We start from the raw sequence: 56485 nt of genomic DNA on the forward strand, positions 1-56485 counted from the left end.
CCTTCACCGTGGTTATCCGCCTGCAGGGCAATTAAGACATACTTAACCGTCGTAATTAACATCAAAGTCCAAAAAACAAGGGAAATTGACCCAATTACCAGGTTCTTCATATTGTCGGTATGTGCATTGCCGGCAATAATGGCATTCATGGTATATAGTGGGGACGTTCCAATGTCACCATAGACAATGCCTAAGGCGATCAGGAAGCCACCGTACTTTAACCGCTTCTTTGCTGAATCAGTCATTTCTTCTCTCCTATAAAATCAGTCATTGACGGTCACTTTCTTCATGACTTTTGAGTGCCTCAAAGAACTAATCTAATTTAGATAAAAGTATTTTTTCAATCTATTTTCTTGGTTTTCAAATCGTTTTTCCAACATCAGAAGCACTTTTGTCGCGCAACTTTTTTTCTACCAATCAAAGGAGAGTTTAACTCGCTTAGAAAGAATATACAAGGAAAAATAATGCTTTTCATTAGTTCATTTTTACCACTATTTTACTTTTATTTCAACAAGCACTAATTTAGAAGCAAAGTATCAGCATTTAATGGCGCAAATGAAGTCCTGACAGGTAAGCGGTTATATTAAATTCATTTCGAAAATATCAATCCTATCAGGCCTGCTTGAGCATCATCTTACTTGCATCGGTGCTGAACTGCGACCAACCTAGCCTACCTGTCAACATCAGAAAGGCAATAGCTACTAGAACAACCACTGTCAGCTCACCCAAAAATAAAAGACATCACCGTCATCATGAAAAGCACTATCTTTTAACTCAGATAGTAACACATGGATCAGGTGATGTTTTTTTTTGATACTAACGGTAATCGCTCTTAGTCATTATCGAAGTTATCACGAGCAGCTTGCGCCCATACTTCATCGACCATATTGTTTAGGCCACGCTGGTCCCCAGCGATGCTTTTTTGAACAGCCAAACTCACATCCGATGCAAAGGCGGCTGGTGACTTAATATGATTAACCACAGCAAAGGTCATCAACACAGCAAAAAAAGCTGAGGCCACGGCAGCAATAATTTTTGATTTTTTCTTTGGATCGAACATAGGCGCTGTCCTTTTGTCTTACTTTAAGCTAATTTCTTGTCAAACCACTTAGCGATTAATGACAAACCGTAGTTTAACAAGAAGTATACCACCGTCAAGACTACAAGAACAGGAATAATGTAATTCGTGTTCTGCGCGTAGACGATTTGACCGCGGTACGTCATTTCAGCCAACACAATTCCGGATGCCAAACTCGTGTCCTTCACTAGGGAAATCAGCTGTGAAATAATTGGCGGAATCATCTTCTTATAGGCCTGTGGCAGCACGATGTGCCACATCGTCTGCATGTTGGACAAGCCGTTTGCTCGCGCACCCTCAAATTGACCGCGGTCCACCGCTTCCAGTCCACCACGGACAATCTCAGCCAACATGGCCGACTCAAAGAACGTCATCGCTGCCACAGTCGCCCAAAAGATTGGCAAGTGGATGCCTAATTGTGGCAAGGCAAAGTAAGTAAAGAAGATAATCAGCAACAGTGGCAAGTTACGGACAATGTTGTTCAACGTGCCAACAAATGATGAAAAGAATGGAATCTTTTCAAATTGAATAATCCCCACAATGGAACCAAACAGCAGACTCAAGACAACCGAAATAGCTGAAACGCCAACAGTAATGCCTAAGCCCCCCAGGAGGTAACCCATGTTAGCTGAGGTAAAAGCGTTAAAAAATTCAGACATGACCTTTCCCCCTTAGGCTTTCTTCTTCAACTTGGTTTCCAAGTGTTGGACGTAGTAACTCAATGGCATCGTGATTACCAAATAGAAGACACCAATAATGATATACGTCGTAAAGGTATCAAAGGATGAAGCAGCCACTAAGTTACCCTGGTACATTAAGTCCAACCCACCAACAAAGGCTAAAATGGAGGAATTCTTGACCAGGTTGATAAACTGATTTCCCAATGAAGGAATCGCCACCTTAAAGGCCTGGGGTAAAATAATCACCCGCATGGCTTGGTTAAAGGTCAACCCATTCGCGCGGGCCCCTTCCATTTGGCCGGCTTCAATCGAAAGAATCCCGGCACGAACCGATTCAGCGATAAAGGCGGACGTGTACAGTGTCAACCCGACCGTTCCGACGACAAAACCAGTCATTTTAATCACCTTCGCTACTGCTAAATACAGGAAAAGCGTGATAATCAAGAGTGGAATATTCCGGAAAACCTGAACATAGATATTCCCGATGATGCGACCGGCCTTCGAAGATGAGACCTGCATAATGGCAAACAGAGTTCCCAAGACCAGTGACCCAATTAGGGCAATAATACTTGCTAAAAGCGTATGACCAAATCCTTGGACAAACACTGAAAAATATTGATTTAAAAGGCTCATTTGTTTACCTCCAAATCATGCCAATCCAAGCCAGGAACGTTATGGAACCACTTTTCAACCAAACGGTTGTACGTGCCATTTTCCTGCAAAGTCTTCAAAGCGCGGTTGGCCTGCTTTGTCATTGGCTTTTGGTTATGGTCAAAGGCCATTCCGTAAGGTGCCTTGGTGAAGACCCCACCAACAAGGTGGTATTCTGGGTTTTCGGTTGCGAGACCGTAAAGGATGGCATTATCCGTTGATAGCGCCTGTCCCTGTCCTGATTTCAACGCCTGCATCGCAGAAGCGTAGTCCTGCAAGGCAATAATCTTAGCCTTCGGCGCATACTTCTTCGTTTCTTGGGCGGCGGTCGTTCCCACAACGACCAACACCGTGTACTTCGGATCGTTCATATCCTTGACGGATTGAATGCCAGAGTCCTTTTTAACCAATAATGACTGACCGGCGTTAAAGTAAACGTTGGTAAAGTCAACGATTTTCGCTCTTTCTGGCGTAATCGTCATTGTGGAAATCAGCCCATCGATGTTCGTATTTTTCAGCAACTGAATCCGCGAAGCGGAAGACACTGGCACAAAGGCTGCTGAAAGTTTCGTATTGGTTTGTTTAGCAATCTGGGCGGTCATCGCCTTGGCCAAATCAATTTCAAAACCGGCCGGTTGGGCAGTTTTAGTATCCATCAGGCCAAAAAGTTTCGTATCAGCTTTAACACCCCAGGTAATTTGCCCCTTCTTTTCAACCCGGGCCAGGGTATCTTGGTGCGTTTTGTTTTTGTCAATCGTCACGCTGGCCCAAAAAGCCCCCAGCAAAATCAGGGCAGCCAAAACCAGCGAAGCAATGATTCCAAAACGACGTTTTCTAATCTTTTCCATACGCTTTATCTAACTAAGTTAATTTAGCTAGACCCTTCCTTCCATTTTAGTGATGTTCTACCTGGCTCAAGAACTTCTTGGCCCGTGGCTCTGTTGGGTTTTCAAAGAAAGCTTCCGTTGAACTATCTTCTAAGATTCGGCCATCGGCCATAAAGATTACCCGATCAGCGACCGCCTTGGCGAAACTCATTTCATGAGTCACCACCAGCAAGGTCATATCAGAATCGCGCGCAATATCACGCATGACATCCAGCACATCCCCGATCATTTCGGGATCCAAGGCGGAAGTTGGCTCATCAAACAGCAAAGCCTTTGGCTTCATTGCCAATGAACGAGCGATTGCCACTCGTTGCTTCTGGCCTCCTGATAACGCTGCCGGCATGCTATTCGCCTTATCTGCTAAACCAACCTGCTCTAACAATTCCATAGCAATCCGTTTGTTCTCGGCTTCATCGCGGTGCAAAACCAAGCGTGGTGCCAGCATAATATTTTCCAAAACCGTCTTGTTGTTGTAGAGGTTAAAGTGCTGGAAAACCATCCCAACGTTCTTACGAATTTTATTAATATCCGTCTTCGGGTCATGCAAGTCGAACCCGTCAACCAATAACTGCCCCTCTTCGATTTCTTCCAAACCATTGATTGTGCGAATCAAGGTTGACTTTCCGGAACCGGAAGGGCCAATGAGGACCACCGTTTCACCCGCGTCAATTTTCAAGTTCACATCGTGTAAGGCATGAAAATCCCCGTAGTACTTTTGTACATCTTTGAATTCAATCATTGACATCGCTTTTCTCCTCACAAAAAAGTCGCCTTTTCCTAACTGCAGGAAAAGGCGTTAAGATTAATACGTACATTTTACCATTTATAGCCCCTCTACGTTAGGTATTTTGACTAAAAGACTTGAAATTGACCTAGTTCTACTAGCTAATTGCTAAGTTGCCGAACTAAAGACAACTGATTTGTCCAAAAGAAAAAACGATCCACTCAAAAAGTGAATCGTTTTCTTCATATATATAATAGGCAAACAATTATGCCAACTTGTGATCAAACCACTTGGCAATCAATGACAAGCCGTAGTTCAACAAGAAGTAAACCAAGGTCATCACAACCAAGACGGGCACGATGAAATTCGTGTTTTGCGCGTAGATAATTTGACCACGGTAAGTCAATTCCGCAAGAACAATTCCGGATGCCAAACTCGTATCCTTCACTAAGGAAATCAGTTGCGAGATAATTGGCGGAATCATCTTCTTGTAGGCCTGTGGCAACACAATGTGCCACATCGTCTGCATATTCGACAGACCATTGGCACGGGCACCTTCAAACTGGCCGATATCAACAGCTTCCAAACCACCACGGACAATTTCAGCCAACATTGCCGACTGGAAGACCGTCATGGCCACGACCGTTGCCCAAAAAATTGGCAAGTGCAGGCCTAATTGTGGCAAGGCAAAGTAAGTAAAGAAAATAATTAACAACAACGGCAAGTTACGAACGATGTTGTTGATTGTTCCAACGAAACTTGAGAAGTAAGGAATCTTTTCAAAGAAAACAATTCCAATAATGGAACCAAAAATCAGACTCAAAACAACCGAGATGATTGAGACCCCAACGGTAATCCCTAGACCGCCCATCAGGTAGCCGAGGTTTGCCTCTGTAAAGGCACTAAAAAATCCTGACATTCTGCGGCCTCCTTATGCGTTCTTCTTCAATTTATGTTCAAGGTGTTGGATGTAGTAACTGAGTGGCAAGGTAATTACAAGGTAGAAGAGTCCAATGATAATGTAAGTCGTAAAGGTATCAAAGGAGTTCGCTGCCACGATGTTTCCTTGGTACATCAAGTCCAGTCCACCGACAAAGGCCAAAATTGATGAGTTCTTAACTAAGTTAATAAACTGATTTCCCAATGAAGGAATCGCCACCTTGAAGGCCTGAGGTAAAATAATCACCCGCATTGCCTGACCAAAGGTCAACCCGTTTGCTCGTGCCCCTTCCATCTGACCGGCTTCAATGGAAAGAATACCAGCTCGAACGGATTCGGCAATAAAGGCTGAGGTATACAGCGTCAAAGCAATTGTTCCGGCCGTAAACCCTGTCATCTTAATCACCTTCGCTACCGCGAGGTAGAAGAAAAGCGTGATAATCAACAGCGGAATGTTTCGGAAAACCTGGACATAGATATTACCGATTGTGCGGGCCGTTCTTGAATTCGTGACCTGCATAATCGCAAAAATTGTTCCTAAAATCAGTGATCCCACCAAGGCAAAGATACTAGCCAACAGGGTGTGACCAAATCCTTGGAGGAAGACCGAGAAATTTTGTTCAAACAAACTCATTCGTGCACCTCCAAATCATGCCAATCCAAACCTGGCACCTGACCGAACCACTTCTTAATCAACTGGTTGTAGACACCGTTCTTCTTCATGGTGTTAATTGCCTGATTGACTTGATCAACCATTGGCTTTTGATCATGGTCAAAGGCTGCCCCGTAAGGGCCGTTGGTCAATGTACCACCAACAACCTGGTAGTCTGGGTTTTCCGTGGCCAAACCATACAAGATCGCGTTATCGGTTGAGATTGCTTGTCCTTGACCAGCCTTCAATGCCTGCATGGCAGAAGCATAGTCTTGTAAGGCAATCGTCTTGGCCTTCGGTGCAAACTTCTTAATATTTTGTGCTGCGGTTGTTCCCACAACGACCAAAACAGTCTTGCTTGGGTCGTTCAAATCATTGACAGACTTGATGCCTGAATCCTTCTTAACCAAAAGTGACTGACCCGCTGGGAAATATGGTTGACTGAAATCAACAATCTTTGCCCGTTCTGGGGTAATCGTCATCACACCGAAGACTCCATCAATATTGGTATTCTTCAGCAACTGAATTTTAGAGGCAGTTGAAACCGTCACGAAGGATGGTGTCAACTTTTCGCCAATTTGCTTACCGATTTGCTTGGTGACAGCCTTGGCCATGTCGACATCGAATCCTTCAGATTGACCAGCCTTCGTGTCCATCAAACCAAACAGCTTCGTATCAGCCTTGGTTCCCCAAACAATTTTCCCACTCTTCTTTACTCGAGTGAGGGTATCTTGGTGCTTGGCATTATGTGCAACCGTTTGTTGCGCCCAAAATAGACCAAGGACAATGGCCAGGGCTAAAATAATGGTCGCGATTAAGCCAAAGCGCCGCTTCTTTGCTTTTTCCATAAAGCAATTCCCCTTTCCCGTCTTCTTAGTGGTGTTCCACCTGGCTTAAGAACTTCTTCGCCCGCGGTTCTCGAGGATTTTCAAAGAAACTAGCTGTCGAATTATCTTCCAAAATGCGACCGTCGGCCATAAAGATCACCCGGTCGGCCACTGCCTTGGCAAAGCCCATTTCGTGAGTCACAACCAACAAAGTCATGGATGAATCCTTGGCGATATCACGCATAACATCCAAAACATCCCCAATCATTTCAGGGTCCAATGCAGAAGTTGGTTCATCGAACAAGAGTGCCTTTGGCTTCATTGCCAAAGACCGGGCAATGGCGATTCGTTGCTTTTGACCACCTGATAAGGCAGACGGCATGTTGTTGGCTTTGTCAGCCAAACCAACTTTTTCCAGCAATTCCATTGCGATTCGCTTGTTTTCGGCCTCTTCGCGGCCCAAAACTAGACGCGGTGCCAACATGATGTTCTCCAACGCTGTTTTGTTGTTATACAAATTAAAGTGTTGGAAGACCATCCCGACATCCCGACGGATCTTATTAATGTCGGTTTTGGGGTCGTGGAGGTCTTGACCATCCACAATCAACTGCCCGTCTTCGATTTCTTCTAAACCGTTGACGGTTCGAATCAAGGTCGACTTTCCTGACCCAGAAGGGCCGATTAAGACAACAGTCTCACCCGCATCAATTTTTAAATTGATGTCGTGGAGGGCATGAAAGTCACCATAGTACTTTTGTACATTTTTGAATTCGATCATTGACATCGTTTTTCTCCTTGCAACATTTATTCTAGTCGACCGTAAGTGGGCCAAGCTTATTTCCATCTTACGGGTCAACGTCCTAAAATCTGACAAACTTTGTTAGCTAACATAACAAAAGAATGAAAAAAGTTTAAGGTTTTTCTTATATTAGCTACCTAAAAACAAACAAAAAGAGCAAAAGAAGACAAATGTTCTGCTTTTACTCTAAAATAATTCACCTACTTTTCACCCTTGTCGTTAGGCCCGGTGACCCGTTTCCAATGTATCTTCCATTTTTTCAATTAAAGGTTCGACAGGGAACCGATTTCTGAGGTAATCAAAAATGGCTAAGATAATTGGTCGAACAATCAAGAAGAAAATCGGTACAGCAACAAAGAAAGTTTTGACCCAATTCATCAAGTAACCTGGCAAGAATTGTGGGTAAAGACGATGGTACATTTCGGTCAACCAGAGCATCATGATGGAAACATTAAGCATCATCACAGTCAATGGAACCGTGTAACTTTCGGACAAATGATTTTTAATAAATTTCGGATAATGCTTATGAAGCCGCATGGTAATTGGCAAGGTCACAAAAGTACGCAAGCAATAAATAAAGACCACAACAACTGGATACATGAGCCAAACGCGTTCAAGCTTCTGTTCAGAAAAGCCAAAACGAATAACAGTATTATATGTGGACATGATGGCAACCATCACGATTGGAAAAACCCAAGCAAGGGTATTAGGGTGGTGCAAAAGCTTATGTAAAAATTTGGATAACGATTTCATCTAATAATTTTCCTTTCATTTTATTATTTTTCCGCCAAAAAATCAGCCTGGGCGACCCGATGGCAACCCTAGCTGATTCAACGGCAGGAAATGTCAAAGCATTTATATTTCAACCATAACAGAAAACCTGACATTTGTCTAAATTTGTTAATATTTCTATCTTACTAGCAATAAATTACAAACTAAAAAAGCAATTCAGAATTGGAATTGCTTTCTCAAAGTTGTATCAATTGATGTTATTGTTGGCAAGCTTTAGCCTTAGCGCTGATTTTTACCAATCATTCGAACGTTTGCTAACTTATCGGTTGGAAAGACCAAGATCAACAGAATCAACAAGGACACGATATCGTTCAACACTCCGGTTGAACCAAAAGCATCAGACAAGATATCAATGGCAAAAACAATCCAAACCAGGACGGCATTCAACCCTGTGTCTCGAATGCGGCGGACTTCCAACGATAGCGAAGGAATTAAAATAGCCAGAAAAACCAATGCTGAGACAACTAGCCAAAGGATTAGACCACCCGACAAGGTCGTTAACCAATGCCAAATATTCATTTTTTCATTAGCTGGTGACAGGCCGGCAAAAACAGCCATAATCACAGTCGCAACTACCCAAAGAATTGCCAAAATGCCGCCAAGTAAAACCATCCACCAATATTCGGCCCTAGTCGCAGTACCGGTAAAGTTAAAATAGTTTTTCCAAAAGCTTTTGAAAGAAGCACCCATAGTCATTTGTGTTGTTCTCCTTCTCTATTCCTGTTGATGTCCATTGTACGCAAGCTTGGAAGGGCATGCAAGGTGGAATAGAGTTGGGAAAAGGATTTTTGATTCCGACCTTTTTCTGCTCACTGCTTTAACGAGAGGCGCTTTCCCTGTGCTTTCGCCTGCGCTTCGGTCATCGTGATGATGTTGGCCTTATTAGTACGAGCTGGCATTGAATCGGTACTATACCAGTAGACATCTGATTTTCCGCCACCAGTGACATAAACTGTTCTATCGGATTCACCGCTATTGCCTTGATCAGACTGAGTAGGTTGCGCAGCAGGCGCTGTAGACTGTTCTGTCGGGGTGGTCGATTGTGCTACTGAAGCATCTGATTGAGTTGCAGGAGCTGTACTTTGCTCCTGCTTTTTTGTCGTGGATTTGCTTGACTTACTCTTCTTTGTTGCAACACTAGTACCAGCCTCTGCAACCGTATTCGTAGCTCGTCCACTAGCATAATCAATTGTTCCGTTTGGTGTCACATTATCAAGAACAACATGAGTAACGCCATTGCTATCAGTTGATTCTTTACCGGACCCCAGCTTAATTACGAGTGTCTTACCTGAGCTATCTAAGCCAACATAGTCCAACTTGACCTGGCGAGGAATCAATTCATCCCCTTGGTAAATTGGTGTTACTTGGTAATCTAGCCAATAATTCGGATGGTTAGCCAACCAAGAGTCAAGACGATTTTCATAGAAAAGCATCGAATCCTGGTTACTATCGTTCATTCCCTTATAATTACCAGCATTCATCCAAGCCGTTTCTGGTACTAAGTTTTTGGGTTCATCATTCAAACCGCTAAATTGGTAACCAACCAAATGACCTCGGTTCATTACCCAAGCCTGCTTGGTTCCATCACCATAATAAAATTTAAAGTTGTGCCACCCGACCGGGTTGTACTTTAATTTTGCTGCCCGTTTAACTTTTGGCTCATCCTTATCCTGCAATTGAATATGAGAATAAGTTGCTCGCCCCAATCGATCCAAGTCACCCATGACCATTTGCCGCTTGCCGGTAAATGCTAAGAGGCCACTATCCGTTTGCTGTTTTTGGTCAACATTGGTACTTGAACTTTGAGTAGCTGCGGCACTACTTGAAGTCGCAGCCGATTTCTTTGACTGCGACGCCGTTGTAGCTGATTTTTTCGCCTTTGGCTTGTCATCCGCCTGTGATTGATCGGTAGGTGTCGTTACCCCGGCAATCATAAAGAAGGCCAGCGTTGCCGCTAGTAGCCACTTACCTCGCTTTGGCAGCTTTAATCCCGCCCGCTTATTTTTCATCCATTCGACCATTAGCCAAATCAGGGATACGAAAAATAGCATTACAAAAAATCCATTCATGGTTTCTCCCTCGCTCTTAGCGTGTGTTTGCGCACGTTGTTCAAGTTAATGGAAGAAAATACTAAATTTATTGATTATATTTTCTTAGCAATTAAAGACGTTGCTAAAAAAGTTTCTCTAGTACCTCTACATTCACCCAATCCAAACGTTAGACATTTAGATATTAATTTATACCTTTTTCTATTCTACAGTATTTTTTTCTAATGTGTATCAGTGTATAAATATTCAAAGAGACTGCAACAAAAAGTAATTTTATATCGACTAAAGCATGACAAAATTATCAACCAGCATTTACCCCGGCATTATTTGATTAATTGATTGGATGAGGAAATTTTAAGTTTTAGCTCCTCCTGTCGATTAAACATTCGTTCAAAAACACTATAATCAACAAAAGCACATTTTCAACGCTCACAGTGCAATTCAAGCCAGGGCTAAACCCTCCACAACATCTTGGTTAATAAAGGAAAAGAACAATGAAATTCAATAAAACCATCCCCGAATTATCCGTCTTTAGCCTTGAACAATCAAAACGCTTTTATCTCGATACTTTAAAATTTAAAGTTGAGTATGAACGACCAGGTAAACATTTCGTTTTCTTAAGTAAAGATGGTAACCAGGTCATGTTGGAAGAAATTCACGATAGCGGTTGGAACACTGCAGAGCTCGTTTACCCTCTCGGGCGTGGTATCAATTTATCATTTGAAATCCCAGCAATTGATAATTTCTATCATGAAATTATGAGCAGTGGTGTGTCCCTATTTCGTGAACTAACAGTCAGCCGATACGAAGGTGCTGACGGTTTGATTGTTCAAAAAGAATTTTTAATTCAAGATCCAAATGGCTACTTGCTGAGATTTACGGATTAAAAAAAGCTGGCATTCCAACGGTCAGCATATGTTAAGCCGTTTTAAGTTATACTGTTTGTAATATCACACCCAGTAACTTTCAGAATCTCACAGTACTGATTTAAAAAAATCAGCCTTTATTCTGATTTCAACTCTAAACAATGGCAATACGAGATTAAACAGGAGAAATTATGTTTACAGGAAAAAATGTAAAATTATCGCATTACCACGAAGGTGATGGCAACGACTTTGCCAGCTGGCAATGGGATGAAAACTTTATTAATCCGCTGTCTGATGACGTCATTCACCCCTTTACGGCGGAAGATTGGGAAAAGATTTTTCGTAATTCTTCTAGAAGTGACGAAAATGTTGAATTTACCGTTCGCAAGGTCGATGATGACAGCTTAATTGGGTTTGTCAGCTTATCAAATATCAGTATTCGTAACCATTCTTGTGAACTTGGTATTGGTTTTCCAAAAGAAGAAGACCGATTCAAAGGCTATGGTCAAGAAACACTGTCATTGATATTGGACTATGGTTTCAATAACCTGAACATGCATAAAATAAAATTGTCGGTCTTCCCTTTCAATACCGGAGCTGTAAAAGCCTATACTAAGGCTGGTTTTGTCAAAGAAGGTACTTCAAAAAATGAAGTCTTCTATGATGGTCATTGGGTTGATTTTGACCACTATGCTATCTTTCAAGAGGACTGGTTGGCTAGTCGGCGATAATACAAAAAATGAATTAAAAAAGCCACTACCCAAACCAGAGTAGTGGCTTTGTACTAATATTTTTGACCAACCTATTTAATGAGTTATAATACTTTTCACGGCAAAATAAAGGAGGCTTAATAATGGCAATTACATTTGGTAAACCAAAAGAAACTGATTTAGATAAAATTATGAATATTGAAAATTCAGGTTTTTCTGAGGCCGAGGCGGCCACCAAGGAAAGTATGTTAGAACGAATAAAAGTTATCCCAGATACGTTTATTGTTGCCTATGATGAACAAGAAAATCCTGCAGGTTACATTGTTGGTCCGGCGTCGACAGAACGTTATATTTCAGACGAACTATTTGAAACATCAGTTCCCAATTCAGATCAAGCACCCTATCAAACAATTCTGAGTTTGGTCGTATCACCAGACAAACAAAAAATGGGCATTGCAGGTCAATTATTACAACAACTGGCTATCGTTTCGAAGCAACAAGGACGTCAGTTAATAACCTTAACATGTTTAGAAAAACTGGTTCCTTTTTATGAAAGAAACGGTTATCAAGTCGATGGCATTTCTGATTCTCAGCATGCTGGTGAGACTTGGTATAACATGACTAAAATGCTTTAATTAATGCCATTGAAAACAAAATTCACTATTACAACACAAATCAAGCTACAAGGCCAGTTACCGATTAAATATCAGTAGCTGGCCTTTTAATTTACTTCAACTTAACTTTATCTTGTTTCGCCAGTTTGCTCATCATAAAAGCCCCAGAATATTGTCTTCATTCTGAGGCTCATGTTGTCGTAAACCACGCATCATTTGATGAGCTGATTTATCAATTTTATTTTTGTGCCTTTTTTGCCTGTACAGCAAACATGACAAAAATTAATAGGGAAATAACAAACAACAACCACATAAATCCTTGCATTCCACTTGCAAGTCCTGCCGAGCTAGAACCAAACAATGCTGCAACAGTTGTTCCAGCAGCAGCCATGAACATTTGTCCAGCCTGAATAATCGCATTTCCATCGCTTTGTTCTTCTGGTGAGACATCAACCAATGCTGCGGTCATTCCAGTACTAAAGGACATTGTTCGCCCAATAGTAAACAGCGTATAAGTAAGCACAATCGTCATAAACGTCAAGTTTTTAGCCCACAAAGACATAGCTAATAATGCTAATGCAAAGAGGATATTACCGGCAAAAAGTAACTTTGTTGATCCGATTCGGTCATAGAGCGAACCAAACAAAGGTGTTAATAGGGCACCAATAAACGTCCCTGGAAGTAATGAGAAGCCTGCTAGTAAACTACTTGAGTGTACTACTGACTGAAGATAATTAGGTAGTAACAATCCCAATCCTAGGTTAGCAAACATGTAAAGAATAACCGGAATCCATAGCAAAGTAAAAGACGGTACCTTAAACAAGTGAATATTTAAGAAAGTTTTCTTACTATTAAGTGAAACCTTGATAAAGAGGAACAGTGCAATGATTGTCAATACTAACAAAACGTAGTTAACCGAACCAGATTCTAATTGGTTAACCGTTAAGATACCTGCAATCAAAGCGAAAGCGAGTAAGAAGAATGAAGTAAAATCAAATGACAAGTTTTCGTTCGTCTCACTATGAGCTGGTATCGTTGCGATTCCAATCAAGATTGATAGGGCTGGAATTACCAATAACGTGAAAAAGATTGAACGCCAACCCAAACTTTCAACCAATGCTCCACCATACGTAGGGCCAATTGATGGTGCCAAACCAATAACCATTGATCCAATTCCCATCCAGGTACCAATCTTGTCAAAAGGTACCAAGGTCAAAATTAGATTGAACATCAATGGCATCGCCAAACCTGCTGATACCCCTTCTAAGACTCGCCCAAGTAATAGAAATGAAAATGATGGAGCAAACCCGGCCAATATACTTCCTAAAATAAAACCAGCATTAGCGCCAATCCAAACATTTTTGTTACCAAATCGCTTAGTTAAATATGAACTAATCGTCATCGTAACAGTCACTGCTAGCAAATAAGCGGTGGTAACCCATTGAACATCATTTAATGAGATGTTAAAGACTTTTGTTAAAGCCGGAAAGGTCACATTAAGGGCCGTTTCAACCATGACGCCCCCTGCAGCCAATATGGCTGCAGCAACAATTGCTAACTTATTTTTTAATACAAATTCCCGATTTTCCATCATTCCTCCGTTATTTCTCAAATGAGTGTAAGAATTTTAAAATTGTTTTGTTTTCCTCTTCAGAGAACTGAGAAAAAATATCTCGCTCATAATCTTGGATATAGTTTTTAACCAAATTGGAAATTTGCTGTCCCTTTTCAGTTAATTTGATTTCATTCACTCTTTTATCTTTGAGGCTTTTAATTCTTTGAACTAACGCTTTATGTTCTAAACGATCAATCATCACTGTAACCGTAGAGCCTTGTATTTGAAACTCATTTTCGATATCTTTTTGCGTCACTTCATCCGAATTAGAACGTAAATAGTCAATGACAGCCATTTGGACCCCGGTTAGTCCATATGGCTTTGCTAACTCATCTAATTGCGAATTAAGCCTTGAATGGGCTATCTTAATCAGCCGTCCTATTGATTCGTCCATAATACCTCCTATTTTTTACTCCTGTCTTTTAAATAGTTAGTTGCCTAACTAACGAAATATTATTTTATCACGCATTTTTTTATTTGTCCATGCAAACATTTATGCTAACCTGCATTGTCTAAGTTCAAGTTGAGTCATTGAGAATAACAAAAATTAAAATTGTTTACATCGATAGATAAAAATATTGTTCAAAGTGGCGCACGTTTGTTCCCTGATTTTGTTAGTTATTTCTACATTGATATTCAAAGTTGTTTTTGCATCAGTATAGTCAAGGAAGTCTATACCTGTTGTTGCGCGCTTGCGCCTTGCTTCAGTGTCAAGATTGTCTAATTATGGGAAGGGCCGTACCATTATAAGAGATTCCTGTACTAATTAAAAAATTCGACTGTGAAGTCGATTACGATTCAGAACAGCAGCAATATGAGATTGAAAAGAAGAAGACCTGTCCAAAGGGTACGGCCAAGAAACACTGTCCTTGATGTTGGACTATGGTTTCAACAATCTGAACATGCACAAAATGAAATTGTCCGTCTTCCCTTTCAACGCAGGAGCTGTAAAGGCCTATACTAAGGCTTGCTTTGTCAAGGAAGGTGCTTCAAAAGATGAAATCTTCTATGATGGTCAATGGGTCGATTTTGACCACTACGCTATCTTTCAAGAGGACTGGTTGGCTAGTCATCAATAAAAAGAATGAATAGCATATATTAAAAAAGAGGTCACTACCTGGTTCGGGTAGTGACCTTTTATTTAGTGTTTTCTTTGGGTACTTTCCCAACTTGAATTATGATTGCCGCAATGATGGCCATCACGCTAGAAATGCACAGAATAATGTTTTTACCAAAAATCGGGTAGCCACCAACTAAAATGATAGTACCAAATGGCGTAGCAATCGTTAAAATACTACTCAAAATTCCTAAGATGATACTTAGTGAGGATGAGTCAGCATTTTTCATTAATAGGGCATACATCTTAGGATTGATTTTACCTGCTAAATAGGCAATCAAAGCTAAAAGAATGAGTGTAAAGATTAGTCCTAAATTGAAAATTAACGTTAGATAAAGGGCAAAGATTGCCACACCCACAATGGTGATGATTGATTTAAAAGAAAGAGATTTAAAGGGATCGTTTACAATCACGGCACCAGCAATGCTGGCAAAAACAAAAAGAACATTAATAATCAAAATGGTAACACCAAAATTAAAGGGTGATGCCGAAGGTGTATCTAATACATACAAATTTAAAATGCCATCGATACTAGCGCCAAGAGCATTGATTAAAATAATAGCGCTAATGGAATTGAAAACAGGCAGTTGGATAACGCGGGCATACAGCCGCAAAGCCTCTTTAAACTTAATTGATTTTGGTGCTTGTCCCGGTGCTGAATCAACTTGCTGACTTTGGTAGTCAAGGTGCTTATGAGAAACTGATAAAATAATCGCTGAAATCAAGAAAGTTACGCCATTTAACAAACTACCCGTCATATAATCATGAGTGAAACCGATGTAGCTAACACCAATCGCCTGCCCAATCGGTTGGATTAGTTGACTGATACTTTGATAAATACCCATTGCTTGTTGTTGTAAATCTTCCTCAACTTTATTTTGAATAATCGGCATTTTCATTAAATTAATCACAATGCCAGCCATATCGGAAACGATATTAATGATAAGGGCAAAGGCGATGTAGTTGTGATTACCATGGAAAAGAGCAGCTAAAACGAAGAACAGACTACTTTGACATAATGTCAAGGTAATAATCCAACGAGTTTTATGCTGGACACTACCAGAAATTTTCCCTAGAAAAGCAGAGGCAACACCTGGTAAGACAGTTGCGATTGAAACGGCAGCAACCCAAAATGAAGGGGTGCTAGTACTTTTAGCCAAAAGAAGTAAAACAATATTGAAGAAACTAATCCCAATCACTTCAAACAAACTGCTAAAAGACAGAGACCGAAAAGCTTTATTTTGCACTAAATTCATGTGTTTCTCTCCGAATTATAAATTATGAATAATTAATTATAATAATATTATTTTTTTATAATTAAAATGTCAAATTATAATGGCAAAAAGTCCGTGCCCATATTCTTGTCTTGCAAATTAATCACTTTACAAATTAATATGAGGTATCGATTTAAATATTAGGAGTAATTATGACGGCTGGAAATAACATTAAATTTTATCGTGAAAAGAATGGCTTGACTCAAAAAGAATTATCACAACAAATCCATGTCTCTCGACAAACTATTTCAAATTGGGAAAATGGAATAAGCTATCCAGATATAGAAAGCACTGTTATCATGAGCAGTATTTTTAATTGTTCTTTAGATGAACTACTAAATAGAAATTATGCCTTAGTAGTTAAAAAATTAAGAATAAAAAAAATAGTTCAAAAAGTGAATAAATATGGTACTTTACTATTTTTGATAGCTAATATGATTACGCTTTTTATTAATTTCACGATCGGTAGAAAGCTAAGTTGGTCACTTATTCCACTAGCCTCTTCTATTTTAGTCGTAACTTTTATTCAAACATTTTGTCGCGTTCAACGGTAGCCATTATTAAAAGCAACCTTACTATCATATCTTCCAATGTTAGTGTTATTTTTTGCTATCGAACTCAACACAGCTAGCATGGACTTTTATAATACTATTGAAGCCGTAAGTTTGTAGTATCTTTATTATCTATTCGTTGTTTATTTGATAGAAATTTCTAATATACGTTTTTATACTTGTTTATGGATTTTCGCATTTCTAAATTTTCCCATAAAATTTTTCACTAGAATGATTTTGCATTCTAATTTTACATTTATAGATATGATGATAAAAATAGCATTAATACTTGTTGTTACATTGACAGCCGTTTTAAACATTAAGGGTGATTACCTTAATAACATGCTGAATAAATATCGCTTGTTTGCATCGAACAAATAATAAAACTTTTTGAAGTAGAGAATTTAATCGACTATCTAATCATTTGTCAGTAATGTTAAGGTTAAACCATCATAATTACTATACAAACTGCCGGAACACTTTTTGATATAATTAAGAATGAGCCAAAGAAAGGAGAAACTCTTTGTACAATCTATTTCGCAAATATCATACTTTGGTTTTGGCAGTAATCTCATTCGTAACAGTCGCCAATATATTTATTAGTATTCATACTCATAATAAATATGAATTCTTAAGCGTTCTTGTTTGGCTTTTTACGGCAATATTAGCGACCATTAACGCAAAAGCTCAACGCTCTCAAAATTGATTTTTTCACAATCAGAGAATGGCACTCTAACAGCTTTCTAAGAGGCATACCAATGCTTTTTAGTTAAATTCATAAATCGCCCACAATCCTGATACTCATCGGGTTGTGGGCTCTTATTTTCGATAAAGCACGTTATGTTAAATTTAATTATCGGTATTTTTTATAAATGGTATCTTAATTAAAAAACCTAAAATCAACAAAAAGCGCTAGTTCCCTAGCCATTACCACAAATATTTTTATATCTTTTAAAAATTAAAATCTATCAACTCATTTTTAACAAAAAAGCTTACGATTTAGAATCGTAAGCTTTTTCTGTCACCTATCAGCACTTTTTCCAAAAAAGTACCATTTTGGTTAATTCTCTATGATTTCTCTTGATTTTCCTTGAATGCTAAAGTAGTGCTTTTCAAGATTTTTGACTACTAATGCCTACTGTTGCAGGCTTCTATGGAGAAGAAGGGATTCGAACCCTCGCACGCTTTAACACGTCTACACCCTTAGCAAGGGCGCCTCTTCAGCCTCTTGAGTACTTCTCCGTAACAGATAATATCATAACAGATAATGTTTGTTACGGCAAGCATTTTTAACGGTTCTCGATTGCCATCACGGACAAATTGAAGTTGTCCCACAATCCTTGATCGTCATTCTTAAAGTCTTCAATCAAAGAGCTGCCCTTTGGCTTAATGGTTGCGGAAAGCTCATGATAGACATCATAAAGCTCCAACTCCTTCTGGTCGTTCCACTTAACCGTGTAAAAAGTCCCATCCATCCGGTAGTCCAAAATTTCTTCCAAACCGCGCAAAAGGGTCCGCTCAATCATTTCTTCTTCAGTGACCGCTTCACCTCGGGCATTCAAAATCGCCACTTGGTCCTTTACCTGTTGATAATCATCAGCAACTTCCATGTTATCCATTTTGTGGCCGCCTTTCATTACTCTTTTTTGCTGTTCTATATTATAATTGAATATATCTATTATACTAAGGTGATTTGAATGACACAACTCGTGACAACAGAAGAAATGCAGGAACTAGACCAATACACGATGACAACCATCGGTTTGTCAGAAGATGTTTTGATTGAACGTGCCGCTTTAGCCGCCTTGGACGTCCTTGGCGCCGGTGCCTATGACCTCTCCAACGTTTTGGTCTTAGTTGGCTTGGGCAATAACGGTGCCGATGGGATTGCCCTCGCACGCTTGTTGCACCAGTTGCACATCCCTGTTTCATTGCAGTTTGTCGGTAATGCCAACAAGGCTAAGCCTGCCGTCAAGCACCAACTGCAAATTGCTGAAGCCTGTGGCGTTCCCCGTTCTGAAAAATCAGACTTCAAGCAGGCTTCATTAATCATCGATGCCATCTTTGGTACTGGATTAAACAAGGATTTGCCAGATGGCCTGCAAAAGATGGTCAAGGCAGCCAACCACATCGAAAGCACGGTTGTAGCGCTCGACCTGCCAACTGGCGTCAACGGCACCACCGGCCAAATTATGGGCGCTGCCTTGAAAGCCAAAACGACAATTTCCTTTGGCTTTATCAAGGCCGGCGTCACTAAGAATCCAGGAAAAAAATCTGCTGGACAAGTCCTGGTCAAGGATATCGGAATTGTCGTCCCAGAGGACTTCCAGTTCTCAATTAAAGAACAATAGCAATGACGTGAAAAAGCCAAACCTCGAAGGGTTTGGCTTTTTTGTCGCATTTGATTATTGCTTATTTATGATAGGTAGAACCCGCTGAAATCATCATCGCTCGATAAATTTGCTCAACCAACACCAAACGCATCAGTTGGTGAGGCAGCGTTAACCGTCCAAAGGAAAGTAAGAGGTTGGCGCGCTTTTTAATGGCGGGGTCCAACCCCAGGGATCCACCAATAATGAAGGTGAGGGTACCGTGCCCCGAGTTCTTGGCAGCTTCTAATTTCTGCGCAAAGTCTTCCGAAGCTAGTTCCTTCCCCTCAATCGCTAAAACAACGACAAAGTCCCGCTCCCCAATTTTTCCTTGGATTCGTTCCGCTTCCTTTGCCATGATTTGCTGATTTTCGGCTACCGATGCTTTTTCAGGTGTCTTTTCATCAGCAACCTCGACCATTTCGACAGTCCCGAAACGGTTCAAGCGCTTGGCATATTCCGCAATTCCCTTTTTCAAGTAGTCTTCTTTTAATTTTCCAACCGTTAATACTTTAATTTTCATTTTAATTTCACCACTTGTTTTGGTCTAAAATCAAAACTTGTTCCCTTTCATTCAACTTATCCACTCTTTTATCCACTATTCCCCAGACTTATACCCACAAAATCAGCCAACATAGACCAATTTCTGCTGATTTATCCCCAAACGCACCACTTATCCACAGGTTTTGGGGGTAACTTTTCCAAAAAGAGAAAGGCGATAAGACTGGGATTTTTAAAAACTTATCCCAAATTTTCCCCATTCCCCTTTTTACGAACAAAAGAGCACATCTGTTCCCCTTAAGCCCATGTGAACATTCGTCTTTTTGCCACATAGTCTAAGGTTGTCCTTGTGATAAAGCGCTGAATACCGCCTTTTTCCACAAAAAAGGCGAATTTAAAAACTCTTTTGTGACTCAACTATTCATTTTACCGCAAATCAACCGAACAGACATTCTAAAATTGGTATAGTCGCTAATTTTATTGATTAGATGTCATTTTTCATCTGTTTATTAAATTTATCCAATCGTTTCGATAAAGGAATAATTCACTAAATCATAGCCAACAAAAAAGCGGATAACTCGGAACATAATTCCAAGTTATCCGCCTTCATTTTTAAGACGCCTCACGCGCCTTCAGAGCCTTCAAATAGGCCTCGAGGGTTAAGTGATGTTTTGTCATATACTTCGCATTTGTGACCCCAACATACCGGAAATGCCAGGACTCATAATCGATACCCGTCTCCTTAATCGATGCCTCGTCCTTTGGGTAACGAAGAATAAAACCATAATCAGGGGCGTGGTCAATTAGCCAACGCTGCGAAGTGAACTGGTCCATCTCGCCAGTTAGGCCTGGATACTTCGCTAAAGCATCGTTTCCAGCTAAATCAATGGCCAAACCAGTTTGGTGTTCGGATGAACCAGGTGTTTGCACAACCTTCTTAGTTTCGGCCAACGCCTTTTCCTCCGATTCACCATTCTTTTCGTTGTTTGCTAAGACATTCGCAAAGACTTCCTTCTGATATTCAATTGATCGGTAGCCTGAAACCAAGGTGGTGTCGTAGCCGGCTGCCTTGGCCCCGGCCATAAAATCAATGACGCTTTGCTGAATCTTTTGGTTAACAACCTTATCCCCAACCTTAGCCTGGGTAAAATTGATTTCCTGATTTTCCGGATGTTGCTTATTAATCAACACGAGGTCCCAGTCCGTGCTTTTCACACCCTTTGGCAGGTTGGTTGTCGCTGCCTTTGTCTGTGACTGGCTACTGCTCGTGTCCTTGCCGTGCTTTTGCCCATGTGATCCAAGTGCCAACCAGACCATCACCGCCAGTAAAATCAGGCCAGCAATCACCGCTATGATTCGTTTTTTATTTGTCATCAGCAAACCTCCTATGGCCTTACGATACAAAAAAAGACCGGAATTAATTCCAGTCTTTTGTTTTATGATGGTCAGTCAGGGGCTCGAACCCTGGACCCACGGATTAAGAGTCCGTTGCTCTACCAACTGAGCTAACTAACCATGGATGTCTTTCACAACAAAAGATATCATACCATATATAGTGACAGTCGGCAAGCTTTTTCGCCAAAAAAGTGGAATTTTCTAATTTATTCTTCTTCCGCTAGCTTAGCTTGGGCCAAATAGAAGCAACCAATGATACCTGCGTTATCTCCAGTCGAAACTGGGACAATGTAGTCCTCAAAATCAGGTGTTGCCAAATAGTTACGGAACTTATCCGCAAAGGCCTTCCGAACCATTGGTAACAAATTTTCACGGTGTGGCACCCCACCACCAAAGATAATCTTATCGGGACGGAGGATGACCGTAAAGTCGACAGCGGCCTGTGCCAAGTAGTCAGCCTCGATTTCCCAAGCGATATGATCATCAGGCAATTCCTTAGCTGTCATACCCCAACGCTCGGCCATAGCCGGTCCAGAAGCCAAACCTTCCAAACAGTGATCCTGATGAAATGGGCAATGACCCTTATAGTCATCCTTTGGATGCTTTTGAATCATAATGTGACCGGCCTCAGGGTGGCCGTAACCAGCTAGAAAATGGCCACGGTTGATGATTCCGGCACCAACACCAGTACCAATCGTCAGGTAAACCATTGACTGATTTTCCTTCACAGCCCCCGTCTTATACTCTGCCCACGCAGCGCCATTAACGTCAGTGGTCCAGTAGTAAGGAATGTCACGCCAGGCCTTCATTCGACCCATGAAATCATAACCAGACCAACCACGTTTTGGTGTGTCTAAGACGCGGCCATAAGTCTTGGACTCCGGGTTAATATCAATCGGTCCAAACATCGCAATCCCCATTGCTTTGATATCCTCAAACTGGTCAAAGTAGGCAATCACCGCATCAAGCGTCTTTTCACCGTCTTCAGTCGGAATCGACTGACGGTCAACAATCTTCATATCCTCATCACAGACAGCTAAAACAAACTTCGTACCGCCGCCTTCAATTGCTCCTAATAGTGGTGCCATGGCGAACATCCTTTCCGCTTTGTTTTGAACCGGAGGTTGATTTTAGTCAACACGTTTCTTTATCTTTATTGTAAACGCTTACAGACAAACAAACAACACTTTTTTGCTTTTTTATTAATTATATTGCAAAATCGCACTAAAAAAAGGCCTTTTTGGCCTTTTAAACTTTATTTGCGGTCATCATAGCCGTTTGGATGCTTTTCTTTCCAATTCCAAGCTGTTTTGATGATGTCCTTCACGTTGTCAAACTTTGGTTGCCAGCCCAAGACTTCTCGAGCTTGCGTTGAATCCGCAACCAAAATATCAGGGTCACCAGGACGGCGAGGACCAACCTTGGCTTCAATGTTGACACCAGTCGCTTCACGGGCTGCCTCAACCATTTCCTTAACAGAGAAACCAGTGGCTGATCCCAAGTTAAATTGAGCTGATTTGTTACCCTTAGCCAAGTAATCCAAGGCCAAAATGTGAGCGTCTGCCAAGTCAACAACATGGACGTAATCACGGACGTTGAAACCATCTGGTGTGTTATAGTCATCCCCAAACATTTCGATGTAGTCACGTTGACCGGCTGCTGCCTGCAAGATGATTGGCACCAAGTGTGTTTCTGGACCGTGGTCTTCACCGATTGAACCGTCTTCGATGGCACCCGCCACGTTGAAGTAACGCAAGGCCACCCACTTGATGTCATAGGCTGAATCAGCCCAGGCCATCATCTTTTCCATCATCAACTTTGATTCCCCGTAAGGGTTGATTGGGTTTTGTGGATCAGTTTCCTTAATCGGAATGTTGACCGGGTTACCATAAGTAGCGGCCGTTGATGAGAAGACAATCTTCTTCACATCAAAGTCCTTCATCACTTCAAGCAAAGTCACCATTCCTGCCGTGTTGTTATCAAAGTACATCAATGGTTCGGCAACGGATTCAGGCACAATTGAGAAGGCTGCAAAGTGAACAACGGCATCGATGTTCTCTTTTTCAAAAACCTCAGACAAAGCCTTCTTGTCACGAATGTCAACTTGGTAGAACTTGGCTTCTGGCGCAACCGCTGCTCGGTGTCCCTTGACCAAATTATCAACAACAACAACATCCTGGCCTTGGTCTAACAACCGGCGCACCATGTGCGAACCGATATAACCAGCGCCACCTAATACTAATACAGACATTTACTTTTCCTCACTTTTTTGTCCGGGTTGATCCATCCAAGTAATCACGGCTTCTGCCGAAATCCCATCATCTTTGACGACCCGGTGTCTTGATTTATTATCTACTAAAATTGCTTGCGATTCAACTTGGTGACCGTAATGGACTTCGTTTTCATAACGAATGGTCAAATTAGTCGCCTCATGGTCTTTCAAGAAATCAAAGGGCAATACATCCAGCATCCATTCCAAGTATTTTGAATTGTTGACGTGACGGTTCCCATCAATGTCCAAGAAGCGCACTTGATAGGGTCGCCTAACCTGAACCTCTTCATCTTTGATTTTATCAACCTTGACCATCTTGTCCAAGCGACGCACCTCTTGGCCACCATAGGGAACTACAAGGTCCTCTGGCAAGCGTTGCATTCGCCTGGTCTCTAGGTCAATCAAGGCCCAAAGGGAATCAATATCAATAATGACCTCACCATTGGCGTCCTTAAAGTAAAAACCACGCATGGCAAAGAAAGAAGACCATTCGCCAGCCTTGGTTTCGATTGTAATTTTTTCACCTAATTTCGGCCGACGGATAATCCTTAAATCGTATTGTAAAATAACCCAACCCAAACCGCGCTTATCGGTTTCAGTATAGCCAACGTTCAAATGCTCACCCTGAAGCCGTGAGCATAGGATGGCCAAATTCAAGACCATTGGTAATGAAAGCTTTCGTGTCAAATCAACCTGATAATACTCAACAGGTCGTGTAATTGAAAAAATATCAGCCATGATCTTCCTCGATTTGATGATAAATTTTATAAACCTCTTGCCGGTTTAATCCCCGGTCCTTGGCCACCTGCTTGATGGCCTGGTTTGGCTTTTGACCAGCCGTCACTAATTCGGCCACCGCTTGGTCCACGGGGAGGTCAGCCGTTTCAGCCAAGACTTGTGTATCTCCTTGCTGTGGCTCGGCCATTTCTTTTAGGTCTTCTGTGCTAGCGCCGGCAACCATCAAAACAAATTCCCCACGGGCCTGATTTTCATCTAGCCAATCGGCCAACTCTTTCGTAGTCCCGCGCAAGAATTCCTCGTACCGCTTTGTTAACTCCCGAGCCAAGACGACGCGACGGTTGGGGCCACAAACAGTTAGTAGATTTTCCATGGTTGCCTTTAGGCGATGAGGGGCCTCATAAAAAATCAGCGTTTCTGGTCGACGAGCAAGGTCCGCCAAAACAGCCTGTTGTTCTCCCTTCTTGCGTGGTAAGAAACCATGAAAATAAAAGGGTTGAGGCACTAAGCCAGAAGCAATCAAGGCCGTAATACCGGCTGAAGCACCTGGCACAGGCACAACTGGAATCCCAGCAACAATTGCTTGGGCCACTAGTTCCTTCCCCGGATCGGAGATCGAGGGCAAGCCCGCATCAGAAACTTGGGCAACCGACTGTCCTGCCAAAAGGTCGTGAACAATCAATGGTGCCTTTTCCTGCCAGTTATGTTCGTGCAGTGCCGTCTTTTTGGTATGAATATCAAAATAATTTAATAACAGCTGTGTATGTCTTGTATCCTCAGCAGCAATCACATCAACAGTCGACAGGACCTCAATGGCGCGATTTGACATGTCCTGAAGGTTACCGATTGGTGTGGCAACGAGGTACAACGTCCCCGTTTTTTGTTCTGCAAAACTTTTTTGTACCTGCATATCATCCTATCCCAAGGCTATTGTGATTTCGAGCCCTAGCTTTTCTAACCGACTTTGCCAAGAAATATTAACGTTTTTCAATTGGTCGATTTGCAAAATCAGATTACCCACTGCTAACAGCTGGTCTGGTTGATAACGTTTGACCATTTCCTTATAAAAACCAAGTAACTGTGGAAAAGCCAATTGGTCTTGATCAACATAAGCATAAACTGCTAAATCGCGACCGAGTGACTGAAGCCAAGACAGAACCTGATTTTCCTGGTCCTTGAGGGTCACCAAGGGCAAAAGCTGTCCCTGCAAATAAGCCATTAAGGCTACATCCTGCGTCATTGCTAGCTCAAACCACTTGAAAACCTTTGTCTGAGCTTCCTTGGCAAAAGCCTCCTTCGCAGCCTGACTGTCCAGGTTGACTTGATTGGAGGCCTGTAGATTCACCAGCTGGGCGCGCGATCGAATCGTTGCCAAGACATCGCTTGCTTTATTTGTTAACAGCAAAATCAATTGCGGACCCGCCGGCTCCTCGATAAATTTCAACAAGGAGTTAGCTGCGGCCGTCGTTAACGTATCCGCCTGGTCAATCACGAAAATTTTTCGCTGCCCTTCCAAGGCGGTTGTCGTCAGCTCTGGGACCAAGGCCCTGATTTGCGCGATTTTAATCGCTGCTCCCGGCTTTTCGGGTAAAACGGTCACAAAATCAGGATGGTCAAAAGCAGCCACACGCTGCTTCGTTAGCTCATCTTGACCAAGGACAAAGGAAGCTAACGACTTCGCCAAGGTGATTTTTTCAGCCTCCCCCACACCGGCTAACAAATAGAGGTGTGAGAGACGATCTTCCGCTACCGCTTGCTCAAACTGGCGGTAATTAGCCGGATAAGCCGCTTCTGCCATTGCCTGAAAGTCTTGGTCAACAAGAGCCGGTTCGGCGGTATTTTGGGCTGTTTGACCCTTGTTACTGTTTTTTTTAGCCATTAAAAATTAAAACTGGTAGAAATCATCAATTGTCTGCGTGAAGACAGTGGCACCACCCACTTCGACTTCAACTGGGAAAGCACCTGTCCGCTCCCCCTCCACGCTAATTGGTGGCACCATAAATTGCTTCCGCTTTTGTGAAATATCTTTAATAATTTGCAAAACTTCCTCGACCCGGTCCTCATCAATGGCAATGATAAAGGTCGTGTTACCAGACCGTAAGAAGCCACCTGATGTGGCGAGACGAGTTGCTTGAATCTTAGCCTTGACGAAGGCGTTGGCTAACTTTGTTGCATCTTTATCTTGAACAATGGCATTGACTAATTTCATCTTTTTACCTCCAATAGGTCGCTAGGACCTGCTTGACTTCTTCAATTACAGCTTGAACATCTTGGTTGGCGTTGACCAGCTTGATTCGTTCGGGGCTTTTTTCCACCAATTCCAAATAAGTTTGACGGACCGTCTGATGGAAAGAAAGTTCCTCTTCATCCAGTCGGTCAATCTTACCCTTTCGATTGGCAAAAATCCGCTCCAGCCCAACCTCGACAGGCAAATCCAAGTAAATCGTTAGGTCTGGTAGTTGCCCCTGCGTGGCAAAGGCATTTAACCCGGCAATTCGGTCAACACCCAGTTCACGCCCACCACCTTGGTAGGCCAATGACGAATCAAGGTACCGGTCTGACAAAACCACCTTGCCCGCAGCAATCGCCGGTTGGACGGTTTGGACAAGGTGCTCACGCCGAGAAGCGGCATAGAGCAGCGCCTCCGTCCACGGATCCATTGCTGGCTCCGTTTTTTCTTGGAGAAGCGTTCGAATTCCTTCGGCCACTGGTGTTCCACCTGGTTCTCTGGTTACTAAGACATCCGCCTGAGCCAATTCTGCTAAGTACGGACGCACCGCCTCAATCACCGTGGTTTTTCCTGCACCCTCTGGGCCCTCAAATGATAAAAAATGCATCTCACTCATGGGAAGCTCCTATTCCTGTGGTTGCTTGAAAATCAGCGGTTGCTTCGCCACCGCTTTGCGACGCTTTGCTTCATTGTAGAGGTACAAGAACTTTGCCTTATCGACTGCCGTTTGGGCCTGAATCATATGACCGTTAACCCGCGAATCAACCAATGCCGTTTCGGATTCTTGCGCTTGATGATATTCTAAACGCGCTTGATTAATTTGACTTAAAAGCAATTCGTCAAACTCTTCTTTGAGAAAACCCGTATTCACTTTTTTCTTTTTATTAAACATTAGAGCTCATTTCTGCCTTCGATGGACTTAATCAAGGTCAGTTGGTCCGCATAATCGATATCGGCTCCAACCGCTAGGCCGGTTGCTAGTCGGGTTACTTTAATATTGGCTGGCTTCAAAAGGCGCGCCAAGTACATCGCGGTTGCTTCGCCATCGGTATTGGCGTTCGTCCCAACAATCACTTCTTGAATCTGTTCATCCTTTGAAAGGCGCTTAATTAAAGATGGCAGATTAATATCCTCTGGCCCTGTTCCGGCACTGGGGGAAATCACGCCATTTAAGACATGATAAAGTCCGTGGTATTCCCCAGTCTGTTCCATCGCCATCACATCCTTTGGATTTTGCAAAACCAAAACAGTACTTTGATCACGGCTAGGATCGGAACAAATAGCACAGGGATTTTCATCCTTTGTTGTTATATTACCGCAAATTTCACAAAATGTAACTGATTCTTTCGCCGTTGCCAAGGCGTTTGCAAAGGATTTAACATCTTCTTGATCCATCCCCAATGTGTAAAAGGCTAACCGGCTGGCAGTTTTTGCCCCAATCCCCGGTAACTTCGAATATGAATCGATTAATTTTGCAATTGGTTCTGGATATTGCATGTTCTATTTTCCTTCATCATCTGTTTTGGTCACAACGACCAAATCGTCCCCAAAAAGGTCTTTGGCTTCTTGGACTAAATCAGGCCCTTGGTCGACTTTTTCTTGGTTCGCCGTCTCAGTCATTGCAGCCACCTGGTCGTGATTGGATTCTAAGACAGTCGGAGTCAGGTCAGCGAGCGAAATCTCGATTTTTTGTCCCGACCGCAAGGCTGTCACGTAAGCCGCCCGGTCGTTTTGCCATTCGTCCTTACTCCGCAAGACTAAGGTTTCTGGTAGCTGATTTTCCCGCAGAGCATTTGCCAAGTTCGCCAGTAAATCGGTATTTTGTAAACTGGCATCCATAATGGCTGGGAAATCAAAGGCTAAAATCAGGGCCTGGTCAGAAGAGGCCATTGGTTCAACCGTCTGCAAGACCGCCTGGTCTTTGACTGCAAAGCCCTTGACTAAGTCGGGCCAGATGTTTTGCGCCTGTGTCAACCGATCTCGCTTTGCTTGAGACAGAACCGCTTGGACGGGCTCTTGACCTGTATAAACGGTTGGGAGCGTTCGGGTAACTGGCTGACTGGTAGTTGTTGTTGCTTGGACCGGCTGTTCTTGACTGTCCGCTGTGCTTTGCTTTGGCTCTGCTACTGGCCGGCTGACTTCCGGTTCCACTGGTGCGCTTGGTTCTTCACCGGCAAAGTCAGCACCCGCCAACAAATCTGTGCTTGGCTCTAGCCTTGTGCTTGGTACTGCATTCTGCTGAACCGGTTGGTCAACAACTGCGGTATCAACAACCGGCTTGGCTTGGGCTACTACTTGCTCGTTTGGCTTATTATCCTGAACGGATTCAGGTGCCTGAGCAGCTGGCTTACCTTGTTTGTCAGTGGTACTATTCGTCAGTGGTGCTTGAGTCGACTGACCCTTTGAGATCGGCTGGCTTTTGTCTTCGTCTGAAAGCGTCAACTTGACCGTCAAGATTTCCAGGTAAATATCACTTTGCAGCGAGGCCGCCAACTGGGTTTTAACGTCGTCAATAACAACGAGCATTTGCTGCAACTGGTCTTGAGAGATTTTGGTTTTAAAGGCCTTTAACTCTTCTACCTTGCTGGTTGCCTTCACCAAATCCGGCGCTAAATCAACGAGCATCACATCCCGCAGGGTCGCCATCAAATCAGCTAAGAACCGATTAGCATCCTTCCCTGCCAACAAAATCGCAGACAAAGTAGCCAAAGCGGCCGCCGTATCTTGGTCCAACACCTGATTTAAATAAGTCAGTAGCTGATCAATTTTGACCGAACCAGTTACCGTTAAGGCATTTTCGAGCGTAATTTTATCGGGGCCATAGGCAATCACCTGGTCCAAAATCGACAGCGCATCGCGCATCCCACCTTCGGCGGCAGTCGCCACAACATCTAAGGCTTGGTCTTCAAATGCCTGATTTTCCTGGTGTAGGATTTCAATCATGCGGTTCTTAATTGTCTCGTTTGAAAGGCGCTTAAACTCAAAGCGCTGTGTCCGCGACAGAATCGTTGCGGGCATTTTTTGCACTTCAGTCGTCGCTAAAATAAACTTTACCTGAGCTGGTGGCTCCTCTAAAGTCTTTAAAAGCGCATTAAAGGCCCCCGTCGATAACATGTGGGCCTCATCAATAATATAAATTTTAAACGGTGCTTCAATCGGCGCGTAATTAGCCGAATCACGGATGGAGCGGATTTCATCAACTCCGTTGTTCGAAGCCGCATCAATTTCAATAATGTCAGGGTGGGACTCGTTTGCCTGGTCTTCACTGATACCATTAACTTCTCGTGCAAAAATCTTGGCCGCTGAGGTTTTTCCCGTTCCTCGCGGACCCGAGAATAGGTAGGCGTGACCCGTTTGCTTTTGCTCGATAGCGTTCTCGAGCGTCTTGGTAATCACTTCCTGGCCGACCATTTGCTCAAAAGTCCTTGGCCGGTACACCCGGTAAAGTGCTTGATATGCCATGGTGGTCCCCTCCCTTACAAAAAAAGCCGCCTTCTGGCGGTTTTACTATGTACACAAGCACAAGGTTAATCAATCTTAGAGCTGCTACATTTCTGTCCTGACTCGGTTCGAAAGGCAACCCTTGCCTGCACTGTTATTATAGCGAAATATCAGGTTTTTAGCAAGCGTTTTAAAGAAGAAAAATCAGCCTGGAAACCTGATGGTTACTCGCTTTCGGCCAACTTTTTCAATTCCTTAGCAGCCTGCTTTTTTGCCTTTTGCTTCTGACGAATTTCTTGAAAAAAGTCCTTCAATAAGGCCTTGGATTGATGAGCCTTCACACCAATATAAGTTTTTACTTGATGGTTTAACCGCTCATCCTCAAAGACATTATAGAGAGACGAGACAGCCCCCGCTTTTTGGTCTTGAGCACCATAATAGACCAATGGAATCCGAGCGTTGATGATGGCCCCAGCACACATTAGGCATGGCTCGAGCGTGACAAAAAGCGCCGTATTTTCTAACCGCCAAGTACCGAGCTCCTGATTTGCCTGGTTGATGGCCAATAATTCAGCATGACTACTGGCCTCTTGATCAATTTCCCGTCGGTTCGAACCAGTCGCAATCACCTGACCGTCTTTAACAATCACGGCGCCGATTGGTACCTCGCCAATTTCACCAGCCCGCTTCGCCTCCGCTAAGGCAATATCCATAAAATAAGCCACTTGATCAGAGCTTAAAGTTGGGATTTCAGCCATTAACTGCCTCCAAGACATAGTAGCCTTTATTTTTACCGGCAATCGAAACATCATCGAAAACAGCTTCCAGGTTCTTTTGAGCCGATGGTGCGCCCTGCTTTTTTTGCAAAACAGCCAGCAACTTCCCACCTGGCAGCAAATGATTTTTAGCTTCCTGGAGCATCGCTGTCACCACTGGCTTACCAGCTCGAATTGGCGGATTAACCAAAATTAAGGCATATTGGTCCTGAATACCTTCGTAAATATTGGATTGGAAAACCTTCACCTGGCTACCCACCCCGTTTTTATTGGCATTCTTTTGGGCTAAATCAAGGGCACGCTGATTGACATCGACCATATCAACATTCTTATTCAGCGCCTTGGCAATGGCAATCCCCACCGGTCCGTAACCAGTTCCCAAATCCAATACCCGACCAGCTGGAAAATCAGTTTCCGCCGCAACAGCAAGCATCGTCCGTGTCCCAAAATCCACCGTTCTCTTGGAAAAAACACCGGCATCCGTAGTGAAATGCAAATTATTGCCTAAAAGTTCAAAATCAAAATCTTGATAGTCATGGGCTGCATCTGGTTGCGCCGTGAAGTATTGTTCACCTGAAATTTTTTCCGTCATTGCGTTGTTGTCCTCTGTTCTCATTTTACTAAAATATGTACAAAAAAAGAGCCCCTAAAGGCCCTTTTTCTAGGATTACTTCAAAGTAACTGAAGCGCCGGCAGCTTCCAAAGCTTCCTTCAATTCGTTAGCATCGGCTTCGGCAACGCCTTCCTTAATAACAGAAGGTGCGTTGTCAACCATGTCCTTAGCTTCCTTCAAGCCAAGACCAGTAGCTTCACGAACTGCCTTGATAACCTTAACCTTAGCAGTACCTGCTGAAGTCAATTCAACGTCAAAGTCTGACTTAGCAGCTGCGCCATCGGCACCAGCAGCACCAGCAGCGGCTACAGGAGCAGCAGCTGAAACGTCAAATTCTTCTTCGATAGCTGAAACCAAGTCAGCCAAGTCCAAAATTGTTGCATCCTTCAATGATGCGATAATCGCGTCTTTATCAAAAGCCATGATTAATTCCTCCAATTAGTTTTTAAATAGTTTGTAATTTATAGTTGTGCTTATTCAGCAGCTGGGGCAGCTTCTTCAGCTTCCTTCTTTTCTTGCAATGCCTTAACAGCATAAGCGAAAGAACGGATTGGGAACTGGAATTCGGCCATCAACTGACCAAGCAAACCTTCGTGAGAAGGCAATGAAGCGTACTTGTTGATTTCATCAACACCAGCAATACTTCCGTCAACAACACCACCCTTAATAACGAGCTTGTCATTTCCGTCAGCAAACTTCTTCAAAATGCGGGCTGGGGCAACAGCGTCGTCGTTTGAGAAGGCAACGGCTGATGGGCCAGCAAACAAATCGTTCAATTCTTCGAAACCAGCTTCCTTAGCAGCACGTTCCAAAACCTTGTTCTTGATAACTTCCAAGACAACGCCTTCTTCACGCAACTGTGAACGCAAGTCAGTTGATTCGGCAACAGTCAAACCACGAGGGTTGACAACAACAGCGGCTGAAGCGGCCTTAAATTGATCGGCAACTTCTGAAACCTTCTGTGCTTTGATTGCAATAGCTTGTTCACTCATATGAAATTCTCCTTTCAAAGATTTTTTTGCAAAAGAAACCCGCCTGCAAAAGACAGACGGGTAAAGTTAATTGATAACTTCCTCGGCAGGATATTAAGGTGCGAGCACCACCTGAGTCTTAGGCAAAATTGATTTTATTTACTTATTCATCTTAGCAGTTTTCAGCTAGGCTGTCAATTAAAGAGAAGCCAAGTCCAAAGTAACTGCAGGACTCATTGTTGAAGACAAAGCAACGTTTGAAACGTAAGTTCCCTTAACAGCTGCAGGACGAGCCTTCAAAACAGTGTCAGCAATTGACTTGATGTTTTCAGCCAACTTTGCATCGTCAAATGATACACGACCAACAGTAACGGCAACGTTTCCGTCACGGTCAGTACGGTAAGTCACTTGACCACCCTTAGCATCTGAAACAGCCTTGGTAACATCCATAGTTACAGTTCCAGTCTTAGGGTTTGGCATCAATCCCTTAGGACCCAATGCACGACCAACACGACCAACTTGCGCCATCATGTCAGGAGTTGCAACAGCAACGTCAAAGTCTAACCAACCGTCTTGGATGCTTTGAACCAAGTCAGCAGCACCAACAACGTCAGCACCAGCAGCTTCGGCTTCCTTTGCCTTGTCGCCTTGAGCAAAGACAACAACAGTCTTGTCCTTACCAGAACCGTTAGGCAAAACGACAGCACCACGGAGTTGTTGGTCAGCTTGACGAGTGTCAACGTTCAACTTGAAAGTAACTTCAACTGAAGCGTCAAACTTTGCGTATGAAACTTCCTTCAACAAAGAAATTCCGTCTGCCAATGCGTAAGCCTTTTCAGCTTCAACCTTAGCAGCAGCTTCTAAATACTTCTTACCATGCTTTTGTGTCATTATTCTGCGTCCTCCTTGATTGCTGTTCCTTCAACAGTCAAGTCCACACCGTCGACCGTAACACCCATTGAACGGGCTGTTCCTTCGATCATCTTCATGGCTGCTGTTACGTCGTTGGCATTCAAATCTGCCATCTTGTTTTCAGCAATTGCACGAATTTGGTCCAAGGTTACGTTACCGGCCTTAGTACGGTTAGGTTCACCAGAACCCTTACCAACAATCTTCCGCAATTGGTCAGCTGCTGGTGGAGTCTTAGTAACGAATTCGAATGAACGATCATCGAAAACTGAGATTTCGACAGGGATTGTTGAACCAGCTTGGTCAGCAGTCCGTGCGTTAAATTCCTTAGTGAACTGTGCGATGTTAATACCGGCTTGTCCCAAGGCAGGTCCAACTGGTGGAGCTGGAGTTGCTTTGGCAGCGGCAATTTGCAGTTTCACAACATTGATAACTTTTTTAGCCACGATATATTTCCTCCTCGTGTTGTGGTAGAACGTAGCTTTAGTGCTACTTCCACGCATGTCTTTGACATACCAGAGTAGTATAACAAAAAAAACGTCCCAAGTAAAGGACGTTTTTCCTGAAAACCCGTTAACAAAAGCATTTGTAACGGCTCTAAACTTTAATTAGAAGTTTGTATCGATATCATTGAAACCAAGTTCAGTTGGTGTTTCACGGCCGAAGACTTCAACTGTTGCTTCAACTTCCTGCTTTTCATTATCAATCGCACGGACAATTCCTTCCATACCATTGAATGGGCCAGCAACAATCTTGATGGTTTGGCCAACTTCAATGTCCAAGTCAACAGTTGCTTGACCAGTCATACCCATTCGCTTCATCAACAATTCAACTTCTTCAGGCAACAAAGAGTTTGGCTTTGATCCGGCTCCGTGAGAACCCAAGAATCCGGTAACGCCCGGTGTGTTACGAACAACGTACCAAGCTTCATCGGTCATATTGCCATCTTGTGGAGTGGCCATTTCAACCAAGACATAACCAGGGAAATCATTTTCGATGGAAGTCTTTACTTCACCATCTTGAACAGTTGAAACTTCTTGTTCTGGCACCAAAATCCGGAAAATTTGGTTAGCCATTCCCATTGTTTGTGTTCGTGATTCCAAGTTTGCTTGAACCTTGTGTTCGTAACCTGAGTATGTGTGGACAACGAACCAAGCCTTTTCGATTTCTTCAGTCATGGTTATTTTGGGCGAATGCCCTTCCTCCTTCAATTGCAAATAAAAAAGAGTCCGCTGACTCTTCTAACTGCCTTTAGTATACTATATTACGACTTATCGTGCCAAGAACAAATTGACACCTTGTTGTAGGAGCCAATCTGATGCACCGATAATGATAGCAAAAACGATTGAAATGCTAATCACAGCAACCGTTTCCTTTGTCGTTTGTTCCATTGACAGCCAAGAAACTTTGCGCATTTCTGCAGCGACATTTTTAAAGTATGTAATCATGGTTCACTACCTCACTTTGTTTCTCGGTGGAGCGTATGCTTTCCGCAATGGGGACAAAACTTTTTCACGCTCAAGCGCTCAACCCGCCCCTTTGCCAGGGTAACGGTGTAATTTCTTGATCCACAGACCTCACAGGCCAATGATGCTTTTTGACTTGGCATAAAGTTACCTCACTAACTAGCATCATAGCATCTTTAGGCCTAATTTTCAACATTCACTCATGGAGTCGACGTAAATAGGCCTGTTTCAACCGATATTGAACCCTCGTCACTTGGTGATTTGATTCATGCGGTTTTAATAAGATTTTTCCATCACCAATTAAAAAACTAATAATTTGCGCCACTTCGCTTTTGCGACAGTTTAAGACTTCCGCTAGAGTTTCACGAGCAATGCATTGTTGTTCCGGTGTTCCCGTTGGCTCAGCAATAACAACAGGCAAATCCTGACCGGCATCAAAATGGGTCATGGCACGGTTAAACTGCTCCTGTTTTGTATTTTGCTTGCGAAGATAGTCAATCGCCCGATTACGCAAGGCAGCCATTAAATAGGTCGAAAACTTGGCCCGAGCCTTTTGCACATCGTAACGCCTTAGGCAGTGCAGCGTGGCTTCAAGGGCATCAGCCTCCCAATCATCGGCGCGGCAAACATTGGTCAAATAGTTACCGTAGACCAACCAAACCATGCCCACATGACGACGATAGAGGGTTACAAAGGCCTCCTCATCACCTTGTTGTGCTAAGAGCACCTCGTGGCTCCCCTCCCGCAATTGTATTTTTTCCATCAAAAAAGCCTCCTTTTCGCAGGGGGCTTTGTGAACACAAGGCCCCTTAGAGAGGGTGTCTTGAGCTATATCCTTGATAGATTAATAAACTAGCGGCCACACTGGCATTCAACGACTGAACATGACCAATCATTGGAATGGTTAACATACCGTCAACCTGCTTTTTCAGTAAGGGCGAAATCCCTTTTCCTTCATTTCCAATAACTAGAGCCGTAGCACCCTTGGCATCCCATGTCCGATAATCCTGTCCGGCCATGTCAGTGCCAAAAATCCAAACGCCACGTTCTTTCAATGTCTTAACCGTTTGCACCAAATTCGTCACGCGACAAACCGGTACGTGCTCGATGGCACCAGTAGAACTTTTAGCCACCGTTCCAGTCAGTTGCACTGCCCGACGCTTGGGGATAATCACACCATGAACACCAGCAGCATCAGCCGTTCGCAAAATGGATCCTAGGTTATGGGGATCTTCAATTTCATCCAAAATCAGGAAAAAAGGATCCTCATTTTTGCTCTTAGCCTTGTCAAACAAGTCGTCTAGACTAGCATAAGTAAAGGCAGCCACTGACAAAACCAAGCCCTGGTGATTACCACCATCGGCTAACTCATCCAACTTTGCTTTCGGTGCCTGTTGGATAACAATGCCCTGTTGCTTAGCTAATTGGCTAACTTCCCGCTCTACCTTTGGCTGCAGACCTGGCTGTAGCCACAACTTGTTGATTGCTGTTTTTTGTTTTAAAGCCTCAACAACGGCATGGTGACCGTAAATAAAGGCTGGTGCTTGCTCATTAGACATTGTTCGTTCTCCCGCTTTCCACTTGGTCGAAAATCCATTCCATAATCGTTTGTAAACGCTCTTCTTGCTTAGACAAGTACAAGTAGCCAATCATCGCTTCCACACCAGTTGAAATCCGGTATGCCACAACGTTGGTATTTTTAGCCTTAGTATATGATTTGGCATTGCGACCACGCTTAAAGTAAGTTAACTCATTCTCCTTTAACAATTGATCATCTTCCATCAATTGGTACAAGGCAGCGTGTGCTTTGGCCGAGACATAGTGCCGTGACTTTTTCTGTAAGTCGTTTACTTTTGTTAATCCCATGGCGACCAAATGATTGCGGACCGTTAATTCATAAATCGCATCACCGATGTAGGCTAAAGACAGCCCATTCATCTGTTCATAGTCAAGTTGTTCCATTCAATATCTCTTTTCAGTTTGGTCCAACCAGGCTAGCGACACCTAGACAGTACCAAGTTTGTTCTGACCCAACAAGTAATCAGGCTCTTTTTGTCCTGATTTTACCAAATTAGAGCCTAAGTAACATTCATTTAACAAGGCAAAACACTCGCTCCAGTCGTGAGCTCACTGACTGATAACGAGTGATTAACTTAACGCTTATTTTTCTTTTCTTGGCGCATTCCCTGCACCATCCGAATTGTCCACATTGACAAAAAGCCAACAATAATCGCCGCAATCAGGTGAATCGCAATCTCGCCCTGCTTTTGAATTGGCCAAAATAAAAGCGAAATAATCATCAAAACAGCAGCCGTGATCATCGCCTGTTTCCATTGCGACCAAGTGGTCACCTGGTATTGGTTATGCGGAATCGATTGTGGAAACAAACGGAATTGGATTTGTTCCCCAATCGGGCTAAACGCGGCAGCGTAAAGGACCGCAAAGAAATAAACAAACCAGTTTTGATTATAGGCTTCGTTACCGGTTTCAATGCGGACCAATAACAAGACTAATAGGAGCACTGCCGGAATGACCGCCGTTGCCCAAAGTTGTTTTTTATTCAGCTTTTGGATCCAATCAATCCAGTCAATTTTTACTTTTTTCATGCTTGCCTCGTTTTTAAATCTACTCCTAGTCTACCGTACTCCGAGACTTTGGACAATAAAAAAACCAGCTTTCGCTGGTTTTCCCATGATTCTTTTAGTCTTGACCATCAATTGTTTGGGCAACTTGGTCCAAAGATTGAATGTCTTTTTCTTCTGGTTGGTCAACAACTTCACCAACAACTTCTGGCTTAATCTTACGATATTCAGCCATTCCAGTACCGGCAGGGATAATCTTACCAATGATAACATTTTCCTTCAAACCGACAAGTGGATCATTCTTGCCACGGATAGCAGCATCCGTCAAGACACGCGTTGTTTCTTGGAATGAGGCAGCTGACAAGAATGAATTAGTCTCCAAGGCAGCCTTTGTAATTCCAAGCAAGACAGGACGAGCAGTCGCAGGAACCTTACCAGCAAACAACGCTGGTTCGTTAGCCCGCTTGAAATCAGCGATATCCATCAAAGTTCCAGGCAACAAATCAGTCTGACCTGGATCCATGACACGAACCTTACGCAACATCTGACGAATCATAACTTCGATGTGCTTATCGGAAACTTCGATACCCTGCAAACGATAAACCTTTTGGATTTCTGACAACATGTATGATTCAGCAGTCAAAGTATCCGTTACGGCCAACAATTCCTTTGGATCGATTGGTCCTTCATTGATGGCATCACCACGGTTAATCATGTCGCCTTCACCAAAGCGCATCCGGGCAGCCAAAGGCAATGTGTAGGTGCGAGTATCAGTCTCACCTTCAATTGTGACTTCCTTTGTACGTTCGGCTGGATTTTCCTCAATAGTTGTAACCTTACCAGTTACTTCAGAAATTTCAGCACGTCCCTTAGGGATACGAGCTTCAACAATTTCCTGCACACGAGGCAAACCTTGCGTGATATCGTTTCCACCGGCAACTCCACCCGTGTGGAAGTTACGCATGGTCAACTGCGTACCAGGTTCCCCGATTGATTGGGCGGCAACAGTACCAACGGCTTCACCAACTTCAACTTCTTCACCAGTAGCCAAGTTACGTCCGTAATCCAAGACAGAAACACCGTGTTCTGTCGTTGATGTAAAGACAGAACGGATAGTGACTTCTTCGATACCAGCAGCATCAATCTTCTTAGCGGCATCTTCATCAATCATTTCGTTGCGGGCAACAATCTTTTCACCTGTTTCAGGATCAAAGACAGTCTTCATAGCGTAACGACCAAGAATTCGGTCGTACAATGGTTCAACCACTGAGCTACCATCAACGATAGCCTTAACAGCAACACCACGGTCAGAGCCATTGTCGTATTCACGAACGATAACGTCCTGAGCAACATCAACCAAACGACGAGTCAAGTAACCTGAGTTGGCCGTCTTCAAGGCCGTATCAGACATACCCTTACGAGCACCGTGAGTTGAGATAAACATTTCCATAACAGTCAAACCATCACGGAAGTTTGATGTAACTGGCAATTCGATAATCTTACCACCAGGTCCGGCCATCAAACCACGCATTCCAGCCAACTGAACGAAGTTTGAAATGTTACCACGAGCACCTGAATCCTGCATCATGTAGATAGGGTTACGAGTGTCGAAAGTAGCCATCAATTCGTCTTGGATAACATCCTTGGCCTTTGACCAGATATCAATAACACGTTGGTACCGTTCTGAATCTGTAATCAAACCACGACGGAATTGCTTCGTTACTTGTTCAACTTCAGCGTGCGCATCAGCCAAAATCTTTGGCTTGTCAGCCAATTCCGTAACATCGGTCATGGCAACAGTCAAACCAGATTGAGTTGAAATATCATAACCCAAGTCCTTCATGCGGTCCAAAAGCAATGACGTTTCCGTCACCTTGTAACGCTTGTAGACTTCCGCGATGATGTCAGACAAGAAGCCCTTCTTGAATGGCTTAATGATTTCACGATCTGCTAAGAATTCGTGAATGTTCTCCCCTGGTTCCATAAAGAAGTCATCAGAAACTCCTTGGAAGTTATCATCAGATGGTTCGTTGATGAATGGGAATTCAACTGGCAAGATTTCGTTAAAAATCAGCTTACCAACTGACGTCACCATAATCTTTGACCGTTGGTCATCAGTAAATGGCTTCTTTTCTGAGAATGAAGAAGTTTGAATACCAACACGAGTTTGGTAGTGAACTAACTTGTTAGCAAAAGCGATGCGAGCTTCATCAACAGATGAGAAGATCATGCCTTCGCCTTCACGACCAGCTTCTTCAGTCGTCAAGTAGTAGTTACCAATCACCATATCCTGTGAAGGAGCAACGATTGGCTTTCCATCCTTTGGTGCCAAGATGTGGCCTGCGGCCAACATCAGCAAACGAGCTTCCGCTTGCGCTTCATCAGACAAAGGCACGTGAATGGCCATCTGATCACCATCGAAATCGGCGTTATACGCTTCACAGATCAATGGGTGCAAACGCATTGCCTTTCCTGAAACCAAGACCGGTTCAAAGGCCTGGATTCCAAGACGGTGCAATGTAGGTGCTCGGTTCAAAAGAACTGGATGTTCCTTGATAACGTCTTCCAAAACGTCCATGACGTCTTCGTCGGCCTTATCAATCTTACGCTTAGCTGATTTCACGTTGCCAGCAAGGCCACGCTTCGTCAATTCGCGCATGATAAATGGACGGAACAATTCGATTGCCATTGGACGTGGCAATCCCATTTGGTTCATCTTCAAGAATGGACCAACATCGATAACAGAACGTCCTGAGTAATCAACACGCTTACCCAACAAGTTCTGACGGAAACGTCCTTGCTTTCCCTTCAACATGTGAGACAAAGACTTCAAAGGACGGTTACCAGGACCAGAAACAGGACGGCCACGACGACCGTTATCCATCAAGGCATCAACGGCTTCTTGCAACATCCGCTTTTCGTTTTGAACAATGATGCCTGGGGCATGCAAGTCAAACAAACGCTTCAAACGGTTGTTACGGTTGATAACACGACGGTACAAATCGTTCAAATCAGAAGTGGCAAAACGGCCACCTTCCAATTGAACCATTGGACGCAAGTCAGGTGGGATAACTGGAATAACATCCATGACCATCCACTCTGGCTTGTTGTCTGATTGCAAGAAGGCCTCAATAATGTCCAAACGGCGAACCGCACGAACACGCTTTTGACCAGTTGCTTCTTGCAATTCATGCTTCAAAGCATCGGCTTCGCCAGCCAAATCAACATTGGCCAACAATTCCTTCACAGCTTCAGCACCCATGCCGGCCTTAAAGTTTGCACCGAATTCCTTCTTGTAATCACGGTACTCACGTTCAGTCAACAATTGCTTCTTTTCAACAGGAGCATCCCCTGGTTCAACAACGACATAAGAAGCGAAGTAGATAACTTCTTCCAATGATCGTGGTGACATATCCAAGACCAATCCCATCCGTGATGGAATTCCCTTGAAATACCAGATGTGGGTAACTGGGGCAGCTAATTCAATGTGACCCATGCGTTCGCGACGAACCTTGGCAGAAGTAACTTCAACACCACAGCGGTCACAGACGATTCCCTTATAACGGATCCGCTTGTACTTTCCACAAGCACATTCGTAATCCTTTGTTGGGCCAAAGATTCGTTCATCGAACAAACCATCTTTTTCAGGCTTAAGAGTACGATAGTTAATCGTTTCTGGCTTCTTGACTTCTCCATGAGACCAGTCATGGATTTGATCAGGTGAGGCCAGACCGATTTGCATACTCTCGAATTTATTAACATCGATTGCCATCTATTCGGTCACCTTTCTTTTAATTATTCTTGTTCATCAGTAGAATTTTGACCAGCGTCTTCTTCTACCTTATCAAAGGCTACCTTAACTTCTTCGTCATCGCGGTTAAGCAAATCAGGGTTCGTACGAGCCAACTTTTCCAAAGCATCAACTGGCAAGACTGAGTCATCTTCATCCATCTGCTTCAATTGAACGGCTTCACCTTCTTGGTCCAAGACACGCATGTCAAGACCTAAGGCTTGCAATTCCTTCACCAAGACACGGAATGATTCCGGCACACCTGGCTTAGGGATTGCGTCACCCTTGATGATTGATTCATAAACCTTGACACGACCAGCAACATCATCTGACTTGTAAGTCAAGATTTCTTGCAAGGTATAGGCAGCACCGTAGGCTTCCAAAGCCCAAACTTCCATTTCTCCGAAACGCTGTCCACCGAACTGAGCTTTTCCACCCAATGGCTGTTGCGTAACAAGAGAGTAAGGACCGATTGAACGGGCGTGAATCTTGTCGTCGACCATGTGGGCCAACTTCATATAGTGCATTACACCAACGGCGACGCGCTTGTCAAAGGCTTCACCAGTTTGTCCGTCATAAACAACAGACTTACCATCTTGTGGCAAACCGGCTTCGGCCAATGCTTCTTCGATTTCATCATCTGAAGCACCATCGAAGACAGGGGAAGCTACGTGGATGCCCAACTTCTTAGCAGCAAATCCTAAGTGCAATTCCAAAACCTGTCCAATGTTCATACGTGATGGCACACCCATGGGTGACAGCAAGATGTCGATTGGTGTTCCATCTGGCAAGTATGGCATGTCTTCTTCAGGAACAACGACTGAAACAGTACCCTTGTTTCCGTGGCGACCGGCCATCTTGTCACCAACTTGAATCTTACGCTTCTGAGCGATGTAAACACGAACCATCATGTTCACGCCAGGAGCCAATTCATCACCATTTTCAGGTGTATAGATTCGAACGGATTGCACAACTCCGCCACCACCGTGTGGTACCTTCAAAGAAGTATCGCGAACTTCACGAGCCTTTTCTCCGAAGATGGCATGCAACAAACGTTCTTCGGCTGACAAATCAGTCACACCCTTTGGTGTTACCTTACCAACCAGGATGTCGCCATCCTTAACCTCGGCACCAACACGGATAATTCCGTTTTCGTCCAAGTCCTTCAACTGTTCTTCACCAGTATTCGGGATTTCACGTGTGATTTCTTCAGGGCCAAGCTTTGTATCACGAGCCTCTGAATCATATTCTTCGATGTGAATTGATGTATAAACGTCTTCACGAACCAAGCGTTCGTTCAAGACGATGGCATCTTCGAAGTTATAACCATGCCAAGTCATAAAGGCAATAACTGGGTTTTGTCCAAGGGCCAATTCACCCTTTTCCATTGATGGACCATCGGCCAAGACCTGGTCGTCATCGATTTGTTCCCCAACCTTCACAATTGGCTTTTGGTTATAGTTCTTACCACCGTTTGAACGGCGGAACTTCATCAATTCGTAGGTATCCAATTGACCATCTTCACGACGGACACGGATTTCCTTGGCATCAACGTATTCAACTTCTCCTGGAGCAGTTGAGATAATGGCAGCACCAGAATCGTGGGCAGCCTTATATTCAACACCAGTACCAACAATTGGCGCATGTGGGTCGAGCAAAGGCACGGCCTGACGCTGCATGTTGGCACCCATCAAAGCACGGTTGGAATCATCGTTTTCCAAGAAAGGAATAACAGACGTTCCGACTGAGACAACCTGCTTTGGCGAAACATCGACATAGTCAATCTTTTCGATTGGCGTTTCGATGTTTTCTTCACCGTAACGGGCCATGGCAGTCTTATGAACAAATGAACCATCGTCTTCCAATTCCGTGTTGGCTTGGGCAACGATATAGTTATCTTCTTCGTCGGCCGTCAAGTAATCAATCTTTTCGGTAACCTTGTGAGTTCCCCAATCAACACGACGGTATGGTGTTTCAATAAAGCCATACTTGTTGATACGACCATAAGTGGCCAAAGAGTTGATCAAACCGATGTTAGGACCTTCGGGCGTTTCAATTGGGTCAATTCGACCATAGTGCGTGTAGTGAACATCTCGAACTTCAACACCGGCACGGTCACGAGTCAATCCACCAGGACCAAGGGCTGACAGACGACGCTTGTGGTTCATTTCACCCAATGGGTTTGTCTGATCCATGAACTGTGACAACTGTGATGAACCAAAGAATTCCTTCACTGCTGCAACAACTGGACGAATGTTAATCAATTGCTGTGGCGTAACAGTCGCAGCATCTTGGATTGACATCCGTTCGCGAACAACTCGTTCCATTCGTGTCAAACCAATGCGGAACTGATTTTGCAACAATTCCCCAACGGAACGAATACGACGGTTTCCCAAGTGATCGATATCATCAACCTGGCCAACACCTTCTTGCAAGTTCATGAAGTAGTTCATTCCTGCCAAGATATCAGCTGGACGAACATTATGCTCGTCTTCAGGCAAGTGTCCGTTGCCAATCAAAAGCAAAGTCTTGTCTGGGTTTTCAGGTGATTCAATCTTAATCTTTTGCAAGACCACTTCGTCTTGCAAGACAGCATCACCGGATGGTATATAAGTAACTGTCTTAAAGTCTTCCCGATCCAAGAACGGTGCCAACTTAGCCATGACAGCCTTATCAACAAGCGTTCCCTTTTCAGCAATAATTTCGCCAGAATCAGGGTCGGCCAATGTTTCAGCCAAAGTCTGGTTCAGTAAACGCGTCTTCAATGACAACTTCTTGTTAATCTTGTAGCGACCAACTGGTGCCAAATCATAACGCTTTGGATCGAAGAAACGAGCCACCAACAAAGCACGTGATGAGTCAGCTGTCTTTGGTTCACCCGGACGCAAGCGTTCATAGATGTCCTTCAATGACTCTTCAACACGGGAGTCAGACATGTTCTTGTGAACATCCTTTTCCAAAGTCATGTTCAAGGCGTCATAACCGTCTGAGAAGATATCGATGATATCAGAATCTGAACCGAAACCAAGGGCACGGACCAATTCCGTCATCAACAACTTACGTGTCCGGTCGATACGAACGTTGGCAATTCCCTTTGCGTCTGTTTCGTATTCCAACCAAGCCCCACGGTTTGGAATAACTGTTGTTCCAAAGTGTGGGCGACCATTTTTGTCAGCTTCTTGGTTGTAGTAGATTCCAGGTGAACGAACCAACTGTGAAACGATTACTCGTTCGGCACCGTTGATGATGAACGTTCCTTGTTCAGTCATCAATGGGAAATCACCAAAGAAGACGTCTTGTGACTTGATTTCACCAGTTTCATGGTTCGTCAAACGCAACGTCACGTGCAATGGTGCTGAGTAGTTCGCATCGTGTTCACGAGCTTCATCGATGTTGTACTTTGGTTCCATCAATTGATAGTCCACGTACTCCAAAGACAAGTTACCCTGGAAGTCTTCGATTGGCATGATGTCGTTAAACATCTCCTTGATTCCTTCATCTAAGAACCATTGGTAGGATGCCAGTTGTACCTCGATCAAATTTGGAAGATCCAACACTTCTTTAATGCTGGCGTATGATCGGCGGGTACGATATTTACCATAATTTACTAAATGTCCTGCCACAGTATCACCTCGTCTGTTATTCACTGTTTACTAGGGAAAATATTACAATTTGATTACAATTTGCGAAATCAAGCCCTTATTTCGGCCAATAAGGCACAAAAAAAGCAAGCCACGTTTTTGTCGCCAAGAGCGGGCATTGCCTGATATAAGGGCGTTGAGTGGACAAGAGATCACCAACTGCCATATTTATTTACAGTGTTTCTGACTACTATTGTACCGATTATCAAAGAAAAAAGCAAGGCCTAATCCCGCTACGCTCGCGGGTTTCACCTTACCTTTTATTTAAACTTACTTCGTTATGATTTTTCCATGTCCCACTGGGCCAAGAAAGAATCTTTATCTGCCAAATCAGGCAAATACTTTTCATTAAAGTCTTGCAAATTCTTTTCGGGTTTCAAATCAGTAAAGAGTTCTGGATACAAACTTTTGGCCATATACTCTATTAAGACATAATCCTTCATCGTCCGCATCAAATGATTATCTAAAGCATACAACTGGCCACTTTGAACCGCTTTGAGCTGGCTAAAGCCAGGCCGTTGCGCTACTAATTTTGCCAAACTCTGCTGCGTTTCCTTTGGACTAATACCATAACCAACTTTTAAGGAAACCGAACGTGGATCGGCATAGTTGGTACCATCGATGAAGATTACGTCCGGGTCCTGTGCAAACAAGAACTCAGGATTGACATCCCCCGTGGTCTTAATTTGGTCACGGTAGATATTATCTGCTCCGGCCGCTTTGGCCAAGGTGCCCATCAGCATGCCATCGCCATATGCCTTACCGTATTCGGCAAAGGAAGCGCCTGAGGACCGCTGTTCCACATAAACTCGCTTCTTTTCCTTCACCAACTTCAACCGCTGCGCCACATTGGTGATATGGCGTTGATAATTCTGATTAAGCGCCTTGGCGCGGTTTTGTGTATCAAAGACCTGACCAAGGATGGTTGTTGATTGGTAATGGGCGGCCGGGCTTAGGTCAGTATAGTCAATGAAGACAACCGGAATCCCCAACTCGTCTAAGTGCTTAATATTGGCTTCTCCAATCCCATCATATTGGTAGTTAGCCAAAATGACAACATCGGGATTCAGGGCAATCAGTTTTTCAATATCGAAACTACCCTTCAGAGTTGAACCAACGTCTTGGACTTGGTCAAAGCCCGCAGACCGTTCTTTCAAGAGATTATACAAAACACCGGAATAATTGGCCGTATCAAAAGTCGATGTCGCCACCACCCTTTCAAAGGCATCCGGCCCAGCAACTGATAACAAGTTTTGATAGTAGTAAGGGTAGTAGGCTCGTGTAACCTTTTTAGGCACTCGCACCTTCCGGCCGCGCACATCCTCAATCACTCGCGTCGCCACTGTCGTTGTTTCCCGCTGACGGTCTTCCAACCCTTCCAACGCCTTAATACCCGCAATGCCGAGGAAAAAGCCGGCAACAACAATACTCCAAGAGAGAGCTTTTCTGATTTTCATCGTGAACCCTCCTCAATCGGTCGCAAAGGAATGATGGCTAAGTGTTGATCGACCGTTTCCTTCATTTCTAATTCAACGCCATACAAATCCTCTAACCGTTCCTGTTGCAAAGCCTGGTCCGGATCCCCCGCAGAAATCAGCTGACCGCCCTGCATCAGATAGAGGCTGTCTGAAAACCGGGCAGCCAGGGTCAAATCATGGATAACGATGATGCCCACAATTTGGTGGCGATGAACATAGCGTTGCAGCGTTTGCAAGTACTGTAACTGCTTTTTAATATCCAAAGCAGACGTGGGTTCGTCCGCAATAATAACCGTTGGCTGCCGGACCAAGGCCTGCGCCAAGACCACCAGCTGTTGTTGGCCGCCGGAAAGGTCAGCAAACTGTTGGTCTGCCAAATCGCCAATTCCTAATTCATCCATGACCGATTCAATCGCCTGCAACTGATCGTCGTTCACGCGAAAATCCAAGTCACCGTACAGCCCCAACAAAATAAATTCAAAAACCGTAAAATATTGGTCGGCCGTGACCTTTTGCGGGATATAGGAGATTTTATGGTCTTTTTCAAAAGTCACTTGCCCATCTTTTTTCTCAAAACCCAATAGCGCCTTGAGAAAGACACTTTTCCCGGAGCCGTTGACACCAATAATGGTTGATAAGTGTCCATCCTCAAAACGACAATTCACATCTTTTAGGATTGGCTTCGCTTTCTTTTGAACCGTTAGGTTCTCTACTAAAATCGTCATGAGCGTTGCCCCTTTCGAATGGCCACTAGGCACATAAACGGCACACCGACCAAACTAGTAATAATGCCGACCGGGATAATCGTACCGGGAATCAACGCCTTGGAAACAACCGCCGCCAACAACAAAACCACCACACCCATAATGGCCGAACCGATAATTGTAAATCTGGCATCGTTACCGACAAGCATTTTGACAAAGTGTGGCGCAATCAAACCGATAAAACCAATCGTCCCAACAAAGGAAATCGCCACAGCCGTTACCAGCGCCGAAGCAAAGAAAATTAAAAGACGCGTTCTTTTGACGTTGACACCCATCGACTGGGCGCTTTCATCAGACAGCTGCACGAGATTCATTTCCCAACTTTGCCGATAAATCAGTACCAGCACAATGTAGAGAACAATAAAGACCACTAAGACACTATCCCAGGAAGACTTTGATAAATCACCAAGGCTCCAGGTCGTCATTCGTTGGGCATTCCGCTCGCTAGCAAAGTACTTGGATAACTCCTGCAAAGAAGTAAAGAACAAATTAATCGCAGTCCCAACTAAGATAATCGTGTTCATACTCACTTGGCCAGCTGAAAAAATCAGCAAAATAACAGCACTGCCCAAAAAGCAGAAAAAAAATGGCACTGGCCTGAACGTTCGCCTGCCCAAAGACAAAGGGAAAACCCGATAGGATGCTCAGCGAGGCGCCAAAGCTAGCCGCCGATGACAAACCCAGGGTAAAGGGGGTTGCAATTGGATTTTTCAGCATATTCTGCATACACAATCCTGCTAATCCCAAAGACGCGCCAACTAAGGCCGCTGTCAGCGTTCGAGTTAAGCGCATCTTCAAGACGACGCCTGCCAATTCCGGCTGCTGACTTGCTACATTCGTCCCTAAAAAGGACAGGGTGCCAAAGCCATGATAGATATCGACTATCACTAAAGAGAAGGCCAAAAGGCCCATGAGGAGGAGAAGTAAAATTTTGCGGCGATTCTTTTCTTGATATGCCATCGTTAGGTCCCTTTCTGTTCGAAAACGGTGCTATGTCATGGATCCATGAACTTTGTTAAGACTTTTACTAAGTATCCACTATACGGAAAGTGGCCATTTCTGTCAATCAAAGTCAAGAGTCCCTTCTTTAAAATTCAGCAAAAATTGTTATCAAAAACCGGTTAAATCAGCCTTAATATGCATTTTAAATAAATTAAAAAAATATAAATATTTAAATTGATTAATTGGGTAAATTATCCCCAGACAACAAAAAAGAAAAAGGATTGACCGCTCTCATCTTCGGTCAATCCTTTTCTTGAAAAATATTTTGTTGTGGACCTTCAAACCTATGTATACTTGCAGTTCACCAATTACTGATTTGCTAATCAACAAAGTTATGCACCTTAAAAGGACCAAGGAGTTTAATCGTTGCCCCAACTGGTCCTTTCATCTCTCACCAATGCAGATTAAGTGAAACGACGCACGGACATCACGCGGACCGCTCTGCCTCTTCACAAAGTCTCTCCTCTTTGCTATAAATAAAAGACATAACAGTGTCACAACAGTTACATTCTACCGAGTTTTGTCCACTCTTTTCAAGGGCTTTTGGTTGTCAGGTGTTAACCACAACTGTCAATCAATTTCTAAAAAGACCATTTTATCAGCCCCCGAGATGGTATAATGTTCAATAATCCACAATATTAATTTTCATTTAATCGAAAGGACACCATGGAAAATCCCCAACCCGTGACAACCGAACGCATTTTTTACGCATACCTGAAGGTCGCCCGAGTCGCTGAGAGTACAAAAGATATTTCATTAGCCAAAATCGCTGAAGAATTAGGTGTTTCCAGACAAGCTATCTACAAAAATCATTTTCAAAATATTGAGGAATTAACGCAATCACTGCATTATTACGTTGATAATAAACCATACCAACAGTTAAAGTGCTTTGCCTTTCATGACAAAAACCATTCCTTCAAAGAATTACTAAATTTTTTCGCTGAAAACGTTATTCCATCACTTTATGAAAAACATGAATTCCTTGGTGTTTTTTATTCAAAAGTAGCAGATCCAGCCTGGCGTCCCTACTTAAATCAACAGTACATCGACATGCTCATCCCCTACTTTGATGGTGCAAACGGAAACCAACATGAGTTAACCTCACAAACACTTGCTGAACTTACGATTAACCAAGTCATGGCCGCCATCAGTATCTGGCTCACGCAAGAAGAGCCTGTTAAGCCTGACATTTTTGCTCAACGCTTTATCTATCTTTTCTCAAATTCTATTCTTGATTTAGCTGAAATGAGCGATTAACCTATTAGCACTGATTTCTTTCACAAAAAGAGCTTCCACCCTAAAGGTGGAAGCTCTTTTATTAATTAAGAAACATAACCTACCCAACCGAAATCCGGCTGAATAACCAATTTTTAATGTTCAGCCTTTGAATCCAAATCAATTTCATCTAAAGGAATCAACTTTGACTTCTTAACAATCTTATAGACAATGTATGGAATCACGACAATTGGCACTGACAGATAAGTCATGCCAATCTTTTCCCAATCAAAGTGAGTAAAGGAAGTTGGGTCTTGCAAAACAATCACTACGATTGACAAAACAATGGCCAAAATCGGACCAAATGGGAACCAGCGTGCCTTATAGACCAACTTGTTCAAGTCCTTACCTTGGCGAACATAGGCACGACGGAAGCGCAAATGTGCTAAGGCAATTCCTAGCCAGGCAATAAAGCCAGACAGACCTGAAGCAGCAACCAACCAAGTGTAGGCTTCACTACCACCCTTAATGTCTGACAAGAAAGCAAACATGCCAACGAAGACCGTTAACAATAGGGATGCCCAAGGCACACCAAATTTTGACAACTTTGAAAATACCTTTGGTGCCTGACCCTTCTTGGCCAAGGCGTAAAGTGTTCGGTTAGCTGCATAAGTAGCTGAATTCGCTGCTGAAATAATTGACGTCAAGATAACTGCGTTCATTAATGAGGCGGCAAAAGCGATACCAGCATTCTTGAAGACAATCGTAAATGGTGAAACCGTGATGTCGTTGTTATTAGCAGCTGACAACAAATTTGGATCCTTGTAATACACCAAAGCAGAAATCACAAAGATGGCACCGATATAGAACAACAAGATCCGCCAGAAGACTGAGTTAATCGCCTTTGGCACTGATTTTGATGGGTCCTTTGCTTCACCAGCAGTAATCCCCACCATTTCTGTTCCCTGGAATGAAAAACCAGCAACCAAGAAAACCGACAAGACACCTTGGAAGCCACCAACAAAACCGTGGTTACCAACAGACAGGTTATGCATGACGTTTTGATTTGAGTGAATAACCCCAAAAATGGTCAAGACACCAATAATCAAGAAGAAGACAATCGTCACAACCTTGATTGTCGACAACCAAAATTCAGTTTCACCAAAAGTCGAAACGGAAAAGAGATTAATAAAGAAAATCAGTGCCAACACAATCGCTGAGAAAACCCAAGCCGGTACGTGAGGCAGCCAGAACTGCGCGACCAAACCAACCGCCGAGACTTCAGCCGCAATGGTAATCGCCCAGTTAAACCAGTAATTCCACCCAAGGGCAAAGCCCATAGCTGGTTCAATAAAACGATTACCGTATTCTGAAAACGAACCAGTAGTTGGCATATAAGTTGCCATTTCACCAAGTGAAGTCATCAGGAAGTAAACCATGACACCCATCACCAAATAGGCAGTAATGGCGCCCATTGGTCCAGCTTGTGATACCGTTGCTCCAGAGGCCAAAAAGAGCCCCGTTCCAATTGATCCACCCAAGGCAATCATGGAGACATGACGTGTCTTCAATTCCTGCTGGATGGCATTTTGATCTTGTTCAGCCATTTGCATGACTCCTTCATATGAATTTCAAACAATAAAAAAACCCGTTTTTGTCACAAAACAAAAACAGGCGGTAAATTCGTTCAATAATGATAGCAATGATTAGCAAAGCGCACCGTTAAAAACGACAGTCCGATGAATCTTCTTCACCGGCCCAAGGAAAATTTTTGACGCAAAATTTCCTTTCGGCAACTGCACCTTTCACCCTCAGTCTTTGTCTTGGCCAGACTCTTCAGGGCTACTCATTTTAGTTGCGACCTCTTTGTTTGTTGTTCCTACCATAACACAATTTAAATATCACCGTCAACTGCAAAAATGACTAACCAACTTTTAACGTGCTTTAAGTAAACCTTAGCAGCTAAACGGAAGTAAATATAGGCCAGTAAGAAAGCGCCCAACACCGTGGTAAAGGACAAATCACTACCAACCATCTTATTGCCAGCTAACACAATCCACGTTAACACAAAGACGGTCTGAATGGTGGTCTTGACCCAGTGGGCCACGTGAAATCGACGAACTAGGATGTTGTCAAATTCAAAGAAAAACAAGGCCCACATTGCCAATGATAAATCAGGCATCGTTTGATCTAAAGTTAACCCGTGATTCCAGGTTAAGAAAACTATTGCCGACCAAATAATCATACTGATAAAGAAAATTGTGGTCACGTTAATCGCCCACCAAGAGCCAACTTTAAAGCCCAAAGACCGAATGAAAAACGCCCAGAAAATATTAACTAACCAAATAAACCACAAACTTCCCATCACATTAGCAGGGCCTGCTAAAAATAAGAAATGACTAGCAATTTCTTGGGCTATAATGGCAAAAACAGTGTCCATTAATTCTAAAAAGCCACTATTGAAGCGCAGCATAATCGATAGAATAATAAAAAGTGCTAAAAAGCACTTTGACAAATATGGTCTCTTTTTTAATGGCGATATTAACACAAGACGGTCCTCTTCGATAAATAAATAACATTCTTATGTAAAAGAGTTTACGTCATGTAATAAAAAAAAGCAAAGTGCAACTATTGTAATCAAGAATTGTTCTTAATTAAAATAATTGATACCCATGGCTGCTCGAACCTCTTTCATGGTTTCTTCAGCTCTTTGATTTGCTTTTTCTGAGCCATTTTTCAACATGGCTAATACCTGATCCATGTTTTGTGCGTACTCTAACCGGCGCTCACGAATCGGTGCCAATTCAGCTTCCATCACGTCCAATAGGTGTTTCTTAAGCTTCATATCACCTAAGCCCCCAGCCTGGTACTGTTCCTTTAAATCTTGTACTCGCCCTTGATCGGGGTCAAAAATATCTAAATAGGTAAAGACGACGTTGCCTTCAACATGTCCCGGGTCCTCAACACGAATATGTGTTGGGTCGGTATACATTGACTTGACTTTCTTAGCTAAAGTATCTGGATCATCAGAAAGGTAGATCCCATTATTCAATGACTTTGACATCTTCGCATTTCCATCAATTCCAGGAAGACGGCCCTGTCCCTTTGGTGGGAAAACGCCCTCAGGCTCAACAAAAACATCTTTTTGATAAGCATTATTGAATGAACGAACTAATTCACGTGTTTGCTCAATCATCGGCTTTTGATCGTCACCAACTGGGACCTTTTTTGCCTTAAAAATGGTGATATCTGCGGCTTGAGAAACTGGATACGTTAAGAACCCAGCAGGAATCCCTTCCCCGAAGCCCTTTTGTTGAATTTCAGTCTTGACTGTTGGATTACGCTCTAACCGTCCTAATGAAACCAAATTCATAAAGTACATCGTTAATTCAGCTAAACCTGGAATTTGAGACTGGACAAAAATAGTTGATTTCTTTGGGTCCAATCCAACAGCCAAATAATCTAAGGCAACTTCCGTCAATGATTGTCTGATTTTTTCAGGATTACGCGCATTATCCGTAAAGGCTTGGGTATCCGCAATCATGATATAGGGATCAAATTCCCCAGAATTTTGCATGGCCACCCGATTCTTCAGAGATCCGATATAGTGACCGATATGTAGTTTTCCGGTTGGGCGATCGCCGGTTAAATAAATTTCTTTTTCCATGGCTTCTATTTCTCTTTCTAGTTATTAACCTTTCCATTATAACGAAATCAAACTCGACTTGCAGGATTCTTGTTTTATTGTTATATTATGAGAAAAAGATTAGAATGTTTTCACACTAAGGGGGAATCAATATGAAATATGCTGTTGTTGGTGCGGGTGCGATGGGCCTTCGTTATGGCCTCTTATTGCAAGAAGAAGCTGGCCTCGACGTTGATTTTGTCGAACCAACACAAGGTTCTGTTGACGTCATTAAGGCGCAAGGCGACGTGGTTTACCGATCAGTTGACCACGAAGACAAGACGCCAATTAAGGTGAATATTTATTCACCAGAAGAATATGAAGGTACCCCAGATGTCTGGATTTTCTTCATGAAGCAAATGCAGTTAGCAGATGCGTTGAAGCGCTTGCAACCTAAGTTCCAAAAGGGACAAACCGCTTTGGCAGCCATGAACGGTATGGGTCACATTGAAAAGATTCAAGAATATTTTGACGATGAGCACATTATTGGTGGAACAGCCATGATTGCCACTATTTTGAACAACTTTGGAGATGTCGACTTTATTGGGGAAACAAGTTCCGTATATGCGAACTTGACCCAAAAGCCTTCTAAGGTTATGGATGAAGTTCAAAAGGATTTCCAAGCAGCCGGATTGAATCCTTCATATTCTGAAAACTTTATGGGAACATTGCTCACCAAGGTAGCCTTTAACGCAGTTGAAAATTCAATTGCTACCATGTTCCAGGCTCGTATGGGTCACTTGATTCAATACAAGGACTTCGTTTCAAAGATTGCCGCTCCATTGGTCGCAGAAGTTTATGCAGGGACAAAGGCTGCCGGTATTGAATTGATTGAAACGGAACAAGAAATGCTGGAACAAGTGGATTACGTTTCCCGCGTTGGTAACCCACTCCACTTCCCTTCTATGTACCAAGACTTTGTTAAGGGCCGTCCAACGGAAGTCGACTACATCAATGGCTACTTGGCTGATTTAGCCGAAAAGAACGGCGTACCAGCTCCTAACCAACGCTTGATTACCAGCTTAGTTCACCTTGCAGAAGCGATGCGTGAATTTAACCCACCAGTTAACAAGCTGGCACAACCAGAAAAGTAAAAATTATAGTAAGAATCGCTGATGACATCACTAAAAGGCTTAAAAACTTCTTGCCTTTCCAGTCAAATCAGCGGTTTTTTCTTTGCTTTTTTAGACAACAAAAAAGCCGCAACCGAAGTTGCGACTTTAATAGTAGCTCGTGAGAGAATCGAACTCTCGATTCCGCCGTGAAAGGGCAGCGTCTTAGCCACTTGACCAACGAGCCATGGTCAGTCGTTACTTGATATCTCTATCAAACAACTATATTAGTATATCAAGGTAAGACGCTTTCGTCAACACCTAAATCAAAAAAAGTTTATTTTTTTGATTTTAGTACCAACCATACTGCAAATGATGAGCCAATGCGGCCTGTGCAGTCCCGTAACGAGCAGCAATATAGGCTTTCATTGCTTGCAACTGATCTTGATAATCAGTTGAATTACCACCATAGCGAGCACGCAAAGTTGGTGATAACTGGCCAATTCCAAAGTAAATGCCGTTTGTCGCATTCACGTTGCCACCAGATTCCTTCATAATGATTGTTTGAAGGGCCTGCTGTTCAGCTTGATTATAATCCAAGTTGCTGACTTGCACCGCCTGGCTTTGCTGGCTAGTTACTGGCGTTGGAGCCGCTTGCGATGCAGGGGCCTCGGAAACAGCTACCTGAGAACTAGCAGTCTGCGATGCAGGGGCCTGTGATGCAGCTACCTGAGAACTGGCTGACTGCGATGCAGGGGCTTGTGAAACCGCTGCCTGAGAACTGACCGACTGCGATACAGGAGCCTGTGATGCAGCCGTCTGGGAACTAACAGACTGCGATGTAGACGTTTGGGCACTTTGAGAACTCGTCTGGCTGCCATTTTTATTGACAGACAAAGTCTGTCCAACAAAAATTTGATTGGCATCCTTGATATTATTTTCTTGGGCCAACTGATCAACGCTCAAACCAAACTTCTGCGCCAATGTCCACAGGTTATCACCCGCTTGGACTCGGTAAGTATTTTCGGTCGTTTGTGTTGTGGCATTTTGTGATGTGGCGTTTGTATTGGCAACACCGATAATCAATTCTTGTCCTTGATAAATTTGATCAACATTTTGAATTTGATTATCCGATGCCAACTGTGCCACCGTCGTATTAAAACGAGACGCTAATGCTGATAGCGTTTCGCCATTGGCAACTGTATGCTTTTGTACCTGGTCGGCACTAACTGCATGTTGACCGGCTGCAACGGAACCGGCCAAACCAGCAGCAATTAATAATTGCTTTTTGACGTTCATATGACTCTCCTTTCTTTTTTGAGGCGAGAAAAAATCGATAATCTGCGCCTACTATGTCTCATGATAACCCTTTTTATGTAACAGTGTTTTTAAAATTATGATAAGAACCCATTAGAGCAAAACTTTTGCTGATAAATCAGCTTGGGCTCAGACCCACTGATTTTTAATTTAAACGACAAAAAAAGGAGTCAGCTAACAGCTAACTCCCTTTTTGATTTTAACGACCTGAGCGAATTGAAGCAACGTGAATTCGGTTAACGGCACGCATCAAAGCGACACGAGCCATATCCATTTCATGTTGGTTCTTGATTTCTTGTGCATGGTCCAAACGAGCTTGCGCACGTTCCTTGGCACTTTCAGCACGATTCACATCGATATTATCAGCAGTTTCCGCACTGTCGGCGATAACCGTCAACAGATTATTAGAAAACTCAGCCACGCCACCGTTAACGGCGAGTGACTTTTCTTGCTGGTCTTTTTTAACCAACATTTCGTCAATGGCCATGGCGGCCAAAATTGGTTCATGGCCGGCCATAATTCCAAGTTGTCCACCCTGTGTATTAATGACAGCAATTTCAACTTGGTCTTGGTCGTAGACTTGGCCTTCAGGGGTCACAATCTTAACTGTGATTCCCCGTGAGCTTGTTTCTTCATCAGCCATGGATTACCCCCTTATTGGGCCATCGTCTTGGCCTTATCAACCACTTGTTCGATAGCGCCGACGTTACGGAAGGCATCTTCAGGCAAGTTATCATACTGACCGTTCAAGATTTCCTTAAATGAGCGAACAGTTTCTGAAACAGGAACATATTCACCCTTCACACCAGTAAAGGTTTCCGCAACTGAGAATGGTTGTGACAAGAAGAATTGGATACGACGAGCACGGTTAACAGTAACCTTCTCTTCGTCTGACAATTCATCCATACCCAAAATTGCAATAATATCTTGCAATTCACGGTAACGTTGCAAAGTCCGTTGCACTTCAGTGGCAACTTCATAGTGCTCTTGACCAACAACTTGTGGGTCCAAAGCTGAAGAAGTTGATGCCAAAGGATCAACGGCAGGATAGATACCCTGTTGCGTCAATGAACGTTCCAAGTTGGTTGTGGCATCCAAGTGGGCGAAAGTCGTTGCAGGTGCGGGGTCGGTATAATCATCGGCTGGCACATAAACGGCTTGAATTGAAGTAACGGCACCCTTCTTAGTAGAAGTGATTCGTTCCTGCAAACGGCCCATTTCAGAAGCCAACGTTGGTTGGTAACCAACGGCTGAAGGAATACGACCCAAAAGGGCAGAAACTTCAGATCCAGCTTGCGTGAAACGGTAAATGTTATCGATAAAGAGCAAAACGTCCTTACCTTCGTTATCACGGAATGATTCGGCCATTGTCAAACCAGTCAAGGCAACACGCATACGTGCACCAGGAGGTTCGTTCATTTGACCATAAACCATGGCAGTTTGCTTCAAAACGC

61 protein-coding genes, 3 tRNA genes, 1 other RNA gene, 1 pseudogene, 1 riboswitch and 1 other annotated feature (2 of these 68 running past the window's edge) are annotated in these 56485 nt (G+C 43.3%); of the genes and pseudogenes, 8 read left to right on the forward strand and 58 right to left on the reverse strand.

Annotation, left to right across the window (positions count from 1 at the left end; translation table 11 throughout):
• The 13 genes from FT12353_RS04945 to FT12353_RS05005 all read right to left on the reverse strand — a co-directional run.
• Positions 1–245: the start of a KUP/HAK/KT family potassium transporter gene (locus FT12353_RS04945; RefSeq protein WP_083994417.1), read on the reverse strand. It extends 1873 nt beyond the left edge of the window; 245 of the gene's 2118 nt are visible here — the first part of the coding sequence; it begins with the start codon at positions 243–245; its stop codon lies beyond the left edge, outside the window.
• A gap of 587 nt (positions 246–832) precedes the next feature.
• On the reverse strand, positions 833–1060 hold the full coding sequence (locus FT12353_RS04950) for a hypothetical protein (RefSeq protein ID WP_059393841.1): 228 nt from the start codon (positions 1058–1060) through the stop codon (positions 833–835).
• Between the two features lie 23 nt (positions 1061–1083).
• A complete protein-coding gene (locus FT12353_RS04955) occupies positions 1084–1737 on the reverse strand; it encodes an amino acid ABC transporter permease (RefSeq protein ID WP_047974564.1) in 654 nt (217 codons plus the stop codon).
• Between the two features lie 12 nt (positions 1738–1749).
• On the reverse strand, positions 1750–2391 hold the full coding sequence (locus FT12353_RS04960; protein ID WP_203618936.1) for an amino acid ABC transporter permease: 642 nt from the start codon (positions 2389–2391) through the stop codon (positions 1750–1752).
• The gene (locus FT12353_RS04965; RefSeq protein ID WP_059393844.1) at positions 2388–3257 is read right to left on the reverse strand and encodes a transporter substrate-binding domain-containing protein; all 870 of its coding nucleotides are present in this window, start codon (positions 3255–3257) and stop codon (positions 2388–2390) included. Before FT12353_RS04965 ends, FT12353_RS04960 begins: the two co-directional genes overlap by 4 nt.
• A gap of 46 nt (positions 3258–3303) precedes the next feature.
• Entirely contained in the window at positions 3304–4041 is a 738-nt protein-coding gene (locus FT12353_RS04970) for an amino acid ABC transporter ATP-binding protein (RefSeq protein WP_047974561.1), read from the reverse strand.
• 244 nt (positions 4042–4285) lie between these two features.
• Positions 4286–4939 (reverse strand): amino acid ABC transporter permease, encoded by a 654-nt coding sequence (locus FT12353_RS04975; RefSeq protein WP_059393845.1) that lies wholly within the window; start codon positions 4937–4939, stop codon positions 4286–4288.
• A gap of 12 nt (positions 4940–4951) precedes the next feature.
• Complete coding sequence (locus tag FT12353_RS04980; RefSeq protein ID WP_059393846.1) at positions 4952–5593, reverse strand: amino acid ABC transporter permease; 642 nt, start codon at positions 5591–5593, stop codon at positions 4952–4954.
• Positions 5590–6459 carry a transporter substrate-binding domain-containing protein gene (locus FT12353_RS04985; RefSeq protein ID WP_203618938.1) on the reverse strand — a complete coding sequence of 290 codons (870 nt, stop codon included), beginning with the start codon at positions 6457–6459 and terminating at the stop codon, positions 5590–5592. Before FT12353_RS04985 ends, FT12353_RS04980 begins: the two co-directional genes overlap by 4 nt.
• 25 nt (positions 6460–6484) lie before the next feature.
• A complete protein-coding gene (locus tag FT12353_RS04990) occupies positions 6485–7222 on the reverse strand; it encodes an amino acid ABC transporter ATP-binding protein (protein ID WP_047974557.1) in 738 nt (245 codons plus the stop codon).
• 234 nt (positions 7223–7456) lie between these two features.
• Positions 7457–7990 (reverse strand): hypothetical protein, encoded by a 534-nt coding sequence (locus FT12353_RS04995; protein WP_059393847.1) that lies wholly within the window; start codon positions 7988–7990, stop codon positions 7457–7459.
• Positions 7991–8248: 258 nt separating this feature from the next.
• On the reverse strand, positions 8249–8725 hold the full coding sequence (locus FT12353_RS05000; RefSeq protein WP_059393848.1) for a DUF805 domain-containing protein: 477 nt from the start codon (positions 8723–8725) through the stop codon (positions 8249–8251).
• A gap of 113 nt (positions 8726–8838) precedes the next feature.
• On the reverse strand, positions 8839–10098 hold the full coding sequence (locus FT12353_RS05005) for a DNA/RNA non-specific endonuclease (RefSeq protein ID WP_059393849.1): 1260 nt from the start codon (positions 10096–10098) through the stop codon (positions 8839–8841).
• A gap of 473 nt (positions 10099–10571) precedes the next feature.
• Here FT12353_RS05005 and FT12353_RS05010 point away from each other — a divergent pair, with 473 nt between their 5' ends.
• From FT12353_RS05010 to FT12353_RS05020, 3 genes are all read left to right on the forward strand, one after another.
• Entirely contained in the window at positions 10572–10964 is a 393-nt protein-coding gene (locus FT12353_RS05010) for a VOC family protein (protein WP_059393850.1), read from the forward strand.
• 170 nt (positions 10965–11134) lie between these two features.
• Positions 11135–11674 (forward strand): GNAT family N-acetyltransferase, encoded by a 540-nt coding sequence (locus tag FT12353_RS05015; protein WP_059393851.1) that lies wholly within the window; start codon positions 11135–11137, stop codon positions 11672–11674.
• A 122-nt stretch (positions 11675–11796) separates the two neighbouring features.
• On the forward strand, positions 11797–12288 hold the full coding sequence (locus FT12353_RS05020; RefSeq protein ID WP_059393852.1) for a GNAT family N-acetyltransferase: 492 nt from the start codon (positions 11797–11799) through the stop codon (positions 12286–12288).
• Positions 12289–12505: 217 nt separating this feature from the next.
• On the opposite strand, the gene FT12353_RS05025 is transcribed toward FT12353_RS05020, so the two are convergent.
• Positions 12506–13861, reverse strand: a complete 1356-nt coding sequence (locus tag FT12353_RS05025; RefSeq protein ID WP_239061182.1) for an MFS transporter — start codon at positions 13859–13861, stop codon at positions 12506–12508.
• A 7-nt stretch (positions 13862–13868) separates the two neighbouring features.
• Positions 13869–14276 (reverse strand): MarR family winged helix-turn-helix transcriptional regulator, encoded by a 408-nt coding sequence (locus tag FT12353_RS05030; protein ID WP_059393854.1) that lies wholly within the window; start codon positions 14274–14276, stop codon positions 13869–13871.
• Between the two features lie 430 nt (positions 14277–14706).
• Here FT12353_RS05030 and FT12353_RS05035 point away from each other — a divergent pair.
• Positions 14707–14961: pseudogene (locus FT12353_RS05035) on the forward strand (GNAT family N-acetyltransferase); the annotation flags it as partial.
• A gap of 58 nt (positions 14962–15019) precedes the next feature.
• On the opposite strand, the gene FT12353_RS05040 reads toward FT12353_RS05035, so the two are convergent.
• Complete coding sequence (locus FT12353_RS05040) at positions 15020–16255, reverse strand: MFS transporter (protein WP_059393855.1); 1236 nt, start codon at positions 16253–16255, stop codon at positions 15020–15022.
• 170 nt (positions 16256–16425) lie between these two features.
• Between FT12353_RS05040 and FT12353_RS05045 the strand changes: the two genes are divergently transcribed.
• Positions 16426–16827 carry a helix-turn-helix transcriptional regulator gene (locus FT12353_RS05045; protein WP_203618940.1) on the forward strand — a complete coding sequence of 134 codons (402 nt, stop codon included), beginning with the start codon at positions 16426–16428 and terminating at the stop codon, positions 16825–16827.
• 1151 nt (positions 16828–17978) lie between these two features.
• On the opposite strand, the gene FT12353_RS05050 is transcribed toward FT12353_RS05045, so the two are convergent.
• Together FT12353_RS05050 and FT12353_RS05055 are read right to left on the reverse strand one after the other, a co-directional pair.
• Positions 17979–18066: transfer RNA gene (locus FT12353_RS05050), tRNA-Ser, on the reverse strand.
• Between the two features lie 47 nt (positions 18067–18113).
• Positions 18114–18443, reverse strand: a complete 330-nt coding sequence (locus tag FT12353_RS05055; RefSeq protein ID WP_059394082.1) for a hypothetical protein — start codon at positions 18441–18443, stop codon at positions 18114–18116.
• A 78-nt stretch (positions 18444–18521) separates the two neighbouring features.
• Between FT12353_RS05055 and FT12353_RS05060 the strand changes: the two genes are divergently transcribed.
• Complete coding sequence (locus tag FT12353_RS05060) at positions 18522–19175, forward strand: NAD(P)H-hydrate epimerase (RefSeq protein WP_059394081.1); 654 nt, start codon at positions 18522–18524, stop codon at positions 19173–19175.
• A gap of 61 nt (positions 19176–19236) precedes the next feature.
• Here the strand turns inward: FT12353_RS05060 and rlmH are convergent, their stop codons facing one another.
• The 33 genes from rlmH to FT12353_RS08710 form a co-directional block, all read right to left on the reverse strand.
• Entirely contained in the window at positions 19237–19716 is a 480-nt protein-coding gene (rlmH, locus tag FT12353_RS05065; protein WP_203618942.1) for a 23S rRNA (pseudouridine(1915)-N(3))-methyltransferase RlmH, read from the reverse strand.
• 590 nt (positions 19717–20306) lie between these two features.
• Complete coding sequence (locus FT12353_RS05070) at positions 20307–21068, reverse strand: M15 family metallopeptidase (RefSeq protein WP_203618944.1); 762 nt, start codon at positions 21066–21068, stop codon at positions 20307–20309.
• 68 nt (positions 21069–21136) lie between these two features.
• Positions 21137–21209 (reverse strand) — tRNA-Lys (locus tag FT12353_RS05075).
• 86 nt (positions 21210–21295) lie between these two features.
• Positions 21296–22177, reverse strand: coding sequence for an ROK family protein (locus FT12353_RS05080; protein ID WP_203618946.1), 882 nt, complete (start codon positions 22175–22177; stop codon positions 21296–21298).
• A gap of 167 nt (positions 22178–22344) precedes the next feature.
• A complete protein-coding gene (gene galE, locus FT12353_RS05085; protein WP_059394076.1) occupies positions 22345–23340 on the reverse strand; it encodes a UDP-glucose 4-epimerase GalE in 996 nt (331 codons plus the stop codon).
• The gene (locus FT12353_RS05090) at positions 23341–24099 is read right to left on the reverse strand and encodes an acyl-[acyl-carrier-protein] thioesterase (protein ID WP_203618948.1); all 759 of its coding nucleotides are present in this window, start codon (positions 24097–24099) and stop codon (positions 23341–23343) included.
• Positions 24092–25009, reverse strand: a complete 918-nt coding sequence (gene rsmI / locus FT12353_RS05095; RefSeq protein WP_059394074.1) for a 16S rRNA (cytidine(1402)-2'-O)-methyltransferase — start codon at positions 25007–25009, stop codon at positions 24092–24094. The genes FT12353_RS05090 and rsmI overlap by 8 nt, the downstream gene beginning before the upstream one ends.
• Before the next feature lie 6 nt (positions 25010–25015).
• Complete coding sequence (locus FT12353_RS05100) at positions 25016–25978, reverse strand: DNA polymerase III delta subunit-related protein (RefSeq protein ID WP_059394073.1); 963 nt, start codon at positions 25976–25978, stop codon at positions 25016–25018.
• A 6-nt stretch (positions 25979–25984) separates the two neighbouring features.
• Positions 25985–26308 carry a cyclic di-AMP receptor DarA gene (gene darA, locus FT12353_RS05105; RefSeq protein ID WP_047974788.1) on the reverse strand — a complete coding sequence of 108 codons (324 nt, stop codon included), beginning with the start codon at positions 26306–26308 and terminating at the stop codon, positions 25985–25987.
• A gap of 4 nt (positions 26309–26312) precedes the next feature.
• Positions 26313–26945 (reverse strand): dTMP kinase, encoded by a 633-nt coding sequence (gene tmk, locus FT12353_RS05110; protein WP_059394072.1) that lies wholly within the window; start codon positions 26943–26945, stop codon positions 26313–26315.
• A 9-nt stretch (positions 26946–26954) separates the two neighbouring features.
• Positions 26955–27221, reverse strand: a complete 267-nt coding sequence (locus FT12353_RS05115; protein WP_047974790.1) for a YaaL family protein — start codon at positions 27219–27221, stop codon at positions 26955–26957.
• Entirely contained in the window at positions 27221–27826 is a 606-nt protein-coding gene (gene recR / locus FT12353_RS05120) for a recombination mediator RecR (protein WP_047974791.1), read from the reverse strand. The genes FT12353_RS05115 and recR overlap by 1 nt, the downstream gene beginning before the upstream one ends.
• 3 nt (positions 27827–27829) lie before the next feature.
• On the reverse strand, positions 27830–29791 hold the full coding sequence (gene dnaX / locus FT12353_RS05125) for a DNA polymerase III subunit gamma/tau (protein WP_203618950.1): 1962 nt from the start codon (positions 29789–29791) through the stop codon (positions 27830–27832).
• Positions 29792–29837: 46 nt separating this feature from the next.
• An RNA gene (gene ffs / locus FT12353_RS05130) (signal recognition particle sRNA small type) lies at positions 29838–29924 on the reverse strand.
• 70 nt (positions 29925–29994) lie between these two features.
• On the reverse strand, positions 29995–30528 hold the full coding sequence (gene tadA / locus FT12353_RS05135; RefSeq protein ID WP_203618952.1) for a tRNA adenosine(34) deaminase TadA: 534 nt from the start codon (positions 30526–30528) through the stop codon (positions 29995–29997).
• Positions 30521–31138 (reverse strand): class I SAM-dependent methyltransferase, encoded by a 618-nt coding sequence (locus tag FT12353_RS05140; protein WP_059394069.1) that lies wholly within the window; start codon positions 31136–31138, stop codon positions 30521–30523. Before FT12353_RS05140 ends, tadA begins: the two co-directional genes overlap by 8 nt.
• 75 nt (positions 31139–31213) lie before the next feature.
• A complete protein-coding gene (gene rplL, locus FT12353_RS05145; protein ID WP_047974795.1) occupies positions 31214–31582 on the reverse strand; it encodes a 50S ribosomal protein L7/L12 in 369 nt (122 codons plus the stop codon).
• A 50-nt stretch (positions 31583–31632) separates the two neighbouring features.
• The gene (gene rplJ, locus FT12353_RS05150) at positions 31633–32151 is read right to left on the reverse strand and encodes a 50S ribosomal protein L10 (RefSeq protein WP_059394068.1); all 519 of its coding nucleotides are present in this window, start codon (positions 32149–32151) and stop codon (positions 31633–31635) included.
• Positions 32152–32173: 22 nt separating this feature from the next.
• Positions 32174–32292, reverse strand: a sequence feature (ribosomal protein L10 leader region).
• Between the two features lie 36 nt (positions 32293–32328).
• A complete protein-coding gene (gene rplA, locus FT12353_RS05155; protein WP_059394067.1) occupies positions 32329–33021 on the reverse strand; it encodes a 50S ribosomal protein L1 in 693 nt (230 codons plus the stop codon).
• Entirely contained in the window at positions 33021–33485 is a 465-nt protein-coding gene (gene rplK, locus FT12353_RS05160; RefSeq protein ID WP_047974798.1) for a 50S ribosomal protein L11, read from the reverse strand. Before rplK ends, rplA begins: the two co-directional genes overlap by 1 nt.
• A 162-nt stretch (positions 33486–33647) precedes the next feature.
• A complete protein-coding gene (gene nusG / locus FT12353_RS05165) occupies positions 33648–34217 on the reverse strand; it encodes a transcription termination/antitermination protein NusG (protein ID WP_047974799.1) in 570 nt (189 codons plus the stop codon).
• A gap of 93 nt (positions 34218–34310) precedes the next feature.
• Positions 34311–34487, reverse strand: coding sequence for a preprotein translocase subunit SecE (gene secE / locus FT12353_RS05170; RefSeq protein WP_059394065.1), 177 nt, complete (start codon positions 34485–34487; stop codon positions 34311–34313).
• An 11-nt stretch (positions 34488–34498) separates the two neighbouring features.
• Complete coding sequence (gene rpmG / locus FT12353_RS05175) at positions 34499–34648, reverse strand: 50S ribosomal protein L33 (protein WP_083994448.1); 150 nt, start codon at positions 34646–34648, stop codon at positions 34499–34501.
• A gap of 53 nt (positions 34649–34701) precedes the next feature.
• Positions 34702–35268 carry an RNA polymerase sigma factor gene (locus tag FT12353_RS05180; RefSeq protein ID WP_059394064.1) on the reverse strand — a complete coding sequence of 189 codons (567 nt, stop codon included), beginning with the start codon at positions 35266–35268 and terminating at the stop codon, positions 34702–34704.
• 46 nt (positions 35269–35314) lie between these two features.
• The gene (gene rlmB, locus FT12353_RS05185; protein WP_047974802.1) at positions 35315–36064 is read right to left on the reverse strand and encodes a 23S rRNA (guanosine(2251)-2'-O)-methyltransferase RlmB; all 750 of its coding nucleotides are present in this window, start codon (positions 36062–36064) and stop codon (positions 35315–35317) included.
• The gene (locus FT12353_RS05190; RefSeq protein ID WP_047974803.1) at positions 36057–36467 is read right to left on the reverse strand and encodes a Mini-ribonuclease 3; all 411 of its coding nucleotides are present in this window, start codon (positions 36465–36467) and stop codon (positions 36057–36059) included. The genes rlmB and FT12353_RS05190 overlap by 8 nt, the downstream gene beginning before the upstream one ends.
• 191 nt (positions 36468–36658) lie before the next feature.
• Positions 36659–37111: a hypothetical protein gene (locus tag FT12353_RS05195; RefSeq protein ID WP_047974804.1), complete on the reverse strand. Its 453-nt coding sequence runs from the start codon at positions 37109–37111 to the stop codon at positions 36659–36661.
• Positions 37112–37205: 94 nt separating this feature from the next.
• The gene (gene rpoC / locus FT12353_RS05200; protein WP_059394063.1) at positions 37206–40859 is read right to left on the reverse strand and encodes a DNA-directed RNA polymerase subunit beta'; all 3654 of its coding nucleotides are present in this window, start codon (positions 40857–40859) and stop codon (positions 37206–37208) included.
• Between the two features lie 23 nt (positions 40860–40882).
• Positions 40883–44500 (reverse strand): DNA-directed RNA polymerase subunit beta, encoded by a 3618-nt coding sequence (gene rpoB / locus FT12353_RS05205; protein ID WP_203618959.1) that lies wholly within the window; start codon positions 44498–44500, stop codon positions 40883–40885.
• Between the two features lie 296 nt (positions 44501–44796).
• Positions 44797–45975 (reverse strand): ABC transporter substrate-binding protein, encoded by a 1179-nt coding sequence (locus FT12353_RS05210; protein WP_059394062.1) that lies wholly within the window; start codon positions 45973–45975, stop codon positions 44797–44799.
• Entirely contained in the window at positions 45972–46721 is a 750-nt protein-coding gene (locus tag FT12353_RS05215) for an ABC transporter ATP-binding protein (protein WP_203618961.1), read from the reverse strand. The genes FT12353_RS05210 and FT12353_RS05215 overlap by 4 nt, the downstream gene beginning before the upstream one ends.
• Entirely contained in the window at positions 46718–47353 is a 636-nt protein-coding gene (locus FT12353_RS08705) for a FecCD family ABC transporter permease (RefSeq protein WP_203618963.1), read from the reverse strand. The genes FT12353_RS05215 and FT12353_RS08705 overlap by 4 nt, the downstream gene beginning before the upstream one ends.
• Positions 47250–47720, reverse strand: coding sequence for an iron chelate uptake ABC transporter family permease subunit (locus FT12353_RS08710; RefSeq protein ID WP_203618965.1), 471 nt, complete (start codon positions 47718–47720; stop codon positions 47250–47252). Before FT12353_RS08710 ends, FT12353_RS08705 begins: the two co-directional genes overlap by 104 nt.
• 708 nt (positions 47721–48428) lie before the next feature.
• On the opposite strand from FT12353_RS08710, the gene FT12353_RS05230 reads away from it, so the two are divergent.
• Positions 48429–49019, forward strand: a complete 591-nt coding sequence (locus tag FT12353_RS05230) for a TetR/AcrR family transcriptional regulator (protein ID WP_168778875.1) — start codon at positions 48429–48431, stop codon at positions 49017–49019.
• A gap of 113 nt (positions 49020–49132) precedes the next feature.
• On the opposite strand, the gene FT12353_RS05235 is transcribed toward FT12353_RS05230, so the two are convergent.
• From FT12353_RS05235 to trpS, 3 genes are all read right to left on the reverse strand, one after another.
• Positions 49133–50584: an amino acid permease gene (locus tag FT12353_RS05235; protein WP_059394058.1), complete on the reverse strand. Its 1452-nt coding sequence runs from the start codon at positions 50582–50584 to the stop codon at positions 49133–49135.
• A gap of 97 nt (positions 50585–50681) precedes the next feature.
• A riboswitch (Lysine riboswitch) is annotated at positions 50682–50852 on the reverse strand.
• A 19-nt stretch (positions 50853–50871) separates the two neighbouring features.
• Entirely contained in the window at positions 50872–51492 is a 621-nt protein-coding gene (locus FT12353_RS05240) for a hypothetical protein (protein ID WP_059394057.1), read from the reverse strand.
• Between the two features lie 135 nt (positions 51493–51627).
• Positions 51628–52644 (reverse strand): tryptophan--tRNA ligase, encoded by a 1017-nt coding sequence (gene trpS / locus FT12353_RS05245; RefSeq protein ID WP_168778877.1) that lies wholly within the window; start codon positions 52642–52644, stop codon positions 51628–51630.
• 131 nt (positions 52645–52775) lie between these two features.
• On the opposite strand from trpS, the gene FT12353_RS05250 reads away from it, so the two are divergent.
• Positions 52776–53756, forward strand: a complete 981-nt coding sequence (locus tag FT12353_RS05250; RefSeq protein WP_059394055.1) for a ketopantoate reductase family protein — start codon at positions 52776–52778, stop codon at positions 53754–53756.
• 133 nt (positions 53757–53889) lie between these two features.
• Here FT12353_RS05250 and FT12353_RS05255 read toward each other — a convergent pair.
• The 4 genes from FT12353_RS05255 to atpD all read right to left on the reverse strand — a co-directional run.
• A tRNA-Glu gene (locus FT12353_RS05255) sits at positions 53890–53961 on the reverse strand.
• A gap of 104 nt (positions 53962–54065) precedes the next feature.
• Positions 54066–55013 (reverse strand): aggregation-promoting factor C-terminal-like domain-containing protein, encoded by a 948-nt coding sequence (locus FT12353_RS05260; RefSeq protein ID WP_203618973.1) that lies wholly within the window; start codon positions 55011–55013, stop codon positions 54066–54068.
• 217 nt (positions 55014–55230) lie between these two features.
• Positions 55231–55674, reverse strand: coding sequence for a F0F1 ATP synthase subunit epsilon (locus FT12353_RS05265; RefSeq protein ID WP_059394053.1), 444 nt, complete (start codon positions 55672–55674; stop codon positions 55231–55233).
• Between the two features lie 11 nt (positions 55675–55685).
• A protein-coding gene (gene atpD, locus FT12353_RS05270; RefSeq protein WP_059394052.1) for a F0F1 ATP synthase subunit beta crosses the window boundary here: on the reverse strand, positions 55686–56485 show its 3' portion. 601 nt of this gene lie beyond the right edge of the window; only the last 800 of its 1401 coding nucleotides appear in the window; its start codon lies off the right edge, out of view; its stop codon occupies positions 55686–55688.

This window comes from Fructobacillus tropaeoli (assembly GCF_016860625.1).
In the GTDB taxonomy this organism is placed as follows: Bacteria; Bacillota; Bacilli; order Lactobacillales; family Lactobacillaceae; genus Fructobacillus; species Fructobacillus tropaeoli.

What these genes read in the sequence shown, in the direction of transcription:
- FT12353_RS04975 (WP_059393845.1), bottom strand. Translation starts at nt 4,939, where the DNA reads ATGTCAGGATTTTTTAGTGCCTTTACAGAGGCAAACCTCGGCTACCTG.
- FT12353_RS05055 (WP_059394082.1), bottom strand. Translation starts at nt 18,443, where the DNA reads ATGGATAACATGGAAGTTGCTGATGATTATCAACAGGTAAAGGACCAA.
- FT12353_RS04985 (WP_203618938.1), bottom strand. Translation starts at nt 6,459, where the DNA reads ATGGAAAAAGCAAAGAAGCGGCGCTTTGGCTTAATCGCGACCATTATT.
- FT12353_RS05010 (WP_059393850.1), top strand. Translation starts at nt 10,572, where the DNA reads ATGAAATTCAATAAAACCATCCCCGAATTATCCGTCTTTAGCCTTGAA.
- FT12353_RS05090 (WP_203618948.1), bottom strand. Translation starts at nt 24,099, where the DNA reads ATGGCTGATATTTTTTCAATTACACGACCTGTTGAGTATTATCAGGTT.
- FT12353_RS04955 (WP_047974564.1), bottom strand. Translation starts at nt 1,737, where the DNA reads ATGTCTGAATTTTTTAACGCTTTTACCTCAGCTAACATGGGTTACCTC.
- FT12353_RS05210 (WP_059394062.1), bottom strand. Translation starts at nt 45,975, where the DNA reads ATGAAAATCAGAAAAGCTCTCTCTTGGAGTATTGTTGTTGCCGGCTTT.
- FT12353_RS05070 (WP_203618944.1), bottom strand. Translation starts at nt 21,068, where the DNA reads ATGACAAATAAAAAACGAATCATAGCGGTGATTGCTGGCCTGATTTTA.
- recR (WP_047974791.1), bottom strand. Translation starts at nt 27,826, where the DNA reads ATGCAATATCCAGAACCAATTGCAAAATTAATCGATTCATATTCGAAG.
- FT12353_RS05215 (WP_203618961.1), bottom strand. Translation starts at nt 46,721, where the DNA reads ATGACGATTTTAGTAGAGAACCTAACGGTTCAAAAGAAAGCGAAGCCA.
- FT12353_RS04960 (WP_203618936.1), bottom strand. Translation starts at nt 2,391, where the DNA reads ATGAGCCTTTTAAATCAATATTTTTCAGTGTTTGTCCAAGGATTTGGT.
- FT12353_RS05230 (WP_168778875.1), top strand. Translation starts at nt 48,429, where the DNA reads ATGGAAAATCCCCAACCCGTGACAACCGAACGCATTTTTTACGCATAC.
- FT12353_RS04990 (WP_047974557.1), bottom strand. Translation starts at nt 7,222, where the DNA reads ATGTCAATGATCGAATTCAAAAATGTACAAAAGTACTATGGTGACTTT.
- FT12353_RS08710 (WP_203618965.1), bottom strand. Translation starts at nt 47,720, where the DNA reads ATGGCATATCAAGAAAAGAATCGCCGCAAAATTTTACTTCTCCTCCTC.
- FT12353_RS05260 (WP_203618973.1), bottom strand. Translation starts at nt 55,013, where the DNA reads ATGAACGTCAAAAAGCAATTATTAATTGCTGCTGGTTTGGCCGGTTCC.
- tmk (WP_059394072.1), bottom strand. Translation starts at nt 26,945, where the DNA reads ATGAGTGAGATGCATTTTTTATCATTTGAGGGCCCAGAGGGTGCAGGA.
- nusG (WP_047974799.1), bottom strand. Translation starts at nt 34,217, where the DNA reads ATGACTGAAGAAATCGAAAAGGCTTGGTTCGTTGTCCACACATACTCA.
- rplL (WP_047974795.1), bottom strand. Translation starts at nt 31,582, where the DNA reads ATGGCTTTTGATAAAGACGCGATTATCGCATCATTGAAGGATGCAACA.
- FT12353_RS05235 (WP_059394058.1), bottom strand. Translation starts at nt 50,584, where the DNA reads ATGGCTGAACAAGATCAAAATGCCATCCAGCAGGAATTGAAGACACGT.
- FT12353_RS04995 (WP_059393847.1), bottom strand. Translation starts at nt 7,990, where the DNA reads ATGAAATCGTTATCCAAATTTTTACATAAGCTTTTGCACCACCCTAAT.
- FT12353_RS05000 (WP_059393848.1), bottom strand. Translation starts at nt 8,725, where the DNA reads ATGACTATGGGTGCTTCTTTCAAAAGCTTTTGGAAAAACTATTTTAAC.
- FT12353_RS04965 (WP_059393844.1), bottom strand. Translation starts at nt 3,257, where the DNA reads ATGGAAAAGATTAGAAAACGTCGTTTTGGAATCATTGCTTCGCTGGTT.
- FT12353_RS05040 (WP_059393855.1), bottom strand. Translation starts at nt 16,255, where the DNA reads ATGAATTTAGTGCAAAATAAAGCTTTTCGGTCTCTGTCTTTTAGCAGT.
- FT12353_RS05045 (WP_203618940.1), top strand. Translation starts at nt 16,426, where the DNA reads ATGACGGCTGGAAATAACATTAAATTTTATCGTGAAAAGAATGGCTTG.
- FT12353_RS05250 (WP_059394055.1), top strand. Translation starts at nt 52,776, where the DNA reads ATGAAATATGCTGTTGTTGGTGCGGGTGCGATGGGCCTTCGTTATGGC.
- trpS (WP_168778877.1), bottom strand. Translation starts at nt 52,644, where the DNA reads ATGGAAAAAGAAATTTATTTAACCGGCGATCGCCCAACCGGAAAACTA.
- FT12353_RS05025 (WP_239061182.1), bottom strand. Translation starts at nt 13,861, where the DNA reads ATGATGGAAAATCGGGAATTTGTATTAAAAAATAAGTTAGCAATTGTT.
- FT12353_RS05060 (WP_059394081.1), top strand. Translation starts at nt 18,522, where the DNA reads ATGACACAACTCGTGACAACAGAAGAAATGCAGGAACTAGACCAATAC.
- secE (WP_059394065.1), bottom strand. Translation starts at nt 34,487, where the DNA reads ATGATTACATACTTTAAAAATGTCGCTGCAGAAATGCGCAAAGTTTCT.
- FT12353_RS05005 (WP_059393849.1), bottom strand. Translation starts at nt 10,098, where the DNA reads ATGAATGGATTTTTTGTAATGCTATTTTTCGTATCCCTGATTTGGCTA.
- rlmH (WP_203618942.1), bottom strand. Translation starts at nt 19,716, where the DNA reads ATGAAAATTAAAGTATTAACGGTTGGAAAATTAAAAGAAGACTACTTG.
- rlmB (WP_047974802.1), bottom strand. Translation starts at nt 36,064, where the DNA reads ATGTCTAATGAGCAAGCACCAGCCTTTATTTACGGTCACCATGCCGTT.
- FT12353_RS05180 (WP_059394064.1), bottom strand. Translation starts at nt 35,268, where the DNA reads ATGGAAAAAATACAATTGCGGGAGGGGAGCCACGAGGTGCTCTTAGCA.
- FT12353_RS04950 (WP_059393841.1), bottom strand. Translation starts at nt 1,060, where the DNA reads ATGTTCGATCCAAAGAAAAAATCAAAAATTATTGCTGCCGTGGCCTCA.
- dnaX (WP_203618950.1), bottom strand. Translation starts at nt 29,791, where the DNA reads ATGGCATATCAAGCACTTTACCGGGTGTACCGGCCAAGGACTTTTGAG.
- FT12353_RS05080 (WP_203618946.1), bottom strand. Translation starts at nt 22,177, where the DNA reads ATGGCACCACTATTAGGAGCAATTGAAGGCGGCGGTACGAAGTTTGTT.
- FT12353_RS05100 (WP_059394073.1), bottom strand. Translation starts at nt 25,978, where the DNA reads ATGGCTAAAAAAAACAGTAACAAGGGTCAAACAGCCCAAAATACCGCC.
- FT12353_RS05190 (WP_047974803.1), bottom strand. Translation starts at nt 36,467, where the DNA reads ATGGAACAACTTGACTATGAACAGATGAATGGGCTGTCTTTAGCCTAC.
- darA (WP_047974788.1), bottom strand. Translation starts at nt 26,308, where the DNA reads ATGAAATTAGTCAATGCCATTGTTCAAGATAAAGATGCAACAAAGTTA.
- galE (WP_059394076.1), bottom strand. Translation starts at nt 23,340, where the DNA reads ATGTCTGTATTAGTATTAGGTGGCGCTGGTTATATCGGTTCGCACATG.
- rpmG (WP_083994448.1), bottom strand. Translation starts at nt 34,648, where the DNA reads ATGCCAAGTCAAAAAGCATCATTGGCCTGTGAGGTCTGTGGATCAAGA.
- FT12353_RS05115 (WP_047974790.1), bottom strand. Translation starts at nt 27,221, where the DNA reads ATGTTTAATAAAAAGAAAAAAGTGAATACGGGTTTTCTCAAAGAAGAG.
- rplJ (WP_059394068.1), bottom strand. Translation starts at nt 32,151, where the DNA reads ATGAGTGAACAAGCTATTGCAATCAAAGCACAGAAGGTTTCAGAAGTT.
- rsmI (WP_059394074.1), bottom strand. Translation starts at nt 25,009, where the DNA reads ATGCAGGTACAAAAAAGTTTTGCAGAACAAAAAACGGGGACGTTGTAC.
- rplA (WP_059394067.1), bottom strand. Translation starts at nt 33,021, where the DNA reads ATGACACAAAAGCATGGTAAGAAGTATTTAGAAGCTGCTGCTAAGGTT.
- FT12353_RS05015 (WP_059393851.1), top strand. Translation starts at nt 11,135, where the DNA reads ATGTTTACAGGAAAAAATGTAAAATTATCGCATTACCACGAAGGTGAT.
- FT12353_RS04970 (WP_047974561.1), bottom strand. Translation starts at nt 4,041, where the DNA reads ATGTCAATGATTGAATTCAAAGATGTACAAAAGTACTACGGGGATTTT.
- FT12353_RS05195 (WP_047974804.1), bottom strand. Translation starts at nt 37,111, where the DNA reads ATGAAAAAAGTAAAAATTGACTGGATTGATTGGATCCAAAAGCTGAAT.
- FT12353_RS05030 (WP_059393854.1), bottom strand. Translation starts at nt 14,276, where the DNA reads ATGGACGAATCAATAGGACGGCTGATTAAGATAGCCCATTCAAGGCTT.
- FT12353_RS05020 (WP_059393852.1), top strand. Translation starts at nt 11,797, where the DNA reads ATGGCAATTACATTTGGTAAACCAAAAGAAACTGATTTAGATAAAATT.
- rpoC (WP_059394063.1), bottom strand. Translation starts at nt 40,859, where the DNA reads ATGGCAATCGATGTTAATAAATTCGAGAGTATGCAAATCGGTCTGGCC.
- tadA (WP_203618952.1), bottom strand. Translation starts at nt 30,528, where the DNA reads ATGGCTGAAATCCCAACTTTAAGCTCTGATCAAGTGGCTTATTTTATG.
- FT12353_RS04980 (WP_059393846.1), bottom strand. Translation starts at nt 5,593, where the DNA reads ATGAGTTTGTTTGAACAAAATTTCTCGGTCTTCCTCCAAGGATTTGGT.
- FT12353_RS05265 (WP_059394053.1), bottom strand. Translation starts at nt 55,674, where the DNA reads ATGGCTGATGAAGAAACAAGCTCACGGGGAATCACAGTTAAGATTGTG.
- FT12353_RS05140 (WP_059394069.1), bottom strand. Translation starts at nt 31,138, where the DNA reads ATGACGGAAAAAATTTCAGGTGAACAATACTTCACGGCGCAACCAGAT.